Annotated in this window: 64 protein-coding genes and 2 pseudogenes (2 of these 66 cut by a window edge); 25 read left to right on the top strand and 41 right to left on the bottom strand. The window is 44.8% G+C overall.

Annotated elements, in window-relative coordinates; genetic code table 11:
- From QT998_RS08755 to QT998_RS08770, 5 genes are all read left to right on the top strand, one after another.
- Positions 1-529, top strand: the 3' portion of a protein-coding gene (locus QT998_RS08755) for a WD40 repeat domain-containing protein (RefSeq protein ID WP_333087919.1). Its footprint begins 425 nt before the window's first position; 529 of the gene's 954 nt are visible here — the last part of the coding sequence; the start codon falls outside the window, past its left edge; its stop codon occupies positions 527-529.
- A gap of 83 nt (positions 530-612) precedes the next feature.
- Positions 613-846, top strand: a complete 234-nt coding sequence (locus QT998_RS08760) for a hypothetical protein (protein ID WP_333113845.1) — start codon at positions 613-615, stop codon at positions 844-846.
- Between the two features lie 45 nt (positions 847-891).
- Positions 892-1149 (top strand): type II toxin-antitoxin system PemK/MazF family toxin, encoded by a 258-nt coding sequence (locus QT998_RS27445; protein ID WP_442921954.1) that lies wholly within the window; start codon positions 892-894, stop codon positions 1147-1149.
- 185 nt (positions 1150-1334) lie between these two features.
- Positions 1335-2189 carry a TIGR02587 family membrane protein gene (locus QT998_RS08765; RefSeq protein ID WP_333113846.1) on the top strand — a complete coding sequence of 285 codons (855 nt, stop codon included), beginning with the start codon at positions 1335-1337 and terminating at the stop codon, positions 2187-2189.
- Positions 2186-2590: a TIGR02588 family protein gene (locus tag QT998_RS08770; protein WP_333087927.1), complete on the top strand. Its 405-nt coding sequence runs from the start codon at positions 2186-2188 to the stop codon at positions 2588-2590. The genes QT998_RS08765 and QT998_RS08770 overlap by 4 nt, the downstream gene beginning before the upstream one ends.
- A gap of 175 nt (positions 2591-2765) precedes the next feature.
- On the opposite strand, the gene QT998_RS08775 is transcribed toward QT998_RS08770, so the two are convergent.
- From QT998_RS08775 to QT998_RS08830, 12 genes are all read right to left on the bottom strand, one after another.
- Positions 2766-3359 (bottom strand): CPBP family intramembrane glutamic endopeptidase, encoded by a 594-nt coding sequence (locus tag QT998_RS08775; protein WP_194009270.1) that lies wholly within the window; start codon positions 3357-3359, stop codon positions 2766-2768.
- Between the two features lie 22 nt (positions 3360-3381).
- Positions 3382-4473 carry a DUF3326 domain-containing protein gene (locus QT998_RS08780; RefSeq protein WP_333087931.1) on the bottom strand — a complete coding sequence of 364 codons (1092 nt, stop codon included), beginning with the start codon at positions 4471-4473 and terminating at the stop codon, positions 3382-3384.
- On the bottom strand, positions 4470-4661 hold the full coding sequence (locus QT998_RS08785) for a hypothetical protein (protein ID WP_333113977.1): 192 nt from the start codon (positions 4659-4661) through the stop codon (positions 4470-4472). Before QT998_RS08785 ends, QT998_RS08780 begins: the two co-directional genes overlap by 4 nt.
- A 57-nt stretch (positions 4662-4718) precedes the next feature.
- Positions 4719-5036 carry a 2Fe-2S iron-sulfur cluster-binding protein gene (locus tag QT998_RS08790; protein ID WP_333087933.1) on the bottom strand — a complete coding sequence of 106 codons (318 nt, stop codon included), beginning with the start codon at positions 5034-5036 and terminating at the stop codon, positions 4719-4721.
- A gap of 271 nt (positions 5037-5307) precedes the next feature.
- The gene (locus tag QT998_RS08795; RefSeq protein WP_333087936.1) at positions 5308-5853 is read right to left on the bottom strand and encodes a Uma2 family endonuclease; all 546 of its coding nucleotides are present in this window, start codon (positions 5851-5853) and stop codon (positions 5308-5310) included.
- Positions 5854-5958: 105 nt separating this feature from the next.
- Positions 5959-6138 (bottom strand): hypothetical protein, encoded by a 180-nt coding sequence (locus QT998_RS08800; protein ID WP_333217977.1) that lies wholly within the window; start codon positions 6136-6138, stop codon positions 5959-5961.
- The gene (locus tag QT998_RS08805; protein WP_333113852.1) at positions 6139-7320 is read right to left on the bottom strand and encodes a YcjF family protein; all 1182 of its coding nucleotides are present in this window, start codon (positions 7318-7320) and stop codon (positions 6139-6141) included.
- A 139-nt stretch (positions 7321-7459) separates the two neighbouring features.
- Positions 7460-7999 (bottom strand): Uma2 family endonuclease, encoded by a 540-nt coding sequence (locus QT998_RS08810; protein ID WP_333113854.1) that lies wholly within the window; start codon positions 7997-7999, stop codon positions 7460-7462.
- A 55-nt stretch (positions 8000-8054) separates the two neighbouring features.
- The gene (locus QT998_RS08815) at positions 8055-8438 is read right to left on the bottom strand and encodes a hypothetical protein (RefSeq protein WP_333113857.1); all 384 of its coding nucleotides are present in this window, start codon (positions 8436-8438) and stop codon (positions 8055-8057) included.
- A gap of 11 nt (positions 8439-8449) precedes the next feature.
- Positions 8450-8887, bottom strand: a complete 438-nt coding sequence (locus tag QT998_RS08820) for a hypothetical protein (RefSeq protein ID WP_333113860.1) — start codon at positions 8885-8887, stop codon at positions 8450-8452.
- Between the two features lie 375 nt (positions 8888-9262).
- Entirely contained in the window at positions 9263-10459 is a 1197-nt protein-coding gene (locus QT998_RS08825) for a phospholipase D family protein (protein ID WP_333113862.1), read from the bottom strand.
- A 452-nt stretch (positions 10460-10911) separates the two neighbouring features.
- Positions 10912-11355 carry a hypothetical protein gene (locus tag QT998_RS08830; protein ID WP_333113864.1) on the bottom strand — a complete coding sequence of 148 codons (444 nt, stop codon included), beginning with the start codon at positions 11353-11355 and terminating at the stop codon, positions 10912-10914.
- A 225-nt stretch (positions 11356-11580) separates the two neighbouring features.
- On the opposite strand from QT998_RS08830, the gene QT998_RS08835 reads away from it, so the two are divergent.
- From QT998_RS08835 to QT998_RS08855, 5 genes are all read left to right on the top strand, one after another.
- Positions 11581-11793: a helix-turn-helix domain-containing protein gene (locus QT998_RS08835; RefSeq protein ID WP_106149040.1), complete on the top strand. Its 213-nt coding sequence runs from the start codon at positions 11581-11583 to the stop codon at positions 11791-11793.
- A 57-nt stretch (positions 11794-11850) separates the two neighbouring features.
- Positions 11851-12063 carry a helix-turn-helix domain-containing protein gene (locus QT998_RS08840; RefSeq protein ID WP_333113866.1) on the top strand — a complete coding sequence of 71 codons (213 nt, stop codon included), beginning with the start codon at positions 11851-11853 and terminating at the stop codon, positions 12061-12063.
- 56 nt (positions 12064-12119) lie between these two features.
- Positions 12120-12332 carry a helix-turn-helix domain-containing protein gene (locus QT998_RS08845; protein WP_106149042.1) on the top strand — a complete coding sequence of 71 codons (213 nt, stop codon included), beginning with the start codon at positions 12120-12122 and terminating at the stop codon, positions 12330-12332.
- A gap of 96 nt (positions 12333-12428) precedes the next feature.
- The gene (locus tag QT998_RS08850; RefSeq protein ID WP_333087948.1) at positions 12429-12587 is read left to right on the top strand and encodes an XRE family transcriptional regulator; all 159 of its coding nucleotides are present in this window, start codon (positions 12429-12431) and stop codon (positions 12585-12587) included.
- A gap of 131 nt (positions 12588-12718) precedes the next feature.
- A complete protein-coding gene (locus QT998_RS08855; protein ID WP_333088400.1) occupies positions 12719-12928 on the top strand; it encodes a DUF2442 domain-containing protein in 210 nt (69 codons plus the stop codon).
- A 161-nt stretch (positions 12929-13089) separates the two neighbouring features.
- Here the strand turns inward: QT998_RS08855 and QT998_RS08860 are convergent, their stop codons facing one another.
- From QT998_RS08860 to QT998_RS08900, 9 genes are all read right to left on the bottom strand, one after another.
- A complete protein-coding gene (locus QT998_RS08860) occupies positions 13090-14040 on the bottom strand; it encodes a F0F1 ATP synthase subunit gamma (RefSeq protein WP_194066534.1) in 951 nt (316 codons plus the stop codon).
- 352 nt (positions 14041-14392) lie between these two features.
- Positions 14393-15910 (bottom strand): F0F1 ATP synthase subunit alpha, encoded by a 1518-nt coding sequence (gene atpA, locus QT998_RS08865; protein ID WP_194066533.1) that lies wholly within the window; start codon positions 15908-15910, stop codon positions 14393-14395.
- Positions 15911-16213: 303 nt separating this feature from the next.
- A complete protein-coding gene (atpH, locus tag QT998_RS08870) occupies positions 16214-16759 on the bottom strand; it encodes an ATP synthase F1 subunit delta (RefSeq protein ID WP_333113871.1) in 546 nt (181 codons plus the stop codon).
- 3 nt (positions 16760-16762) lie between these two features.
- Positions 16763-17290 carry a F0F1 ATP synthase subunit B gene (locus QT998_RS08875; protein ID WP_333088403.1) on the bottom strand — a complete coding sequence of 176 codons (528 nt, stop codon included), beginning with the start codon at positions 17288-17290 and terminating at the stop codon, positions 16763-16765.
- 94 nt (positions 17291-17384) lie between these two features.
- Entirely contained in the window at positions 17385-17852 is a 468-nt protein-coding gene (locus tag QT998_RS08880; protein WP_333087953.1) for a F0F1 ATP synthase subunit B', read from the bottom strand.
- 27 nt (positions 17853-17879) lie between these two features.
- Complete coding sequence (gene atpE / locus QT998_RS08885) at positions 17880-18125, bottom strand: ATP synthase F0 subunit C (RefSeq protein WP_193972048.1); 246 nt, start codon at positions 18123-18125, stop codon at positions 17880-17882.
- Positions 18126-18269: 144 nt separating this feature from the next.
- Entirely contained in the window at positions 18270-19025 is a 756-nt protein-coding gene (gene atpB / locus QT998_RS08890; RefSeq protein ID WP_333087957.1) for a F0F1 ATP synthase subunit A, read from the bottom strand.
- Between the two features lie 27 nt (positions 19026-19052).
- The gene (locus QT998_RS08895; protein WP_442921952.1) at positions 19053-19508 is read right to left on the bottom strand and encodes an ATP synthase subunit I; all 456 of its coding nucleotides are present in this window, start codon (positions 19506-19508) and stop codon (positions 19053-19055) included.
- 433 nt (positions 19509-19941) lie between these two features.
- Positions 19942-20391, bottom strand: coding sequence for a nitrate reductase associated protein (locus tag QT998_RS08900; protein ID WP_333087959.1), 450 nt, complete (start codon positions 20389-20391; stop codon positions 19942-19944).
- A gap of 186 nt (positions 20392-20577) precedes the next feature.
- Here QT998_RS08900 and moaA point away from each other — a divergent pair, with 186 nt between their 5' ends.
- Entirely contained in the window at positions 20578-21567 is a 990-nt protein-coding gene (gene moaA, locus QT998_RS08905) for a GTP 3',8-cyclase MoaA (protein WP_333087962.1), read from the top strand.
- 37 nt (positions 21568-21604) lie between these two features.
- On the opposite strand, the gene QT998_RS08910 is transcribed toward moaA, so the two are convergent.
- The 5 genes from QT998_RS08910 to QT998_RS08930 all read right to left on the bottom strand — a co-directional run bounded on the left by QT998_RS08910 (position 21605) and on the right by QT998_RS08930 (position 23225).
- Complete coding sequence (locus QT998_RS08910) at positions 21605-21823, bottom strand: type II toxin-antitoxin system HicA family toxin (RefSeq protein WP_333087963.1); 219 nt, start codon at positions 21821-21823, stop codon at positions 21605-21607.
- Between the two features lies 1 nt (position 21824).
- On the bottom strand, positions 21825-22028 hold the full coding sequence (locus QT998_RS08915; RefSeq protein WP_333087965.1) for a type II toxin-antitoxin system HicB family antitoxin: 204 nt from the start codon (positions 22026-22028) through the stop codon (positions 21825-21827).
- A gap of 154 nt (positions 22029-22182) precedes the next feature.
- Positions 22183-22548 carry a DOPA 4,5-dioxygenase family protein gene (locus QT998_RS08920; protein WP_333113873.1) on the bottom strand — a complete coding sequence of 122 codons (366 nt, stop codon included), beginning with the start codon at positions 22546-22548 and terminating at the stop codon, positions 22183-22185.
- A 123-nt stretch (positions 22549-22671) separates the two neighbouring features.
- Positions 22672-23004, bottom strand: a complete 333-nt coding sequence (locus tag QT998_RS08925) for a DUF5615 family PIN-like protein (protein ID WP_333113875.1) — start codon at positions 23002-23004, stop codon at positions 22672-22674.
- Positions 23001-23225, bottom strand: coding sequence for a DUF433 domain-containing protein (locus QT998_RS08930; protein ID WP_106332354.1), 225 nt, complete (start codon positions 23223-23225; stop codon positions 23001-23003). The genes QT998_RS08925 and QT998_RS08930 overlap by 4 nt, the downstream gene beginning before the upstream one ends.
- 678 nt (positions 23226-23903) lie before the next feature.
- On the opposite strand from QT998_RS08930, the gene QT998_RS08935 reads away from it, so the two are divergent.
- The 3 genes from QT998_RS08935 (at position 23904) to QT998_RS08945 (ending at position 26156) form a co-directional block, all read left to right on the top strand.
- On the top strand, positions 23904-24407 hold the full coding sequence (locus QT998_RS08935; RefSeq protein ID WP_333113876.1) for a hypothetical protein: 504 nt from the start codon (positions 23904-23906) through the stop codon (positions 24405-24407).
- A gap of 284 nt (positions 24408-24691) precedes the next feature.
- Positions 24692-25081: a hypothetical protein gene (locus QT998_RS08940; protein ID WP_333113877.1), complete on the top strand. Its 390-nt coding sequence runs from the start codon at positions 24692-24694 to the stop codon at positions 25079-25081.
- Between the two features lie 127 nt (positions 25082-25208).
- On the top strand, positions 25209-26156 hold the full coding sequence (locus QT998_RS08945; RefSeq protein WP_333113879.1) for a hypothetical protein: 948 nt from the start codon (positions 25209-25211) through the stop codon (positions 26154-26156).
- 498 nt (positions 26157-26654) lie between these two features.
- On the opposite strand, the gene QT998_RS08950 is transcribed toward QT998_RS08945, so the two are convergent.
- A complete protein-coding gene (locus QT998_RS08950) occupies positions 26655-26945 on the bottom strand; it encodes a hypothetical protein (protein WP_333217979.1) in 291 nt (96 codons plus the stop codon).
- Between the two features lie 290 nt (positions 26946-27235).
- Positions 27236-28489: a class I SAM-dependent methyltransferase gene (locus tag QT998_RS08955; protein ID WP_333113883.1), complete on the bottom strand. Its 1254-nt coding sequence runs from the start codon at positions 28487-28489 to the stop codon at positions 27236-27238.
- A 634-nt stretch (positions 28490-29123) separates the two neighbouring features.
- Here QT998_RS08955 and QT998_RS08960 point away from each other — a divergent pair.
- The 5 genes from QT998_RS08960 (at position 29124) to QT998_RS08980 (ending at position 37709) form a co-directional block, all read left to right on the top strand.
- Positions 29124-31910: a phycobilisome rod-core linker polypeptide gene (locus QT998_RS08960; RefSeq protein ID WP_333113885.1), complete on the top strand. Its 2787-nt coding sequence runs from the start codon at positions 29124-29126 to the stop codon at positions 31908-31910.
- 890 nt (positions 31911-32800) lie between these two features.
- Positions 32801-34177 (top strand): P-loop NTPase fold protein, encoded by a 1377-nt coding sequence (locus QT998_RS08965; protein WP_333113887.1) that lies wholly within the window; start codon positions 32801-32803, stop codon positions 34175-34177.
- A gap of 575 nt (positions 34178-34752) precedes the next feature.
- Complete coding sequence (locus QT998_RS08970) at positions 34753-35310, top strand: HPP family protein (protein ID WP_194070990.1); 558 nt, start codon at positions 34753-34755, stop codon at positions 35308-35310.
- A gap of 875 nt (positions 35311-36185) precedes the next feature.
- A complete protein-coding gene (locus tag QT998_RS08975) occupies positions 36186-37163 on the top strand; it encodes a shikimate dehydrogenase (protein ID WP_333113889.1) in 978 nt (325 codons plus the stop codon).
- A gap of 114 nt (positions 37164-37277) precedes the next feature.
- On the top strand, positions 37278-37709 hold the full coding sequence (locus QT998_RS08980; RefSeq protein WP_333087990.1) for a hypothetical protein: 432 nt from the start codon (positions 37278-37280) through the stop codon (positions 37707-37709).
- Positions 37710-37949: 240 nt separating this feature from the next.
- Here QT998_RS08980 and QT998_RS08985 read toward each other — a convergent pair whose 3' ends face one another.
- The 4 genes from QT998_RS08985 to QT998_RS09000 form a co-directional block, all read right to left on the bottom strand.
- Positions 37950-38237: a YggT family protein gene (locus tag QT998_RS08985; RefSeq protein ID WP_194012794.1), complete on the bottom strand. Its 288-nt coding sequence runs from the start codon at positions 38235-38237 to the stop codon at positions 37950-37952.
- Between the two features lie 236 nt (positions 38238-38473).
- Entirely contained in the window at positions 38474-38797 is a 324-nt protein-coding gene (locus QT998_RS08990; protein ID WP_333087993.1) for a hypothetical protein, read from the bottom strand.
- Positions 38798-38883: 86 nt separating this feature from the next.
- Positions 38884-40050 (bottom strand): RNA-guided endonuclease InsQ/TnpB family protein, encoded by a 1167-nt coding sequence (locus tag QT998_RS08995; protein WP_333113891.1) that lies wholly within the window; start codon positions 40048-40050, stop codon positions 38884-38886.
- Positions 40051-40331: 281 nt separating this feature from the next.
- Complete coding sequence (locus tag QT998_RS09000) at positions 40332-40700, bottom strand: YkgJ family cysteine cluster protein (protein ID WP_333087996.1); 369 nt, start codon at positions 40698-40700, stop codon at positions 40332-40334.
- Positions 40701-41182: 482 nt separating this feature from the next.
- Between QT998_RS09000 and psb30 the strand changes: the two genes are divergently transcribed.
- Positions 41183-41323 carry a photosystem II reaction center protein Ycf12/Psb30 gene (gene psb30 / locus QT998_RS09005; protein ID WP_106149210.1) on the top strand — a complete coding sequence of 47 codons (141 nt, stop codon included), beginning with the start codon at positions 41183-41185 and terminating at the stop codon, positions 41321-41323.
- A gap of 481 nt (positions 41324-41804) precedes the next feature.
- Here psb30 and recJ read toward each other — a convergent pair whose 3' ends face one another.
- Positions 41805-43880, bottom strand: a complete 2076-nt coding sequence (recJ, locus tag QT998_RS09010) for a single-stranded-DNA-specific exonuclease RecJ (protein ID WP_333113893.1) — start codon at positions 43878-43880, stop codon at positions 41805-41807.
- Positions 43881-44209: 329 nt separating this feature from the next.
- Between recJ and QT998_RS09015 the strand changes: the two genes are divergently transcribed.
- Complete coding sequence (locus QT998_RS09015; protein ID WP_333113894.1) at positions 44210-45115, top strand: bestrophin family protein; 906 nt, start codon at positions 44210-44212, stop codon at positions 45113-45115.
- A gap of 254 nt (positions 45116-45369) precedes the next feature.
- On the opposite strand, the gene lnt is transcribed toward QT998_RS09015, so the two are convergent.
- Both lnt and QT998_RS09025 read right to left on the bottom strand, forming a co-directional pair.
- Entirely contained in the window at positions 45370-47154 is a 1785-nt protein-coding gene (gene lnt, locus QT998_RS09020) for an apolipoprotein N-acyltransferase (protein WP_442921953.1), read from the bottom strand.
- 496 nt (positions 47155-47650) lie between these two features.
- A complete protein-coding gene (locus tag QT998_RS09025; protein WP_194071011.1) occupies positions 47651-47998 on the bottom strand; it encodes a histidine triad nucleotide-binding protein in 348 nt (115 codons plus the stop codon).
- On the opposite strand from QT998_RS09025, the gene QT998_RS09030 reads away from it, so the two are divergent.
- Together QT998_RS09030 and QT998_RS09035 are read left to right on the top strand one after the other, a co-directional pair.
- Positions 47997-48299 carry a hypothetical protein gene (locus QT998_RS09030; protein ID WP_333113896.1) on the top strand — a complete coding sequence of 101 codons (303 nt, stop codon included), beginning with the start codon at positions 47997-47999 and terminating at the stop codon, positions 48297-48299. The two genes, QT998_RS09025 and QT998_RS09030, sit on opposite strands and share 2 nt — an antisense overlap.
- A 48-nt stretch (positions 48300-48347) precedes the next feature.
- Complete coding sequence (locus QT998_RS09035) at positions 48348-49877, top strand: YifB family Mg chelatase-like AAA ATPase (RefSeq protein WP_333113898.1); 1530 nt, start codon at positions 48348-48350, stop codon at positions 49875-49877.
- Between the two features lie 21 nt (positions 49878-49898).
- On the opposite strand, the gene QT998_RS09040 is transcribed toward QT998_RS09035, so the two are convergent.
- Together QT998_RS09040 and QT998_RS09045 are read right to left on the bottom strand one after the other, a co-directional pair.
- Positions 49899-50120: a type II toxin-antitoxin system HicB family antitoxin gene (locus tag QT998_RS09040; protein WP_333088009.1), complete on the bottom strand. Its 222-nt coding sequence runs from the start codon at positions 50118-50120 to the stop codon at positions 49899-49901.
- Between the two features lie 12 nt (positions 50121-50132).
- A pseudogene (locus tag QT998_RS09045) lies at positions 50133-50357 on the bottom strand (helix-turn-helix domain-containing protein); the annotation flags it as partial.
- Between the two features lie 139 nt (positions 50358-50496).
- Here QT998_RS09045 and QT998_RS09050 point away from each other — a divergent pair.
- Positions 50497-51638 (top strand): annotated as a pseudogene (locus QT998_RS09050) (IS4 family transposase).
- A gap of 202 nt (positions 51639-51840) precedes the next feature.
- On the opposite strand, the gene QT998_RS09055 reads toward QT998_RS09050, so the two are convergent.
- Together QT998_RS09055 and QT998_RS09060 are read right to left on the bottom strand one after the other, a co-directional pair.
- Complete coding sequence (locus tag QT998_RS09055) at positions 51841-52545, bottom strand: rhomboid family intramembrane serine protease (RefSeq protein ID WP_333088010.1); 705 nt, start codon at positions 52543-52545, stop codon at positions 51841-51843.
- Positions 52546-52659: 114 nt separating this feature from the next.
- Positions 52660-52797 carry an MFS transporter gene (locus tag QT998_RS09060; RefSeq protein WP_228049856.1) on the bottom strand — a complete coding sequence of 46 codons (138 nt, stop codon included), beginning with the start codon at positions 52795-52797 and terminating at the stop codon, positions 52660-52662.
- 60 nt (positions 52798-52857) lie between these two features.
- On the opposite strand from QT998_RS09060, the gene QT998_RS09065 reads away from it, so the two are divergent.
- Positions 52858-53277, top strand: a complete 420-nt coding sequence (locus tag QT998_RS09065; RefSeq protein ID WP_333088013.1) for a GNAT family N-acetyltransferase — start codon at positions 52858-52860, stop codon at positions 53275-53277.
- Here QT998_RS09065 and QT998_RS09070 read toward each other — a convergent pair whose 3' ends face one another.
- On the bottom strand, positions 53278-55296 hold the full coding sequence (locus QT998_RS09070) for a glycoside hydrolase family 10 protein (protein ID WP_333113900.1): 2019 nt from the start codon (positions 55294-55296) through the stop codon (positions 53278-53280).
- A 175-nt stretch (positions 55297-55471) separates the two neighbouring features.
- A protein-coding gene (locus QT998_RS09075) for an N-acetylmuramoyl-L-alanine amidase (protein WP_333088015.1) crosses the window boundary here: on the bottom strand, positions 55472-56029 show its final stretch. Its footprint extends 879 nt past the window's final position; 558 of the gene's 1437 nt are visible here — the last part of the coding sequence; the start codon falls outside the window, past its right edge; the stop codon is at positions 55472-55474.

Here is a 56029-nt window from a genome sequence, read left to right on the forward strand (position 1 = left end):
CGAAGTATATTATGGTTTTGATATTTTATTCAGTTTTGACGGACAGATTCTACTCAGTAGTAATGCAGATGATTGTGTTTCTCTAAGTGCAGTAGCTTTTAATTTAATCACAGGAGATGAAATCTGGACAAAGAATTGGCAGGAGGGTATGGACTCTGTTTTTGCCCTGGCTGTCCGCCCTGATGGAGCAACTTTTGCTACCTTAGACTGTGCCGGAACTATCAAGTTGTGGAATCTTGATACAGGAACAGAAATTTATACTCTTGCGGAAAATTCAATGGGAAGCTTCTGCTTAGCTGTTAGCCGTGATGGTAAAATTATCGCAACTGGTGGAAGCGATTGTGAGAACGCAGATTATGATAGCGAACCCGGAACGATCGAACTTTGGAATCTAGAGGCTAGAGAGAAGATTTGCACTCTTTTAGGACACACATGGGGAGTTTACTCTGTGGCTTTTAGCCCGGATGGGCAGACTCTTGTTAGTGGCAGTGATGACAAAACTATCAAGATTTGGCAAAGAGATTTATAATCGTGGGAGTTTTTTTATAACTCAAGGAATTAGAAAGTAAATCACAAACTGAATAATGTTGTAAAAAAATTGACCTAAAAATTATGAAAGCATACGAGTTTCCCGCAAAAGTCACAGATGAAGGGAAAATAGAATTTCCCGATACTATCTTAAAATACTTGACAGCTAACCAAGAAGTCAGAGTTATTGTTTTGGTGCAAGAACCAACAAACTCCGAAGCCGATGAAGTAGAGGAAAAAACAGATTGGCATCGTCTTGCCGCCCAACAATTTTTTGCCGATTTCAGCGAAGCAGACGCAATTTACGATGAGGAGTGAGCTATGACTAATTATCAGTTTGGAGAATGAGTTATAGTCGCATTCATCTTTGCAGGTACAACCGAAACTAAACGCCGTCCTGGTTTGATACTGTTGGACACGGGAGATGAAGACACGATCGTTGCTAAAATAACCAGTCAAATCCCTCGTACAACCTTTGATGTCGAAATTCAGGAATGGCAACAAGCAGGATTAAAGCGACCTTCAGTGGTTCGCTTACATAAACTGAACACATTACAAAAAAGTTTAGTGGAAAGGAGACTGGGAATATTGGCGTTGCTGATTTACGGTATGAAAGGCTAAATATGCAAGTCATAGAAACCAGAATCCACAAAACTTCTGAATTTTCAACTTATTTTTTTCATACCCTGATTAAGCAACGCCGGAATATTAACCCCAGATGATTTGGCGCAAGTGCGAGATAGAGTCAAATAAATCTGGTCTTTTCTTTGATGAACATACAAGCTCGCAAGCTTCTTCACCCCAACATGAACAAGTCAAAAAGACGTAAAAATCAGTGGTCAAATGAACTCAACGACATCATTAGAGGCGCATCTGGCGGCTTTTTGTTCGGAATTCCCCTGCTTTATACGATGGAGGTTTGGTGGATCGGTTCGCACAGTAAACCAGCAGAAATGTCGATCGCCATTGCAACTACTTTTATCGCCGTTTTCTTGCTGATTCGTACTGAAGGTTTTCGCAAAACTAAGGACATCCGCTGGCGAGATGCTGCAATGGATACCGTAGAAGCGATCGCAATTGGGATTGTCTGCGCCGCTGCGATCCTGTTTTTGCTCAAAGAAATTAGGCTGGAGACTCCGCTGCAAGAAACTTTGGGGAAAATCATCTTTGAAGGCTTGCCGTTTGCTTTGGGAGTGGCACTAGCAAGGGGTTTCTTGAGCGGCGATCGCTATCAAAGCTCCGACGGCGACAGCGAACCTACAATTAATCCAACTGTAGCAGATATCGGCGCTACTTTAATCGGCGCTACAATTATTGCTTTCAACATCGCCCCAACCGACGAAGTTCCCATGTTAGCGGCAGCTATTTCGCCACCTTGGCAATTAGCAATTATCGCCGCTTCGCTGCTAATTTCCTACGGTATTGTATTTGTAGCAGGCTTTACTTATCAAGAAAAGCGCCAACAACAACAAGGGATTTTTCAGCGTCCCCTCAGCGAAACTGTAATGGCGTATTTAGTATCGCTGGCTGCTTCTGCATTTATGCTGTTTTTCTTCCAAAAACTCAACTTTGACGATCCGTGGTCGATTTGGTTGAGCTATACGTTAGTATTGGGATTGCCGGCGACAATTGGCGGCGCGGCGGGGAGGTTAACGGTATGAGTGAAAAAGATAACGAACAGCAACAAAAAAGAAATCCTGCTGAATGGGTGACATTTGCGATCGCCTGCTTCATCCTTTCTGGCCTCACCGGACTCGTACTCTACAACTGGGCGACTAAAGAACAGAAACCTCCGGTGATTTCTGTCACTCGCAATGCACCAATTCGCGAAACCCAAGGGCAATTTTACGTGCCGTTTACAGTTACTAACACGGGCGGAGAAACGGCTGAATCAGTGCAAATTATTGCCGAACTGCGAGTCAACGGTGAAGTGTTGGAATCCGGCGACCAACAAATTGACTTTTTGTCAAGCGGCGAAACTCAAGCAGGAGCTTTTATCTTCAGCCGCAACCCCAGTCAAGGTGAATTGATCGTGCGATCGAGCAGCTACAAACTGCCTTAACACAGATAAAAATCGGCGGTTAAAACCTTTTCACCTCTGTGAACTCTTCCTCTTCCTTCGCGCCCTTAGCGTCTTCGCGGTTCGTTCAATCTAAAAAAAAACCTGGCGCGTTGGCATTTATTGCTATATTCCGCGCAGGCGCGATTTCAATCGCCGCTTTGGAAGTGCGATCGCCCTACTGCTTCACTTGATTATTTTCCCACTTCCAAACACAGCTAGAAATCAAATTTGTACAGATATGAGCCGTAATTGGCACTAACAAATTCCCAGTCACTAAAACACTGTAACCTAACAGCAATCCCACCGCCGTCGCCCAAACAGCATAAGGCCATTGATCCGTGCCTCCTAAGTGCAGAATGCCGAAGCAAAAACTTGATAAAATTAAACCAGTAAAATTCATTCCCAAGGCAGAAAGCATCACGCCTCGAAATAACAATTCTTCGCTCAGTCCCGGTAGCAGTCCCAGCCAAATTAAATCCGGCCAAAATAGGGGTTTGAGCACTACTTCTAAGTAAACGTCAGCACTCCGGCGATAACCGGGCCAAAGGCGATAAACGATCGCGCTACCGCCTGTAATTGCCAGTCCGATCGCACATCCTGCGAGCAAATCCATTACGTTCAATTTGACTGGCAAAAGCGATACCGATCCAAATAGCAACCACACTTTAGCTACCGCCAGCAACATAATGGCTGTTACGCCCATTGCTACTAAAACTTGGGTGCGCGTTAAGGGTTCAATTTCAGGATTTTCGGGAATTTTTTCTGCCACTTAATCAATTTTAGATTATGGATTACAGATTTGAGATTTGTTGAGCTGAGTCAGACAAACAATGCAGGGGGGAAATGTCTGCACCCAAGGAAGTTGGAGTGATGCCGGCTCGTAAAGCGACCAAGACTCCGATCGCCTCTAAATATGAGTTTACCTGCAAAGCTTTGATTCCGAGTTTTTCTGGGGGAACTTGCATCTGGGTTTTGTTGTCGCCCACAGCGATAATTTGTACCGACGATCGCCCGCTCAAACTCAGGATAGCACTGCCGCCGCACGCTGTGGCTGGTATGACCACCGCATCGACTCGATCGGCAGTAATCGATAATTGACTCCCTAGAGCGCTTTCTGGCCCGACAAATTGGGGAGCTTTGCCCAGACCGGCAAGCACGCAAGGTAAAAAAGTATACCCGATTTCTTCAGCAGCCGATCGCGGGGAAAGCTGGGGATCGAGGGGAAGCGCAGACAGCGCCGGGGCGTGGGCGCAGGGAATTTTAAAAGTTCTGACGATCAGGTGGCTGATGACAGCTTCCGCGCCGGCGAGGGGGTCAACTCCTTTGCCGCGGCGGTAGTTTTCGAGGGCGACGCTACCTTCATCGTCGGGAAATCTCGCCACAACGGCGATCGCCTCGACTTTTGCTTGTCGGATCAATTTTTCGGCGGCGCGCAATAAACTGTCGGGATTACCGATTGTGCCCCAGGATGCCCCTGATTCTGAAATACGCAATTCTACTTCCAGGGGGCGATCGGTTAAAACACAATCAGTTATATTCAAGCCCAATGTAGCTCTCGCTGCATCAGCCGCTTGTAAGTGGCGCAACTGCAAGTCTGGTTCGATCGCGGAATCTAGGATTAAGCCGATGCGATTTTGATGTACTGGTTGCAACCCCCAGCATCCTGCTGCAAACTTGTCAAGGGCGTAACCTTCCACGTAGAGAGCGTTAGGTATCGGCCAATACAGTTGAGCGCCGTTGAGGACGTTGGGGTGAGTAATCAGCGTATCTGAAACTTGGGCGATCGCCCTAGCCACCGGCAGCGCATCTCCTGCAAAGCCACCAATCGAGGCTCCAACGCCTGTGGGGACTATCAAAACCACTGTTAAAGGGGGGGAGTTCACGCTGCAACGGGGGATGATTCCACGAGCACGTAGCCTTCTACCACAGCCTTTTGCCGATCGATATCCACATCTGTGACAGCCCAGCGCAGCGGTTCGCCGTGCTTTTGCAGTTCAATTTCAATCGCCGAGTGCAGTTCTTCGGCGGTATCGTGGAGGTCAACTTCTGCGGAAATGAAATGGGTGGTCATAGGGCGATCCATAATAGGTTTACCGCGATCGATATTTATGTCAATTTTAGTTTATTTCTAGGATTGGCCAAACTGCCGAGCGTACACAATATCTTCTTTTTCTGTTTCTATCTTCAAGTTCGATCGGGGAAAAGAAACGCACAGTAACACATAACCTTCGGTCTGAAGTTCGGGACTAACGCCCATGCAATCAACTTGCTTAAGTTGACCCTCAATAACTTTAGCAGCGCAAGTAGTACAAACCCCCGAATTACAAGAGTTCGGCAAATCAATCCCCGCGGCGAGCGCAGTTTGCAAAATTGGTTGATCTTCCGGTACTTCTACGGTATAGGTGCTGCCTTGGTGAAGTAATTCAACGGTGTAAGTTTGAGACATATTTCGATTATTGGTTTTAATTCCCAATTGGAATCTAGGGTAGATTTACAAACAAATCAATCAGTATTTTACCGCTGTTGGTGATTCTGTGCAAGTTTACAACTACATTGTTTATTGCTAATAATTTTCATTAATTGTCTGAATGGGCGATCGCGTCTCGCCCCGCAAGCTACGGCATTTTGTCAAGCATTTTTTCACAAACAATCGCAAACAGCACCGGCGAACTCTGCCAGAAAGCAGTTAAATATAACTAATTAACCCATATTTGCCATCAACCCAACAACTCATCAACAGCAACACTAAAACCCGGTAGAACTAACTGAGTGCTGATTGTAGAACCCAAGTTAAAAGCTAACTTTTGAGATTGAATCACAATCATTATCCAGCGACTCTCAGGAAAAACAATCCAAACTTCCAAACAACCAGAATCTAAATACTCTTGTGCTTTCAGAAAAACATCTTCCGCCACATCAGTAGGAGAAACAATTTCCGCAATTAACAGCGGACTTTGAGGAAAAGTAGGAACATCGCCATATTCAGCAACAAGTTCAGCCGTCAAATAAGCAACATCTGGGCGACGCACTCGCCTGTCAGTGCGACAAGGAACTTCCGTATAGACTTCGCCACCTTGTCCGCTAGATACCTTGTAACTTCTCCAATAAAAATCCAGTCTAGATTGGATTCTACTGTGTTTTACTGTCCTACCATTTTTCTCTGCAATTTCCCCGTCCACCCATTCCATATCGTCCGGGGGATTAGCTATAAAGTCTTCTAGAGAAACATTTTCTGATAAAACGGGTGTCATTACCACAACCATTTACTCCTTATTGCAGAATTTACCAATTGTATTATAGACATCTTTAGGAATTGTTAATTGTTATTAGTTGTTAGTTGTTAATTGTTAATTGTTAATTGGCACTTGTTAATTGGTAATAAAAAATGGGTAATTAGTAATTGAAACTAACCAATTCCCAATGCCCAATTCCCAATGCCCAATTCCCAATTCCCAATTCCCAATGCCCAATTCCCCAATTCCCAATGCCCAATTCCCAATGCCCAATGCCCAATTCCCAATGCCCAATTCCCAATGCCCAATTCCCATTTACTCAATATTAATTTGATTGGGAGGCTTCGGTTGATTCTGCTTGTCATCCCTCAAAGTTTTGCGTCCCGAACTAGCATAATCCTTGTACAATTCCACAAACATCTTTGTCAACTGCTGCAAAGAAACTTCTTCACCATTAATTTGAGCTTTCATATAAGTTTTAAGCACTTCAATGTAAGCCAAACCGAGGGCAAGGGTGAGAGTTGCCGCCGTTGCACCGGAAATAGCCCCGCCGACAACAGTACCAGCACCGGGAATCATTTTGATCAAATTAGTCACAATACTTCTACCCACAGCAGTAACCCCGCCAGCCCCGCTAATCGCAGACAGCATCGCCGAAACAAATCCCTTATCAAAGGGCATTCCAAAAATCACCGTAATATTAGCAATCATTGCCGTTTGCATCGCCATCAAAATCGGCGCATCAGCAAACGGTACAGGAGTCGCACCGACAATTGCAGAACCGGCAACATAACCAGTTACATACTTAAATGCCATGTCAGATTTGAGCGAAACATTGGCAATTTGTTCTTTCACAAAAGCTTTTTGAGCTACGGCAGGCAGCAGTTGAAAAGTTGCATCCACCAACTTGTCTAAACCGTGAGATTTTACTGTATAATCTTCATCTATTTCTTCCGGTTCAGCCATGACTGGAATGATTTGACTGACTGGCAAATTCATGTGTTCCAGTTGCTTGAAAAACTCGCTGGGCTTTTTCGATGTAGTTTGAGTGAGCACTAAAATCACTGGTACATCTTTGACTTCCATTTCTTTTAGCCAGTTTTCCTCGACTGATTCTATTCTATTGGCGCTGTGATTGATGCAGTACCAGATGACGTGAATGTGTTCTTTGGGGTGCAGGAGTCTTTGGTCTTCAATTAGTTTAGCAACGTTTAATTGAATAATTTTAATTTGTTCGGCGTTGAGTTCGAGTCCGGGAGTGTCGTAAACTGCGATCGGGCAATTCGGTTTTGTGTATTGGCGAATACCGTGAGTGACGGGGCGGCCGACTCCGGTTTCTGCCAAGCGCTGGCGAAACACAGAATTGATCAGGGTACTTTTGCCGACTCCGGTTTTGCCGATGACTAAAACATTGCACTGTCCCACTTGGTTTTCTGCTTCTTTAAAGGCGTCGTAACTTTTGTTTAAAAGGTCGTCTAGGGAAAAGTCGTCTGACATGGCGGTTTGTGTTCCGATAAGGGTGGGATATTAAATCTGGATTAAACACCACCGAATAGAATTCGGAGGCTCTACAAACGAAGTCCGCCGGCGCGGACTGGGAGAATCTTAATAATATTGTAGCAATTTAGTTTGATGTTTAAGCTAGCAGTCGATCGACCTCGATGCTGAAACCGCTGAGGATTTGTTGAGTGGTGGCAGTTTCGCCGGATCTAAATGTCAGCATTCTATCTTGACTTATCACGAATATTAAACGACTTTCTGGAAAAACTAACCAGACTTCCTGACAGCTAGATGCTAAATATTCCTGTGCTTTGAGAAAGACATCTTCCGCGATATCGGTAGGGGAAACTATTTCGGCAATTAGGGGAAAACTTTGGGGTAAAGTGGCAAGATTGCCATATTCTACGACTAATTCGGGTGTGAGATAGGCGACATCGGGCCGGCGAATTTGTTGGTTAGTGCGGCAAGGAACTTCGACATAAGCTTCTCCCCCTTGTCCGCTGGAATCTTTGTAATCTCCCCAATAATTCCCCAGTCTCAACTGAATTTTACCCGTCTTTAGTGTCATGCCATTTTTCTCCACAAGTTGGCCGTCTACCAATTCCATGTTGTCTGGCGGCTCGGTGATGAATTCTTCTAAAGTAAAATTATCTTGTACAGCAGTAGCAGTGACCATAGTCATTTCCTCGTTTTTACAAATCGGTTTCAGAACTTGCCTGTATGATGTTCGATCAAACCTTCACCAATGGCGCAAACTCCTCTAACTTCACTTGTAAGTCATCCACCAGCATTAAACGATACCTTTCGGTAGTTTTCAACTTGTGGAGAACATAACTAGCAAACTCATATCGCCACTTTTTTCTATCAAGTTCATTCGAGATGTTCAGCGCTCTGATTGATAGGTTGTAAGGGTATTCTTCAAAGTTGAGCTCTTTATCATTTTCAAAATCATGCTTTCCTACTGTAAGAGTGATTGTTGAGTTGCGAAACTCATACCAGTTGTCAATCCCATCAGAAACCAGCTCTAATTTAAGAGCCAATATAAACTCTAATTCTTTGATAAAATGTTCGATTTCCTGTGGAAAGTCTACAAAAATATCTAGTGTGCGAGACATAAAAACCTCCTTTATTGAAACTCAGTAAAAGTGATGTCATAGATATCGCCAATAATTCGGACGCTATCAATTTTTCCGCGTGTAATATTTTTCGCCCTCTGCAAACCTCGTTCAGCCTCAGCCTCTATCAACCCAGACGCCCTAGCATCTATAATTATATCCCTAGCCTGTCCGCCTCGTCTAATCGAGTTGTTGATCTGATTTTTTACTGTCGCGCTTGTAGCACCGGCATCTAGACTTTTGAATTCAGTGCGTTTTCCATCTACCTCAGCATCGGGATTTCTACCTCCATCGGTTTTTTCTACCAAGGCTTTAACATTTTTTCCCTCTCTTTCTAGAAATTCAGCAATCGCTCTTTCGGTTGCACCAAAAGCTCTTTCTGATTCATCAATACTGCCACAATTAACCGAATTTTGCTCAGGGGTTTGGTTAGTCCCGTTATTCACCATTTTTGGTTATTTAAAATTTTGGTGAATTATCGCACATTATGAGCCAAGTCACTTGAGAAAAAGAACCGGGTTTCTCACTTAGTCAATACAATGATTCCTCTCCCCTCAGGTTCTACTATTACCTTAATATTAACACTATCTCTAGTTCCTTCAATCTGCCATCTTACGGGCTTACCAGCAAAGAAGTTACTTAAACTTTTAGCAAAGACTTAAGATAAGGATAAACTCTGAAACAATAAATTCTCTTGGATTTCCTGACAATTAATGGCCCTTTTGCAAGAATCCTGCTATTACTATTATGGCGGGTAAAGACGAAGATTTTATCCCATAACCATTGTAAAATTAAGTTGGTATTGAGAACACAATGATGGCACATTAAAGGGATTGACGGAGTAATTCTAGCTCTTGCTTCATTAAAATGGGATCGCCAATTTGTAATATTCTGTCAAGAATTTCTAATTGCGTCTTCTTCTTACCTTTTTCTATCCATTTTTGATATTTCGGATCGTCGAGCATTTTCTGATATTCCTGATATTCATTAACTTCGTTTTCAAAATCCTTTAGAGTTGCATACTCTAAGTCAGGGTATTCATTCCTTTCTTTAATATATTCCTCATACTCTTTCTCAGCTATTTTTATCTTTTCATACTCTTCTTTCTCAAGGATTTCACGAATATCACCAGAAAGCTCATGAGTTACTTTTTTTGTATATATTACAAAACATCCTTCTGTCTTTTCTTGATCGGAACTGTAAGACCTGATTTTAGCAATTTGGAATATCTTGTTTTCTGTTAATAATAGGCATAAAGAACCTTCGGGAAAATCCTCTTTCGTTTGCTCTATAGTTGTGTGTGCAAAGTAGAACCAATCTATATCCTCCGTACCCTTAACGAGATTAGTTCCCTTGTCAATAAGAGCACTATCATCAGTGACACCTAGTTTAAGGAATTTACCTTTTTGTGGTGTGCTGGTTATCGGTGCTTGATCTTGATTTACAGGGGTAGACTTTTGTTGAACGGAAAGATAGTTCTCAATTTCTTGCTTCCACTGAGGCGAGTTACTATATTTTTTTGTCAAACGATAAATTAATTCTTTTGTTAAATTTAAGTGGTGGATACTAATACATAATTCTCCCTCACATTTAAGACCGAACCCAGTTAGATTAGATGACCCTATGATAGAAAAACCTATTTCTTTATCGTCTTTAACACGACGGCCTAAAAAACAATAGGTTTTGATATGAAAGTTATTTGTGGGACATATAAAACGAACAGGCTTAGTTGTTTTAATCTTTGTTGATTCTTCGTCGATAAATTTCAATAACTTTTGAATATCACTAGGGTCATTAAAATTATCTTTTTGTCCGATCGCAATCAAAACTTCCGTATTTTCATTTAAAGAAGGGTGTACAAGAATTTTTTCTATTTGTTTCACCCCATAATCATTAACAAAAGCAGAAAACAGATAAATTTTATCCCAATAGTATTCTTTATCCTTTAATAAAAAATCATCTATTGTGGTTTCCAAGCTTTTTTTACAGTCTTCCAAAATTACAAATCTAATAACACTCATCGTAAATACCTCCAATTAATTGATATAAAACTTTTTAGGTAAGATGTAAACCACAACTTGATTATCTTCCCTAAAACTGCCCGATCGCACCTAATAAAGTTGACTAAAAACCTAATCAGCCAACTCAATCAAAGCCTACTTCGACTCCGACGGCGGCAACCCCACCAAACGCATAACCGCAGACTGAGCGGACTTAGCCTGTAATTCCCGCGATCGCCTGGGATGTTTGAAAGGTTACTCATGGGCTTAACAAGGGATAGAGATGGAAACGCATGGAGAAATTATAACTGTTACAGTCGAGCTTGAACCAATTTTTGAATATTTGTGGCAGAGATCGGATTTATGAGAGTTACGCACAGCAAAGAAACCGGGTTTTTCACTTAGTTAAAAGCTGGGGTGCCGTATTTTTGCAAAAAAAACCGTTTTCTAATCACCCGTGTTTTAGTCATAATTTAAAAATGTTCCAGCAGAGATTTCTCTTGTGCGTAAACCTTTCGCAGTGACTCCAGCCCGATCGCCCCCAACATCAATTTAATCACTCCCACCAATCGCCCCCACTCCAACAATTCAGAAACACAAACAGCTTCCTGAAATCTCGCCGCATAGAAATCCACCCAAAAATCCGGCGCGTGTCTCTCTTTCTGACTCGCCCAACGGCGCTTCCAATAACCAAAATCTAAACCCGAGGGCGATTCCACTCCCAAAACAGGCGGAAAGTCCGCATAACTGACAAACCGACTCATCCCTTGGGCGTGCACGTACAGGATATGCGCCCAGCACTCGAAGCGATATATTTGTTCTATCTTGATTTTGAGCAGGCGGGCGATCGCCTCTTTGGTAACGAACCGGCTCAATCTGTGTCTGGGGGTTGATTTTGGTCGAAAGCTTGCTAACATAGTTGATACATCCCAATTGATGAAAATTTCAGATAGTTGGTACATCCCAATTAGCGGGAATTTCAGATGGTTGGTACATCCCACTTGATGGGAATTTCAGATGGTTAATAAATCCCAGTTGATGGGATTTGAACTTTGATAGGCGATCGTCTTTTAGTTTTCCAGACCTGGGGGCGATCGCTTTTTTCGATAAAATTATAATATACTAAATCTAGTGGTCTGTCAATGGGTTTAATTAGATTGCGGGTTAGAGAATTTGCTGGTGAGAAAGGCTGGACGATCAAAGAGGTTTCTGACCGATCGGGAGTCAACTACAGCACCCTCAGCACCTATTCACGTTCTCCAGGAATGGCAATGGTTGATTTTACTTGTCTGCTCAAGTTGGCACGTACTTTTGATGTGATGGTGGAAGATTTGGTTGAGGTCGTCAAAGAGTAGTCGATCGCCTTTTATAGTATAATTTCATGACTGATATTAGTCACACCTGAAGAGCTTATGGGCTTAATTAGATTACGGGTTCGAGAGTTTGCTGCTGAGAAAGGCTGGACGATCAAAGAGGTTTCTGACCGATCGGGCGTAGTCTACAGTACGCTCAGAACCTATGCCCGATCGCCCGGATTAGCAACAATTGACGTGACAGCCTTGGACAAGTTGGCGAGGACTTTTGACGTGATGGTCGAAGATTTGTATGAGATTGTCGAAGATTAGGCGATCGCCTTTTGGGATAAAAATATCTTATGATGGTACACCATCACTTGTTAAGTATGGGTTTAGTCAGACTAAAAGTTAGAGAATTCGCCGCTGAGAAAGGTTGGACGCTAAAAGAGGTTTCAGAGCGATCGGGAGTAATTTACAGCACCGTCAGACACTACGCCCGCTGTCCGGGAGTGTCAACGATTGACTTTATTTCTATACACAAATTGGCCCGCACCTTTGATGTAATGATTGAAGACTTGGTGGAAATTGTGCAGGAGTGAGCGATCGCTTTTTACGATAAAATTTTGTCCCAGACTAAATCTAGTTTTTTGTCAATGGGCTTAATTAGATTGAGGGTTCGAGAGTAGGGTTGGACGTTGAAAGAGGTTTCAGGGCGATCGGTAGTAATTTACAGCACCGTCAGACACTACGCCCGCTGTCCGGGAGTGTCAACGATTGACTTTATTTCTATACACAAATTGCCTCGCACCTTTGATGTAATGATTGAAGACTTGGTGGAAATTGTGCAGGAGTGAGCGATCGCCCAAGCTAATATAGAGAAGTAAGCTTTTGACATCAGTAATGGTTGAATTGCTACAAATCCCCCAAGCACAAAACGTAGTGGTTACAGACGACGCGCTAACAGTAGATCTATCATGGTCGTACTATTTCTGTACCTTTAGCTTGGTATCCTCGGCTATGGCACAGCACACCAAACGATCGCAATAATTGGCGATTTATTGGTGGAAATGATGGAATCCACTGGCCTGATATTGACGAAGACATTAGCATCAAAAATATTATTCTCGGTAAACCATCTGGAGAAAGTCAGAAGTCATTTCAGCGGTGGTTAGAAGAACGCGCAAAAATACTCTAATACCAAATCCGCCTTCAATCTCCTTCTTAGTCCGCTAGGAGTGGACTTCGTTTGACAAGAAGCGGTTTCAACCGCCTAGTTATAGAAAGTATCACTCCAAAAAAAAGCGCCTGAGTTCCCCCAGACGCATAGAATAAAATCAACAAATTGTCAACCCTAACTTAGCCGTTCAACGCCTCAGCACCGCCGGAAACTTCCAGGATTTCCTGGGTAATTGCCGCCTGCCGCGCCTTGTTATAAGTCAGCGTCAAACTACGGATCAAATCGCTAGCATTCTCACTAGCATTATTCATCGCCGTCATCCGCGCAGCCAACTCGCTAGCTGCAGATTCTTGCAAAGCCCGCAGCAATTGGTTGTTCAAATACAAAGGCAAAAGTGCCTCCAGAATTTGTGCCGGATCTTGCTCGAAAATCATGTCGGCCGGCAAACTCTTTGTAGGTGCAGCAACCTTCTCCCGCGATACTTGAAACTGTCCGCCTTTCGTTGTCAAGCGGAAGATTTCATCATCGGAACTTTCCAAACCTTGGGGATCGAGGGGTAACAAGGTTTGGATTACCGGACGCGAACTAATTAGCGACACAAACTTGGTGTAAATTAGTTCAACTCTGTCCACAGTTCCCGACAGGAACAGAGACAGCAATTGATCAGCAATTAGCGCTGCTTCCGGTGCTGTCGGAATTTGTTCTAAGTTAGTGTAAGTAGCATCGATCGGCTGTTCGCGGCGCTGGAAATACTGAGTAGCTTTGCGTCCTACCAACACGTATTTGTAGTCTAAGCCTTCAGCTTTGATTTCCTTAGCGCGATTTTCGGCGTATCTGATAATGTTGCTGTTGTAGCCACCGCACAAACCCCGATCGCCCGAAACTACCAAAAGTCCAACTGTTCTGACTTCGCGTTTTTTCAGCAGCGGTAAATCCTGGCTTTCAAACTGCAAGCGTTCCGCCAAACCGTACAATACCTCTGCGAGGCGATCGGCAAAAGGCCGAGTAGCAGTCACCTGTTCTTGAGCGCGGCGCACCTTAGCAGCAGCCACCAAACGCATTGCTTCTGTAATCTTTTTAGTGTTCTTGACCGATTTAATGCGATCGCGAATAGTTTTGAGATTTGCCATAACTTTCTCCTTTTTTCTTAGCCTTTATTTCCGAGTTATTAGTTCGCAGCCATCAGTTTTTAAGTTTAGCTGCGGTAGGGACACGGCATTACCAATTTGTGTCAGCTATCACGCTAAAACAAAGTCTAAATCAGGGTTGCAGCCAAGTCTCGATCCCCCTAAATCCCCCTTTTTAAGGGGGACTTTGAGTGTTTCCATTTCCCATTTTTCAGAGAACTTTGGCTGCTTCCAGTTCCCTGCTTAAACAAAGAGAACTTTGACTGCTTCCAGTTCTCCCCTTCTTAAGGGAAACTAGGGGGGATTTGCGACTTAACGAATGACCAATGACTGATGACTGATGACTGATGACTAATTACGCAGACACTAAGAAACTTTGCTTGTATTCTGCGATGCCTTCTTTCAGCAGCTTCTCAGCTTCATCAGTCAAGGCCTTTCCGCCTTGAACGATTTCGCCGTACTTCGGCTTGCTAGTCCGTAAATAATCGCGCAAACCAACAGTAAACTTCGTGACTTTTTCCACAGCGATATCATCCATGTAGCCGTTAATACCGGCATAGATTATAGCCACTTGTTCGTTCATCGGCAGGGGCGAACTTTGGTCCTGTTTCAACAGTTCCCGCAAGCGTTGACCCCGCGCCAATTGATTTTGAGTAGCTTTATCCAAGTCAGAAGCAAACTGAGAAAATGCTGCCAGTTCTTCAAACTGCGCCAATTCCAATTTCACCTTACCGGCTACTTTTTTCATTGCCTTAGTTTGAGCCGCAGAACCTACCCGCGATACCGAAATACCGGGGTTTACTGCTGGACGCAAACCAGAGTTAAACAAGTCAGAAGAAAGGAAGATTTGACCGTCGGTAATCGAAATTACGTTCGTCGGAATGTAAGCAGAAACGTCACCAGCTTGGGTTTCGATAATTGGCAAAGCAGTCATGCTGCCTTCGCCCAAATCGTCGCTCAATTTAGCAGCGCGTTCTAGCAAGCGAGAGTGCAGGTAAAACACGTCTCCGGGATAAGCTTCGCGACCGGGAGGACGGCGCAGCAACAAGGACATTTGGCGGTAGGCCTGTGCTTGCTTGGAAAGGTCATCGTAAATGACCAAAGTGTGCTTGCCTTTGTACATGAAATACTCGGCTAAGCTAGCACCAGTGTAGGGCGCCAAATATTGCAGGGTTGCGGGGTCGCTAGCGTTGGCTGCTACGACGATTGTGTAGTCCATCGCGCCCTTTTCTTGCAGGACGTTGACGATGTTAGCTACTGTAGAAGCTTTTTGACCGATCGCCACGTAGACGCAAATTACATCTTCCGATTTTTGGTTGATGATTGTGTCAATTGCGATCGCAGTTTTACCGGTTTGACGGTCGCCAATAATCAGTTCCCGCTGTCCTCTTCCCACAGGAATCATCGCATCAATAGCGGTAATTCCTGTTTGCATCGGTTCGTAAACAGAACGGCGAGAAACAATCCCTGGTGCCGGAGATTCAATCAACCGAGACTCAGTAGTTTTAATTTCGCCCTTGCCGTCAATCGGACGCGCCAAAGCATCAACTACCCGTCCCAACATTGCTTCACCAACGGGGACTTCAGCAATTCTGCCAGTAGCAGTAACTACCGAACCTTCTTGAATGCCTAGGCCTTGGCCCATCAACACTGCACCGACGTTATCTTGTTCGAGGTTCAGTGCGATGCCCACGGTGCCGTCGGCAAATTCTAGCAATTCGCCGGACATAGCTTTATCCAAGCCATAAATCCGGGCAATGCCGTCGCCTACTTGCAAAACAGTACCGACGTTAGAGACTTTTACATCTTGGTCGTACTGTTCAATTTGCTGGCGAATAATGCTGCTAATTTCGTCAGGTCTGATTGCTGCCATGTTAATTATTATGTGTCAGTTGTCAGTTTTCGATCGATGTTTTCGGCAAGAAAGAATTGAGATTTGGTAGTAAGAATTTGGGACTAGCAACTCGAAAACATAAATTCATTTATTCCTGCTTCCTGTTTGATTCTTCCCGAATACCGGCTTCCTTCTTCCTTCTCCCTTCTTCAAGAAAGAATTGAGATTTGGTACTAAGAATTTGGGACTAACAACTTGAAAACAGAAATTCACTTATTCCTCCTTCCTCTTTGATGCTTCCCGAATACCGGCTTCCTTCTTCCTTCTTCCTTCTTCCTTCAATTAAGAATTCAAGCGAATTCCCAGACGGCGCAATTGTCCCCGCAGGCTGGCATCAATTATTTGAGAGCCTACTTTGATTACCACACCGCCGATTAAATCTGCGTCTATTTTGGTTTCAATTTCTACATTTTTAGCGCTGGTCATCGCCTGCACTTTCTCGCGAACAGTCTGCAATTGAGCATCTGAAAGCGGGACGGCAGATGTAACTTCTGCCAATACTGTTTGGTTTAGTTCTCGGAGTTTGGCCAAGTATTGTTGACCAATTCCTTCTAAAAAAAGAATTCTTCCTTTGTCTACTAAAAGCTTCAGAAAGTTGTGCATCAAGGGGTTCATTTCTTCACCCGCTATTTGCTTAATTACGGCTTTTTTAGCATCCGATTTTACCAGCGGATTGGCTAAAAATTGACGCAAATCTTCCGAATTTTTTAGCAGGTCAAGTAAAGAACGAATGTCTTCGCCGAACTTCTCTGAGAGATTGCTGGACTGAGCCAGTGACATCAAGGCAGATGCGTAAGGCTGCAAGACTTCTGTGCTGACTGTACTCACGTTTTAGCCTCCGAGTAACGCAATGCTGCGATCGATTAATTGGTGTTGAGCGCTCTCGTCCAAGCTATTTTTTAACTGGCTTTCCACTCTTTCTAGTGCCATTGCAGCAACTCTTGCTCTGAGTTGAGCGACGGCTTTTTCTCGTTCTGCGTCCAGCTCTTGACCTGCTGTTGCTTTCATGCGTTCAACGTCCTGCGCCGCTTGAGCTAAAATTACTTCTTTGGCTGCGATCGCATTTTCTTGTGCAGCGGCTCGAATCCGTTCCGCTTCTGCTTGAGCCTGAGTCAATTTTTGCTGTTGTTCTGCTAAAGCTGCTGCTGCATCTTTTTGGCGCGTTTCTGCTTCTTTAATCGCTTCTTCGATAGCGTTGCGTCTTTCGGTAAGAATATTTCCTAAAAAGCCGCGCCCGAAGTAAAACAGCACTCCAATAACAATGATCAGGTTAATCAGGTTGGTTTCAAAAATATCGAAATTTAAACCGAAACCACCTTCTGCGCTAGCTTCTGTGGCTAGCAATAAAACAGTCCCCATGATACTCTTCCATAATTGCGCGTGCAGGTTGGACGAACCGATTTGAGATTTGAGCTTTTTAATTTTACCCAAAAATTAAACCTGTTCGATCGAGCTATTTGACCAATGCTGTGCCTAATAACTTTTCCAGAATTTGTCGGCTCAGAGTATCTACCTCTTGTTCTAGCGAGCGCATTGCCTCTTGTTTTTGCTGCTCTATCTCAGAGCTTGCCTTTTCTCGTGCCGCTTGAGCTTCTTTTTGAGCATCAGCTACTTTTTCCGACGCGATTTTTTTGGCATCTGCTTGAGCCGCAGCAATTACGGCTTGAGACTGTTTGCGAGTTTCTCCCAGTTTTTGTTGGTATTCCTGCGCTAAATTCTGGGATTTCACCAAGCGTTCCTTAGCTGAAATTTTAGTGGTACGGATGTATTCCTCCCGCTCGTCCAGCATCTTAGTCATGGGTTTATAGAAAACCGCATTCATAATTACCGTCAAAGCTAGGAACTGCAACGCCATCAAAGGCAAAGTTGCATCAAAATCAAACACTTTTAGTTCCTCCTTGTTTTTGGGGCGGAAAGACATCCGCCCCTTTTTTGCAGTCCTTCAGTATTAAGCGAAAGGATTAGCAAACAGCAATACCAATGCAATAACCAGACCGTAGATGGTCAGGGATTCCATGAATGCTAAGCTCAGCAGGAGAGTACCGCGAATTTTGCCTTCTGCTTCCGGCTGGCGGGCAATACCTTCTACTGCTTGACCGGCTGCATTACCTTGACCGATACCAGGTCCAATCGCGCCCAAACCAATAGCTAGACCAGCGGCGATAACAGAAGCAGCAGCAATTGTCGGATTCATGATAAATTTCCTTAACCTTAGTGTACAGAATGAAAGACAGATATTCGGCAATTAGTCATTAGTCATTAGTCATCAGTCATCAGTCATCGATTGGACTCCTGACTTCTGAGATATTACTATTAACCGTTCGCCAATTCAGAGGAGTTAATCGTGATGTTCGTCGCCGTGTCCTTCCAATGCTTCGTGAATGTAGGCTCCTGCCAAGGTGGCAAATACCAAGGCTTGAATCGCACTGGTAAACAGACCCAACATCATTACGGGCAGAGGTACGAACAGGGGAACTAATAGCACCAGAACCGCTACCACTAATTCATCCGCTAAAATGTTACCAAATAAACGGAAGCTTAGGGAAAGAGGCTTGGTGAAATCTTCCAAAATCGCGATCGGCAACAAAATTGGGGTTGGTTCGATGTACTTTCTAAAATAACCCAAACCCCGCCTGCTGAAACCCGCATAAAAATATGCCAGAGAAGTCAGCAAAGCAAGTGCTACCGTCGTGTTGATGTCGTTAGTCGGAGAAGCTAGTTCGCCTTCTGGCAACTTAATTAGTTTCCAAGGAACTAAAGCCCCCGACCAATTGGATACAAAAATAAACAGGAACAAAGTGCCAATAAATGGCAACCAGGGACGGTACTCTTTCTCGCCAAGTTGATTTCTAGCCAAGTCTCGAATGAATTCTAAGGCATACTCCATGAAGTTTTGCATTCCGCGTGGAATTCTCTGCATATTGCGAGTTGCCAACAGGGATGCTGTTACAAGGAGAGCAATCACAATCCAGGAGGTGATGAATACCTGTCCGTGAACTTTGAGACTGCCGATGTGCCAGTAGAAATGTTTACCAACTTCCAACTCAGCGAGGGGAAAAGCATTAAAGGCATTTAAGACATTTAGCATTTCCATTCACAAGAAGTTCACACAGTGGAGGGTTCACCGACTGCCTGACCCGTTTTGCGGGTCTGGAACAAACAGGCTTTGCAGCATATAAAAGACGATCGCGACTTTATATGTCAGAAATCCCAAAAATATGGGCAAAATCTGTAGCTGGTTCCACTGAGTTGCTACTACTATCAACCCAATAAATACAGCTAACCTATTTTTACTCAGACTCATCTTTTGCGAGCCCAGACGTTCAACGTCTTTGGCCAACATTCTCAAGTAAACCACACCGGCGATCGCCCCAATCAAGTAATTTAGGGCAATGTTGAGCGAATAAAAAATCCACACCGAGATAAAAACTATTCCCGTGAAGGCGAGCGAGACTACAAACAACTGTTGCTGAAGTTTGTAGAAATCTTGCATAGCGTCGGTGGACTCCGGTTCGGACGAACCTATCTGAGAGATGTCCCCCGTTTCAGCGATGGATGCGCGAGATTGATCTGACAAGGTTACTTGACTTTTAAAGCAGTCGGTGTTAGTTGACTCCCACTACAATTAATTCGGTTGAAACCGTCTTGTAGCGATAAGTGTGACAAAAGCTACAGCTCGTACACTTCAGATCGAATAATACCATGTGCAGGTAACATAACTTAAAAAAAAATGAATTTTTTGATCGGCGTCAGAGAAGAGTAGAGCCGAGGTACTGTGGCGAGGCAAGCGTGCATAGCATAAACGTTTTACGCTCGTAGCAGGCAGCGGTTGTATCACAGATCGATCGCCCTTACCACAATCACTGTTTTTATACGGCAATTATATTTTTTTTTGATGTATTTCTCAATATATATAATCTTTTAATATAATGCGGATCAGTCTCCGATCTCGCTCCTCTGTAGAACAGGTGTCTGGTCGGTAAATTTCTGCGGTTAATTAAAACTCCAACTCATTCAATCACCTTAAACTCTCGAACAGCCGGGATGAAATTTTTATTCTCGTGGCTCGATCGACTAAGCTTAATCAAAGCAAATCGCTGTAGAGGCTGCAAACTCGCCCACTGGGCCAAAGAAATTGTCACGCCGAGCTCTTGCGCTTTTGCAGAAACAGACTCCGGTACAGTTGCAGCATCCATCCACGGGGGATTTTCATCAACCGCCAAATCTGTTCCCGGTTTGCCTGTCTGTTGAATTAATATTTGATTTAGCTTTTCTCGGTAATCAATAATTTCTGCTGGTGTCAAGCAAGGTTTCTCTACAAGCATTTGACGTTCTGCTTGGTTAAAATGATTCCAATCCTGCAACTTCAATTTAATGCCGCAAGTATCTAACTTGAGACGTACTTGCATGGGGATGCAGCGCAAAGCTTCGACAAAATCAGCTTCAAATTCAAAGAACATATAGTTAGCAAGTTTATTTTAGTTGTGAATGATATTTTTTTTATTAACCGCAGAGGGCGCAGAGGGCGCCCAGGAAGAGAGGAGGGGGAAGGTGAAAAGAAATTGATACAGGTTTATTGCTCTCTATCAATAATTGCAGAAAATGCGATCGGCATTTATAATTAAATAATATTACAAACTATTGACATGGATACCGTAGACTACCTTCGGATTAGCTTGATAGACCGCTGCAACTTCCGCTGTCTCTACTGTATGCCGGAAGGTAGCGAGTTGGACTATGTATTGCAGCAGCAGTTGTTAACTCACTCGGAATTGCTAACTCTGTTGCGGGAAGTTTTTATACCCGTGGGATTTACGAAGTTTCGGTTGACTGGTGGGGAACCGCTGCTGCGCCCTGGGGTGGTGGAATTGGTGAGGTCGATCGCCTCAATGCCGGAAACGCGAGATTTGTCAATGACAACTAATGGCTTTTTGCTGGCGGGAATGGCGGAAAATCTCTACAATGCTGGTTTGCGCCGGATTAATATTAGTTTGGATTCGCTGGAACCGGAGACTTTTGATAAGATAATTGGTAGTCGGGGACGATCGCGCTGGATGCAAGTTTGGGAAGGAATTCAAGCGGCTTATCAAGCAGGATTTGACCCGCTGAAATTGAATGTTGTGGTGATTCCCGGTGTGAATGACGGGGAAATATTGGATTTGGCAGAATTAACAATTAACCGGAATTGGCACGTTAGATTTATTGAGTTTATGCCGATCGGCAATGGCGACTTATTTGGCGATAAAGGTTGGGTAGCATCGGCAGATTTGCGGCAACAAATTAGCGATAAATACGGGTTGGCTGAGTCGGGAGTGCGCGGAAATGGGCCGGCGGATGTGTTTCAAATTCCGGGGGCGAAGGGCACTTTGGGATTTATCAGCCAAATGTCGGAGTGTTTTTGCGATCGGTGCAATCGGATGCGTTTGTCTGCTGACGGGTGGTTGCGGCCTTGTCTGCTGAACGAAACTGGTCAAATTGACTTAAAAACTGCTTTACGGGATGGGGTGTCTACAGGCGAATTGCGCGATCGAGTGCGACACATATTAGAGATTAAACCGGAGATTAATTTCAAGCAGCGGGATTCGGGAACTACTCAAGGAAATTACAGCCGCACCATGTCTCAAATCGGCGGGTAAACTACCCGAAATCGATCGCTCTCAAAATACATTATACCTAAGACAAACTTTGTAAATCTTCCTCAGATAGCTGGGCTGTTTTCATCAAGGCTCTTAAGGTTCCAACTTTCAAATCTTGATTCCGGTGAACTGGAATTGACAAAATTTGTTCTATTTCGGCGTTTTCATAGATATGATGACTGCCAGTAACTCTTTTCAAAACCCAACCTTTCTGCTCTACTATTTTGCACAGTCGCTTTCCTGAAATAGATTTCATTTCATACAGCAATTTCAACAACTTTATCTGTGGAGGCAATTGCTTCACGACTATTAGCAACATCGAGCCAACCGACCATCGCATCTTTTAAATTAGCCACCACTTCTTCCATAGTATCTCCTTCGGTAATGCACCCGGGAAGTGCGGGAACTTCAGCCCAATAGCCACCTTCTTCTGCGGGATGGATGATTGCTCTAATTTTCATACATTTCTTCAGTCATTTGTTAAGGATATTATAACGATTATTAATAAATACAGGAAATTATAGTCGCCGCACCATGTCTCTAATCGGCGGCTAATTATCTCTTATCAGCGATAAGTCAGTCTGAACTAACGCCCTCGCCTTGCGCGCGGATCGATCATAAGCTGGCGTTACCTGTTTTAGGTCGCAGGACTTCGACATTCAACTCTAGTTTCTCTCCTAGCCACAAAGAATGTTTCGTATGGTCGGCCACATCGTCGCCTGTTTCAGGGTGAATGAGAATATCGAGCCCCTCACGATTCAGCATTAACCAGGGAACGACTTTGCCAAACTGGTCTGGTAAAAATGCAACTTGATACATTGCTTGCGGGTGGGGGCCAATGGGTTTGTCATGCCAACGCCCAAGCTGCACCTCAAACTGAGTCAATCCTTCTCGTACACGCGCTGCGGCATCGCGATTATCAGCGTCGAAGTAAATATGTCCATGAAAACCAACAATTTCGATGGTGTCTGCTTTCATCATTTTCAGTGGATTATTGAGCTGAGATCGACAACTTTATATTAGCTTAACTTGCTGGATATTTTATTCACTCCTGTAAACTCCTTAAGTTGATCTCTCCTCAGTCTTTGCTTTTTTTGTTTCATGCTACGACAATACCAGTATACTCTCTGCTTCTCTATCTCCAAACTGACTAATGATGTCGATTTCATCTCGCAGAATTTGAACAATTTTAGATGTTGAGCAATTGCCAACACGGAGATAAATAAATTTGGGAGGATGACCGTAAAGTAAACTCCGTTGATGAAAGTCAGAATCTTTGGAAACAATCACAAAATCATTTGCCTTTGCATATTCCCAAATTTCTGCATCATCAGTATTTGTCAGTCCTAGGGTCTTGACATGAGCAGAATCGGGATACAAACCGATAATTCTTTGAAGAATTCGGTCTGAGAGGTTTTCGTCCAACAGTAGTTTCACAGGGATGCCACAAATAACTTTTTTTCACGATCTGCGGCAAAAGCAAGGCAGGCTTTGATGTCTGCCGAAGTTAATTCTGAAAAATCTTCCAGAATTTCTGCTTCCGTCATGCCACCGGCGAGATATTCTAAGATGTCGTAGACGGTGATTCGCATTCCCCGAATACATGGTTTGCCACTGCGTTTTCCCGGTTCAATTGTGATGATGTCGTGGTAGTCCATAAAGCAATATTTTGTACTAATAAGCGTAATTATACCTGTAAATAATCCTGGTTTGTTGAGGTCAGGATTTCAGGTTTGAGCAAGTAGTGAGAAAAAAAGAACCCTGACGTTGAAAGTAGCCAAGGCGGATCAGTTTTCTCATGGTCTGCGGCAAAAGCAAGACAGGCTTTGATGTCTGCCGAATTTAGTAGGGTTTTCCACCAATAAGACTCCAAAATTGGCGGCAGTCCGATCGACACGGGGCGATCGACTCGACACCACAAGCAAGGCTAAAAAATGCACCATCTGGCGGGGTCTAGCGGGTTTTGGGATGATTCCACCTGTGGCAGTAGCAAGGCTGGCAGAGTTGCATCACAGGCAAAGTTTGCGGGTCTAGCGTGGGCCTAACGTCTGGCAAGGTTGCCACGGTCGGAGCGATCGGATTGGAGCGGTGGCGGTCTAGCTTTTTTCCGTCACACTCGCACGTCACAACCTACTGCTTTTTTAAAAACTGGGAGGGTGTGGGAGCGGTGGCACTGAGAGAGCGGTGAGTGCGGTTCGGAGCAAGTGTCAACACTGTACGGTTGGAGCGGTCGCGATGATTGTCCGTAAGGGCGATCGGCTGTACAGTTGCTACCGCTGCTATATCGTGGTTAAATTGTTAAAAAATGGCATTGCCTCAAATCTTGGTGTAAATATATGGAAGATTCTGATATTAATATTGCTAATGTTGAAATTATTGACTTAGCCTATACCTATACTAAAGATAATTTAAATCATATTAAGAGTCAGATTGACAATCTTAGATCGCGAGTAGCAACCTTTTTGGGTTTTGGGGGTGTGTTACTACGATTCATTCTAGAATTGTCAGATTCACAACCAAGTTACAAAATTACTAAAATATTAGCTTTCTTTACCTGTTTTTCTGCAATAACTTTATTGGGTTTGGCATCAATATCTAATTCTAAAGTAGATATTACATCTTATACAGATGCAACTGAAAACAATACAGATATATTTTTATATGAGCTTCCTGAACAATCTAAAAGTAAGTTTATACAACTGAATAAAGAATTAAGTGTAGACTATTTTACAACAGCCAATAAAATAAAAAAATTACTTAACCCCGCAATAATTTGTCTTGTGTTGAGTGCATTTTTATTTACTGTTAACGGTCTTTTAGTAAGTTTTTTTGGAAAATAATCACTTTCTTAAGTGTAGCACTTTCAAGTCCTCGGTCAGGATATGCCTGATTGTATTTTAAGCACTGCCACCGCTGCCTAAATCTTACCCTAAGCGTGTTTGGTACGGCTGCCACGGTCTGAGCGGTCACAGCGCGGTGAGTGCGGTTCGGATTTTTAGCGTTGTGTAGGACTGTTGCTAAAGTTGAATCGGTTCGTAGGTTTAGCAGATTTTTATTAAATGTCTATACATGAATGGTTGATGTGTGTTATAGTTCGTGTTTAAACATTAAAACGAAAAAATTCATGTCAGATTCTAATACAACTCTTGAATTCATTTACGAAAAGAAAGATGAGAATAATAATGTAGTTGCTAAACCTTACTATGGTTTATTGTTCAGTGACCAAGATGATGGCACTGCAATTTTAGATAATCCTGTCTGTAAAAATCGCGAGATTATCTTAGACCAATCTGTTGTTAAGTATTTAAAACAAATAGGGGAAAATATAAGGCTATATACTTTTCAATCTAATGCTAATAGGGAAATATGGTTTATTAACCCACTTCCTGAAACTAACATATCAATAGCACATAATGTGATTGGTTTTGTTAGTGGGGATATGATAGATGATGGCGAAAAGATAACTTGTACTAACGCGCTACTAAATCCGGTACTGGAGCAGCCGACCGATTAGTAATAGTTTAGACATCTAAATCAGGAAAAGTCTGTAATTTCCTGATTTAGCTGCAAGTGTGACAAGTTTTAGGCACAAAAATGTGATTGTAATACAGTAATTTAGGCTAGAAGAGGAGTGAATAGAAATGAAAATCATAAAAATTGCTCATGCTAACACAACTATTGATACTGAAAGTGAAAGAGAATCTTTTTCAATCAAAAACTATAACATAGAAAGTTTTTTGTTACAACAAGAGGCTGAAATTATACGACAAAGCGAAGAACAATTTGCAAAACTGTTAGAAGAAGAAGAAAACAAAGCTAAAGTTAAAGCTAGTCCTATTGATTTTATATTTAGTTTTCTGTCACCTACTGATAAGATAAAGGATGGTGAATTTAACTTTCTTGAAGCCTTGTCTACTCAATTTCCTAAGATGCTTATAAGAAAGACTATCGCAAATATTTTACCAAATATCGCTAGTCAAATGGAGAAAGTGGAAATTATATCGCTTGAGATGGCTAGAACAAAATATCCTAGAAGTCGCAATCTTTCAATTGGCACTTATACTCAACATCCCCGTGACGGTTTACGTCTGACTCGTCTTGAACATTATCATAAAAACTTAGCTTTAGAAAAGGATGATGAATTAATAGTGCTTCTCGGTCGGATGGGAGCTAAGTCGCTAAGAATTATGGAAATTGATAATGAACAGAAATCAGGTTCTATCAATACAGGAGTTGATACAGTTTTCGTTGATGCCCAGGGAGGTGCAAACCTTTCTAGTAAATTTGAGAGAAATAAAGATTTAGTTGTCACTTTTGAAGGTAATGTTGTTGATATAGATTCAGATTTGTTAGAGAACTCTTTATGGTTTTCTGATGACAGTAAACTACTTTCTATATTTGAAAGCCGACGATTTAATCTTAACAAAATACAAGAATACACTTTAAGAAACACTTACACAGAAACATTTGATTTTGATTTTAATTTAGCGGCTAAGTATTTAACAAATCAGGCTGATTTGAATGGTGAATATCAAACTATTAGTAAAAAAGAAAGATACTTTCATATAGAATTTGGAAAATTAAAATGAATGGTTAAAGAGGAAATACCGATTTTTTCACGTAATAGCAGGGTTTCTAGGGCTTAGGCGGGGATATTGGAGTTTCCCCGCCTAGCTTGATTTATAGATGTTTCAGCCTCTAAATCAGGATATGCTCTTATCCTGATTGAGTAAAATAACGTGCCTGATATTTGTCTTATTAACTGGTTCCCAGGCCTTAGCCTGGGAACCGAGATCCAGAGGCTCTGCCTCGCTAGCGGATAAAAACAAAAACAGGAGGCAGATGCTCATGGAATGTGTTCCCAGGCCTTAGCCTGGGAACGAGCAAACACCTACGCTTTGCGCTTCCGACGGCGAATCAGCACACTCATCACTTGGTTCAGATTAGCTGCACGTTGTAGGGGACTCCAATCGCCAACTTGGGCAAATCCCAGGCGGTAAGTAGTAGGACACAATTAATTACCCAAAATACCGCCTAAAAACCTTGCCTCTTCAAAAGGCTTGATGTAATTAATTGTGTCCGGTTACTTACAAGGTGAGTATGGTTTCCCTGACACCCTTGGGCGAACCTGTCACCGTTACACACACCACATCCTGTTCCGATTCTGCTGCTGAGCCGTCATTTGGCCGATCGAATTTGTTGTCGTCAGGCAAGAATTCCTGTGACATAATATGTTCTCCTGGTTTTGGGTTTTCTAGAAAAACCCAAAAACCCAGCCGCCCCGCATTTCCACACATAGCAGGGCGGCTACAGAGGATGTTAAGATACTCCGTTAGCCTCCAGACTGCTGATATCAGTTTGGCGGTTATGCTGTCCATTGCTGTTACCAGCAGCTTTGGGCAGTGCAACTAGATTTTTGGGCGACGCGGGCTACTTCCTCTACAAGCAAAGCAACCTCTAACTTCAAAGCGTAGCCGCAGAGGGGGGCCTGTGTCAATCCATTTGGGATTTTGGATTTTACGGGAAGTTACCCACAATCAGGACACGGCAGTGCCGTTTCCCTACAGTTAATCTAGCGATGGTTACATCTGTTGCGAGGGGGATCGATCGATTATTTTGGGGTAGGGAAACGGCATTGCCGTGTCCTCAATTCCCCTGTTGTCGATTGTTATATCCGATCGCACGGTGTTAGCAAAATTAGCTGTTTTGATAAGATCGATCGCACTTCATCCAATCCCATCTCCACATCCGCCAAAATCTCCCCAACACTCTTCCCACCTTTACCTTGCCCAAGCGAGGTTCCCTCTTTCTCCCCCCCTTGATAAGGGGGGGCTGGGGGGGGTACACAACCTTGCAAAAACTCAAATTCCGCACTTGACAAATTGAGCAATTGGTAATTGCAATCAAACACTTGTTGACTCGGCCAACCGTGCATACAACTACTCAACTCTGGAATTGCCGCCAAAAGTGCCTTATCGTCCGACCAATCAATTTTATTAACAGGCTTTTTACCCAAGAAAAACTCGTAATGAGTGATTTCCGTATCCAACAATTCAATTAATCGATAAAGCTCTCTTTCCGTCAAACCCTGAGTTCTTTCTATCAATTCCGGCGCTTTCCCCAAAAGTCTTTCTAACTGCCAATATCCCGGATTTGAGAAACCGATAAATTCCAATCCCGAAGCGTCAATTAACTCGAACAAAGTCTCAATATTGTAGTCAATTTCCTGCGGGTGAACGTACATATCAGCAAAACATTCGTCCCGCTGATTTTCTCCTGCCCAACGCTGTTTTTCGTACTTGACAAGACGGTTGTTTTCTGGTAAAGAAGCAAAGATTTGACGACCGACTTTCACACCATCGGGATAGTCACCTTTTTGCGGGCCTTGGAGAAGTCCGATCGCCCTTTGCATCAGTTGAATTTCCCAGCGTCCGAGCTCAGCATACACAAAAATGTGCATCAAACCGCCCGCCGCCAACTTCGCCGCCAGCGCTTGAATGCCCCGGATCGGATCGGGTAAATGGTGCAGCACGCCCACGCAGTTGATCAAATCAAACTCGCCCTCTAACTCGGCGGCATCGTACAAGCTGAGGTGACGAAAATCAGCTTCGCGCGCTCCCGATCGCCGACAGCGTTCTTGTGCTACCTTCAAAGCACCCGCACTCAGGTCGATCGCCGTCACCGAAGCTTCAGGATTGAGGTGAATCAGATAATCGGTGCTCGAACCAGTGCCGCAGCCAGCGTCTAAAATCCGAATATCGAGTTTTGGCGGCTTTTGGCCAGTGCAAAAATTGTAAGCATCAGGCCAACTCCAGCGCCAGTTGTACCCAGGCGGCGGTTCATCTGACAAAGGATCGGGCGGGAAAGGGAAAGTATCGTAAAGCCGCCGCACGGCAGCACTGATATCAGGCGTAGTATTCATAGGTGGGTGAGGGGTTAGTGCGTGAGTTTTGAGATTGTCCCGAGCTCCGACAGAAGGGCGCTACGTGGTAAACTGTTATTGTTTCGCGTGAGTCAATCTCAAATCAAAAATCTCAAATTTCAAATCGACTGACAGTTGGCGCGTAATAAAACTTATCATTTTTTCTCATATAAGCTCTCGTGAATCTATACAATAAGTCTCGACAGGCTTTTTAACAAACGAGGACTGTCAATCACCCAATGCTGAGCTTTCGGGTAAAACGGAGGCGTCTTTCGGCAAAAAGTAAAAGGCCCAGCAAAAGGCAGAAGAAAATTTTGGATTTTCTTGTTCCTGAATAAACGGCAGTTGCTGCGATCGCCCGCTCGCGAGCTTTCCTGCAAATAATTTTTGCCGGGGGTCTAGGGGCAAAGCAAGGGCGGAGGAAGTGCCGCGTGCCTGTCTTCGGGTCGGACATTTCCCGGCAGAACGAAAGATGAAACCAAAACATTTTAATCTAAGAAAGTAAGCGCCCCAACCTCTTCAAAGGTGAAGGCAAAAAGTAAACAAAGCAAAATACCTAGTTGTACTTGCATGAGAAGGCAAGGTTAGTCTGGGTAAATGCTGTAACGATTTAGATAGGGAGCGAAGGAGTCTAATGACTGTAAAAGCAAGTGGTGGAAGCTCAGTTGCGCGTCCGCAACTATATCAAACTGTACCGGTCGCAACGATTTCGCAAGCAGAACAGCAAGACCGCTTCCTACAGCGGGGCGAACTTAGCGAACTGGCAACTTATTTCAGTTCCGGTGCGATGAGGATCGCAATTTCTGAGACGCTGACGAGAAACTCAGAACTGATAGTGTCTCGGGCCGCCAACCGAATTTTTGTCGGCGGTTCCCCACTGGCATTTTTGGAAAGACCGGCAGAACCTGTGATGGCAATGGCTGGTGCGGCTCGTGGCGGCTCGGTTAATGTCTCTGATGGCATGAAACTGGGAACTGTTACCTACGTTGAAGGTCGCGCGGGTGGCGGCGGCAACGGCAACGGCTCTGGTTCAGGTGGCGGATTGTTGGGCTTGGGAAATCTGTTTTCGAGCAACGGTGGCGGTGGCGGCCCAGTTCCTGCTGGATTTGGGCCGATTAATGTCTCGCGCTACGGCCCGAGCAACATGACCAAATCTCTGCGGGATTTGAGCTGGTTTTTGCGCTACATCACCTACGCGATCGTCGCAGGCGACCCGAACATTATTTCGGTGAACGTGCGCGGATTGCGGGAAATTATCGAAAATGCTTGCTCTTCCGCGGCTACAATTGTGGCAATGCAGGAAATGAAGGCTGCATCCTTGGGTTATTTCAAGAATGATGAGGCCGGACGCACGATCGTCGCACAGTATTTCGACGTAGCAATTACCGAATTCAAAGCTCCGACACCCTCAGACAAGGTGCGCCAGCGGGAAACCAACGACCAGCAAGGGCTGCAACTGCCTCAAATCTACTTCAACGCAGCCGAGAGACGATCGAAATTCGCGATGAAAACCGGTCTGTCGTCAAGCGAAAAGCAAGAAATAGTCAAAGCAGCTTACCGCCAAGTATTCGAGCGCGACATTACCCGCGCTTACAGCCAAAGCATTTCTGACCTGGAATCTAAGGTCAAAAACGGCGAAATCTCGATGAAAGAGTTTATCCGCCGTTTGGGTACATCTCCTCTGTACCGCCAGCAATTCTACGAGCCGTTTGTCAACAGCCGCGCTGTAGAACTGGCAGCCCGCCACTTCCTGGGCCGCGGTTTGAGCTCGCGGGAGGAATTTAGCAAGTATTTTGCGATCGTCACCAAAAGCGGCCTCGCAGGCCTCGTAGACGCAATGGTTTATTCCCAGGAATATTCCGACTACTTCGGCGAAGAAACAGTTCCTTACCTGCGCGGTTTGGGCCAGGAAGCTCAGGAATGCCGCAACTGGGGCCCACAAATTGATCTGTTCAATTTCAGCGCTCCGTTCCGCAAAGTTCCTCAGTTCATCACCTTGTTTGCTGGCTACACCCAGCCGCTACCAGACCAGCACGTTTACGGTGTTGGTAATGACCCCTTAGAAATTCAGTTCGGCGCGATTTTCCCGAAAGAAACTCGCAACCCCAAGAGCCGTCCGGCTCCCTTCGGCAAAGACACCCGACGCATCCTGATCCGTCAAGGTGCTGGTATTGAAAACCAATTGAGCAACCCGGATGCCAGGGGTAAGGCTCCAGGCTCTCTCGGCCCCAAGGTCTTTAAATTAGACCAGCTCCCCGGTGGTTACACATCTCCGAAAAAATCAACTCGCGGTGTCTCTAGCGGCTACAGCAGTGCTTCTAGTGTCAAATATACCGAAAGCTCCACCCAAGCGGTGATTCGGGCTGCTTACCTGCAAGTGTTCGGTCGCGATGTGTTCGACGGCCAGCGCCAAAAGGTGGCGGAAATTAAGCTGGAAAACGGCGACATTCCGATGCGCGAGTTTATTCGGATGTTGGCGAAGTCTGACGTGTTCCGCAATATGTACTGGAGCAAGCTGTACGTTTGTAAGGCGATCGAGTACATCCACCGCCGACTCCTGGGACGCCCTACCTACGGCCGCCAGGAAATGAACGCTTACTTTGACATTTGCGCCAAGAAGGGTTTCTACGCGCTTGTCGATGGCATCATGGACAGCATGGAGTACAACGAAGCTTTCGGGGAAGATACAGTCCCCTACGAGCGCTACGTGACTCCGGCTGGTTTGTCGATGCGGACGATGCGTACAGGCTCCTTTGGTGAGAAAAAGGTCAACCTTGAGACGGCGACAGAAACACCTCGGTTTGTTGAACTTGGTACTGCCAGCTCTCCGGGCGATATCGAGTTACAAACTCGGATTGCTCAAGGTGTCAGCAAGCGGCGCGAACAAACTAAGGTGTTCAAGCTGACGACTACTTCGGACAAGGTAGCTTTGAAAACTTTAATTCAAGCTGCTTACCGTCAAGTTTTTGAGCGCGACATCCATCCGTATGTTGTGAAGAATGAATTCACGGCGCTGGAAAGCAAACTGGGCAACAATGAAATCAATCTCAAAGAGTTTATTGAGGCTTTGGGTTGCTCGTCGCTGTACGTGAAACAGTTCTACGCACCTTATCCCAACACTAAGGTGATTGAGTTGGGAACGAAGCACTTCTTGGGCCGCGCTCCTCGCAATCAAGCGGAGATTCGGACGTACAACCAAATCTTGGCAAGCCAAGGGATTAAGGGCTTTATCAACGCGATGTTGAACAGCGTTGAATATGCTGAAGCGTTTGGCGAGGATACTGTTCCTTACCGCCGCTTCCCGACTCTCCCTGCTGCTAATTTCCCGAATACTGAAAGGCTGTACAACCAGTTGACTAAGCAGAATGCTGATGTTGTGGTTCCGAGTTTTGAGCCGGTAGCAGCGATCGACAGAAGTTAGACTGATTTGAGGTTTGAGATCTTAAATTAGTTGTAATTTAATGTCTCAAATTAGTTGAGGGGCTGGTGTAGTTACCAGCCCTTTTTTTGTTTGTTGTATAGTTTGGAGTTTTTTTACCGCAGAGGGCGCAGAGGGCGCAGAGTGAGGAAGGAGAGGGAGGAGAGGGAAGCGCGATCGCGCATTAATTTATTGAAGTTGGTACAATTCGAGTATCTGTTTTATTTTTGGCTGTTGTTTTTCTGATTTTCTGAACGCCAGCCAAATGCGATTGTTGACCGTGGGTGAGGGTTTGAGGATTAGAGTTAATTGCTCTTAAATATCGATTTCCGATCGCGAATTATTATCTGTGTTTATCTGCTTAGCATCTGCGGTTGACCTATAAATAATATCAATTCCGGTTGCACTCCTCATGATGTTGACTGTTGACTGTTGACTGTTGACTGTTGACTGTGAATCGAACAACTGAAAATTCCGCCGAGATAGGTGGCGACTGGTAAAAATCATTCATGAATTGCCCTCTAATTTATCACCTGACGATGCAGTCGGAAACGATATAAAAGATATATGCAATGCAAATCGATTCGGTTAACCGTAATAAAATACCCTCTTTCGAGAACATTACCGTCCATTCTTCGTCTTTGATTTTAATATACAAATTCGCGGAACCTGTTTGTAGTGATCGCTTGAGTTTTCTTGAAAACTACAGGACTAAAGTCCTAACGCTTGAACCAACTGTATTTAAGTAGGAGTTTTGATGGCGGTTTCCGCTATACATCTAAATATTTATCGCCCAATAAAACATTAAAATCAACTGGCAAATTGTTCGGATTAGTACAACAGTTAAATGAAGAAGTTATTAAGGCATAATATTATCAAACAGAGAACAGGGTATGGAACTAAATTTACAGAAATTTTATAAAGCTTGCAATCCCAGCTACACCCTGGCAGTAGCAAATCAACAAGACCGACAATACTATATCGATTTCTCTTCAGTGCGGGGCGGCACAATCGTAGAACAATTGGAGCGTACCATCAGCCGTCTATCCCCGGACGTGCCTACCTGTCAATTATTCACCGGTCACATCGGCTCTGGTAAATCAACAGAATTGCTGCGGCTGCAAGCACAATTGCAGCAGCAAGGATTTCATGTTGTTTATTTTGAGTCTAGTAAAGACTTAGACATGGCTGATGTGGATATTACTGACATTTTGCTGAGCGTTGCCCGTCAGGTGAGCGAAAGCATTGAAAAAATGCAAATTAAGCTGCAACCAACGGGTTTTAAAGCTTTGCTGAAAGGGGTTGCTGATGTTTTTCAAACTCAAATAGATTTGAGGGCTGAAGCTAATATCCCTGGTTTTGGGGAAATAAATGCTAGCACTGAGGGAGAATTTTCTCTGGCGCTGGGAATTGGCAAAATTACGGCTAAGGCGAAAGATGCTCCGAATTTGCGATCGGAGTTGCGGCAATATTTGGAGCCGCGAACTAATGTAATTTTAGAAGCACTGAATAAGGAGTTGCTCGAACCGGCCAATCAAGAACTGAAACGCCAAGGGAAACAGGGACTTGTGGTAATTATCGACAATCTCGATCGCATACATCTGTGCGCGAAACCGACGGGGCGCTTGCAGCCGGAATATCTGTTTGTCGATCGCGGGGAACAGTTGGCAAGACTAAATTGCCACATCGTGTATACAATTCCTTTGGTGCTGATTTTCTCTAACGATTTGGGTCAATTGACCAATCGCTTTGGGGTAGATCCGAAGGTTTTGCCGATGGTGCCGGTGCAGTTGAGCGACGGTTCTGAGTGCTCTGAGGGTGTGGAATTGCTGCGACAGATGGTTCTGGCGCGGGCTTTTCCGACGGTGGAACCATCTGGGCGCTATGCTTTGGTTGACAAAATTTTCGATTCTGCTGAAACTCTCGATCGCCTGTGTCGAGTTAGCGGGGGCCATGTCCGCAATTTGCTGCAACTTTTGTATAGCTGTCTGCAAAAACAAGACCCTCCTCTGTCGCGGGAAACTTTGGAAAATGTGATTGTCCAGCGCCGCCACCAGCTTACTTTGGCGATCGAAGCTGATGAGTGGAATTTACTGCGCCAAGTATCCGCTACCAAAACTGTCAGCGGGGAAACTAAATACCAAATTTTGTTACGCAGTCTCTGGGTGTTTGAATACCGTTACGGTGAGGATTACTGGTTTGATGTCAATCCGATTTTGGCGGATGCAAAGGAGTTTCGCGAAACTGAAGATGTGGCGAAACAGCTTTGATTTGTCAAATACTCATAACGCTAATTAATGCCGTTGCTGAATCAAGGTTTGATATACTCCCCGCCCGCTTATGTGCGGGGATTCTTGACACTTCATTTGTCGATCGACAGTTCTTTTAAGTATTATTACTGATTGACAAATGCAGCCAGTGTCTTAACTTATCAGGAATGACCGGAAAAGGGCGATCGCACGGCTAAACTAGAGGCCGCTCCAAAGCGTGGGTGCGATCGCGCTAACCGGAAAAGGGCGATCGCACGGCTAAACCAGAGGCCGCTCCAAAGCGTGGGTGCGATCTGTCAATTCATGCTTACTCGGTATCGCACCTGACAAATAACCTCTCGTTTTACCCAGAGCACTCGGAGGGCTACGGGTGAAGTTTTGCCGTGGCCGGTAACGTATGTTGCACCGAGAAAACTTGCTAGTCCGTTCCAACCGAGTTGCGAGCTGCGGCTCAAATTGCATAGAAGTAAAAAAATCTGTGCGTTTAACTACTTTTTTACGAATTGTTATGGTATGTTAACTTTAGTAGAGGCTGGCTCAAACAATTTAAAACGCCCGGTTATCAAATAACGTTTATGGTTGACCCTAAAAAAATCCTGCTGCAATGGGAAAGATATTGGTTTAAAATCCTTGGTAGATGGCAATCGTGTGCATTGACCTGCCCCATAGAAAGACCTCATCACCGACATATTGTTTGGAGTTGGATTGGCAGTTTTTTGGCAATTACCGCAACGTCCTATCTTGCTGTAAAAACTAATTCTCCTTTACTAATGGCTCCGTTTGGCGCTACAAGCGTTCTAATCTTTGGTGTGCCTGACAGCCCCTTGGCTCAACCCCGGAATGTGATTGGGGGCAATTTCTTAGCTGCTTTAGTCAGTTTAATAATTCTGCATTTTTTCGGTTCTTCTCCCTTTGCGATGGGCATAGCAGTTTCTAGTGCGATCGGCATTATGCAGATGACCGGCACTCTACATCCGCCTTCGGGAGCAGTTGCGTTAGTCGTCATGATGACCAAACCAGACTGGCAATTTTTGCTAACACCTGCTTTTGAAGGATCGATGATCTTAGTCTTGTGCGCCGTGATATTTAATAATTTAGCGGAAGAAAGGACGTATCCCAATCACTGGCTATAGCAGGGTCTCTGATTAGTTCAAGTTATAAGTACGATCGCAATTTCATATATAATTTCTGGGCGGGTGACAAAGATATTTAGGAAATAGACTGTTAGGAGGGTTGCAGCACGCAACCCTTTTCTATCGAAGTCGCATTTATTTGGAGTTAATGTTATTAACTGTTGCGCCTATTCAAAATATTTTCGTCGTGATATCTGGGTGTGAAAATTATCTTGCGCTCAAAAAAAAATATTCAGCACCACAATGGAAAGTGTGTGAGTGCCGATAGATTGGGGGATTGGGAATATACTATTGATTTTGGGGACAGAATTTTTCCCCTAGGGATGAAGAGGTGATTATTAAGTAAGGGTTTTGATCGTCCATAGATGGCGATAAAAAATGGACGAGACTAGACTCAAGAGTTATCGAGAAAATTTACAGGAAAGATTAACCGGAATTTTAAATTGAGCGCTAGAAAATAAAGGTGATATCTGCTTACGAAAAGCCTAGGATTGGCTGATTGACAATGTAGTTATATTTCTGGAAGATGCGATAATTCCACCCAGGAATAATCAGAGTGAACTGGCGATTCTGATGAGTGTAATATTTGGTCGCGTGGCTAAGAGCTTCGGTTTCGAATGAATCCGGGATGGGGAAAGCAGCGGTACGTTCAGTTGTCAATACTGGCAAAGGTTTGGGTTAAACTGCCGATCGATCTGTTCAACCAGCGCTCCCTACTAATGGCTCCCTTTTTTTCCTGGTTGAGCAATTACCAAAAAATGTATAATAGCGCTATCAAAATCATTCTTGATTCTTCTTTTCTGCTTCCATCAAAAGCCATCGGTTAAATCGGTTAAAACAATCGGTTGCCGAACTTCCTTCCACCTCAAACTACTATGATTCAAGGCACTACTAAACTGCTCGGAGTAATCGGTCATCCCGTCACACATTCTCTGTCGCCGGCGATGCACAATGCTGCTATTGCTCACTTGGGAGTCGATTTTGTTTATCTCCCATTTCCGGTAAAACCAGAGGATTTAAAGGCTGCGCTTGCAGGATTTGCGGCGATCGACCTTCGGGGATTTAGCATCACGATTCCGCACAAACAAGCCATCTTACCGCTGCTGTCGGAAGTTTCGCCGATCGCCCGGGCGATCGGCGCAGTCAATACCGTCTACCGAACTGACAAAGGCTGGTGTGGCACAAATACTGACGTAGAAGGCTTTCTCGCGCCACTGCAACCCCTCCCAAACTCTCCTTACGAAGGGGGGGCTAAAGACGTGATTTCTCCCTTAGAAAACGACGATACGGCTGTGGGCTCCAGTCCCCCCCCTTACCAAGGGGGGGCTAGGGGTGGTTCCGATTGGAGTCAGAAAGTAGCGGTAATTTTGGGGAATGGCGGGGCGGCGAGGGCTGTTGTGGCTGGATGCGCTCAATTGGGATGTGCCGAGATTCACGTTGTCGGGCGCAGCGCCCAAAATTTAGCGGAATTTCAGCAGAGTTGGGTAAATTCTCCGATGCCGATGCAAAATTTGCAGGTGCATACTTGGGAGAATTTGTCAATGTTAATTTCGCAGGCGGATTTGCTGGTGAATACGACTCCTGTGGGGATGCACCCGCACGGGGAAAAGTCGCCGGTTTCTGCTGCTGCGCTCGATCGACTGGCAGCAGGTGCGATCGCCTACGATCTAATTTACACCCCGAATCCGACTCAGTTTCTCAAAGATGCACAGCAAAGAGGGGCGCTAGCTATTGACGGACTCGAAATGCTCGTTCAACAAGGAGCAGCCGCCTTGAAAATTTGGCTGGACACAGAATCAGTTCCAGTCGATGTGATGCGCCAAGCCCTGCGGCAGCATTTAGGCTTAGACTGATGCTATTTGTGTGGCGGTAGGGAAACCGCGCAGTGCTGTTTCCCTAAAGATGTTGAAAATTAGATCGTGAATTCGCGCTAAGCTGGGAATTAAAATATACTTGCGCTGCAATTTATGAAATTTCGAGCTATCAGTCTTTTTTTTGCTACTTGCGCGATCGCAATTTTTAGTTTGGTATACACTCCGCCCGCTTGGGCTCTGACACAGATCAAACTTTCAGATCTTTCTTATCGCGAATGTCCTGCCGAAATGGCAGAAGGAACAGTCACTAGCGGCAGTTCTATGGAAGCTAACTGCTTTTTGATTACTGGAAAAGCGGAAAATAGTAGCGGTAAACCTGTTGTCAATGCCGATATTTTCGGCCGCATTTATGATGCAGATGAAAATCCGGTGATGCAAAACCGAACTCGCTTGGGTTCCATCGCAGAAGTTCCTCCCGGAGTTAGCGATTTTCAGATCAGAATTTCGGTGTCCAGCAATCAGCGAACACCTTTGAAGCTCAAGCAATTTAAAGCTACAGGTTTTACTGGCGTGGTTCGCCGCTAACAAAACTATTTGAACTTTTGGGTTGGCTACCCTGAAATTGCGATGAAGTTTTCGATTTTTGCTTGTAGATTTTAGATTGTTGAGTGGCTGGCAATTTCTAATTTCTAATTTACAACGAAGAACTCCCCAGCTTTTCAACCGGGGAGTTCATCTAAGAAGGTCAAATCTAAAATTTAGTTGCCTGCAGCTACGTCTGCCAAACAATTTACGCTTGCTGCTTAACAAATTAAGCTTTTTTAACTACAAGGCTGTTTGCAAGCTGGTTAAAAGACCGATCAAGAATTCGGAGCCAAACTGAAGTAAAAAGAATGCAATCAGCGGCGAAAAGTCAATCCCTCCTAGGGGTGGAATAATCGATCGGAACAGATTTAGGTAAGGATCTGTAAGCTGACTCAAAATCGAAAACGGGGGATCGTACCAATTGATGTTGGGGAACCAGCTTAAGAGCACCCTAGCAATCATTAGGAATGTATAGATTTGCAGAAATGTGGACAGCGTGGTTGCCAAAAGACCTATGGAATAACTCATATATTCTGGTGGAAGTTTGAGTAAAGTTTACAGACGCTTCAACTTTAAGCTTAGCATAGCTGGGGGAGCGGGCGAGGGTGGGAGCATCCCGATTTGGTAAAAATGTTGTTTGGGAGTGCGATTTTCCGGCTCGCTGGTGTTTGTCTCTGGCTTCGTGCTGTGCGAGCGAATCACTCCCCCGTGAAAGTCGATCGCCCGGATGCAACTGGCATACTAATCTACAATTTTAAATTGACTCAGGAGTCTGGGGCGATCGAACCCTCGCTGCTGTGCGCTGGCCCATTCCCGTTGACATCGCCTAGTTGCAGCCGCACGTCATCGATGGTCTGATTTAGCTGGGCAATTTTATCTTCCAAACTCAGCCTTGCTACTTCCATCCCTTCGGCTTCGAGTTGGCTGGCTTTTTTCTGGCGGATCTTTCTTACCTCTGCTTCTGAAGGTTCACTCAGCAAAGCTTCTGCAGCGCGCCGCGACAGCAAAGCGCCGAAAACTGCGCCCACCAAGCCACCAACTGCGGCTCCGGCAATGAATCCCCCTGTAAAACCTTCTCGATTGCTCATGGCTCAACTCAACTGCGCGATATTTCCGTAATTTATTTATTGTAAATTACCCAGCACTGACCTGAGTACAGGTACAGTGTGGGCTTTCAATAGCCCGCTCGACGATCTTGCAAATTGCAAAACAATCTCGAACCTTCGGGCTTATTTACGAAAGCCCCAATAGCAGCAATATTTTTACTGCCGTTTAAGTCGGAATCACCTTTCCATCCACAATGACCACAAGCAAACTTTTTGCCGTTCCTATAAGATTCACCCCGTACAGGATGAATGTGATTGCACTTGTGGCACATTTGACTGGTGTATCTAGGCTCGACAAACAAAATCTTGACGCTATGCTTTATAGCTTTGTAGATTAGGAATTGACGCAACTGAAAGAAGGCCCAGCTATTGCTAAGTCTTCGCTCTTTTTTCGAGCGCGGCTGCTGATTTGTGCGTTCCCTAATTGCCGTCAAATCTTCCAAAGCGATAACTTGATTTTTGTTTTGAGCTTTAGTTACGATACGGTGACTGATAGTGTGATTTACCAAGGTTTGAAAGCGTTTTTCCTTGCCCGATAACCGTTTCAACAATTCTCGACATCTGCGCCGAGAACTCCGCGTGCCTTTCGTGGCTTTGCGTTGGAGATGCGCTCTCAACTTGGCATAATGATTTCTAACTTGGGTAATTTGTTTACCGCTAAATGTATCTCCATCAGAAGTAACTGCAATATCAGTCCTACCCAAATCACAACCCAAAATTTGATTGCTTGGTGGAGGCTCGGCTGGTTGAGATTCAAGCTGAATATTAAGATAGTAACTACCATAAGAGCGTTTGCACAAAGTAGCAGTCTTGGGTTTTTGACCTTTTAGCAATCCAAGTTGGTAGTTTCCGATAGCCAGTGCAAACCGTTCCCTACCACCAGTAGTAGTTAAACTTACTGTCCAATCTTTTTCCCTAAAAGAAAAGATACGAGCATCGTAAGTGACGCTAGTAGGAGCAAATTTATTTACCGATTTCCCATCTTTTTTAGCTGTTTTTCTGTTGCCAGAAACCCGCCTAATAGCGTGGATTGCCAACTGCGCCGAAAGTCCAAACTGAGCTCTGACATTGTGATATACCAAGGATTGCATTGCCAATTCATTTGTCAGAGTTGGCGGTACAGTTTGATTCACATATTCACAAGCGTTAGCGAAGGCCTTACAGGTTGCATCAATTTTGATGGACTGCTCAGGCGTTACTTGGAGCTTGCAAGATACTGTCAGGACTTGTTTCATGACAAGATTGTATCACCTGTTGAAAAAATGTTTGTAGATCATTTGTTTAGCGGGTACGCCTCACGCGCATTCCTCCGGTCACTCAACGGAGTACCGTTAGACTGCGGGACTCATGCTGATGCGGTTGACACTATCGGCTGGAGAAACCGCCAGACGATCGTTCTATTTTAGATTTTAGACTCCGGCGCGAGAGGTTCGGCGAGCGTCGAAGGATTTGAGATTGAAATGCCAATCGCCAAAAACGATCGGGACATACCAAGCCCAAAGAAGCTTCAAGTCGGTTAATTACCGGGTAAGGCGAGAATTCCCACTTCTGAGTTGAAGCGGATCATCTCCAAAGATCGATCGCCATAAAGGTCTTCAATGTGCTCCTTGCAGCACTCGATCGCGAAATCGTTCAACTCGGCCGGCTCAATCCCGTACATCTCCTCAAACACCTCAGAGTCTACCCGACAAAAGCGCGGTCGATCGGCGTATATTCCGCATTCTCGCGTAGTTCTGTCAAAATTGATACACCAACCGTCATCTCCGACCAAGCCCAAATATAGCTCTAATTCCTCAGCAGACAAATACTCGTCTAAGTCAGGGCGCTCTGTTGGTTCTAGGTAACAACAAGCACCGCATTGTTTTACGCAACGCCAATTCGCCATAGTTCGATTTTAGATTTTAGATTTTAGATTTTAGATTTTAGATTCTTCGGCTTGCTTCGGCTAGGCCAGCGGACAAGTCGCGAGTGTACAAGTTTTAGAGTTTAGATACTGCGACGGAGGCCTACAAGTTTGAGATTTTAGATTGGGCCCGCTAGCGGGAAAATCGGAAACCCCAGAATATTTCAGCTTTTGGTAGTATATCAAGTGCCAGCGCCGGAGGCGGGAAAGTCCCGGCTTCGGATGCGTACAAAATCCTGGTTTACTCGATCGCTCGTTCATTAGTTCCTCTCGGATTCTCTTCCCCTATCGAGCAATAGAGGAGTTTTTGACCGGAATGCGCGATCGCTGGGAGGTCGATCGTTCTTTACATTTTGTTGAATTTTGTAAACTTCCTTAAAAAATAGGGACAATAGCCCGGTAAAATCAGAAGCGGATTTTCTAATTGAACAATCTAGACTTAATAACTACAGTCAGGAGGACACATGGACTTTATAACCGATCTTTTCAGCGGCCTCGACGGTGTAAACTACCAACTCATTGTTCAAGTAGCTTTACTCGCAGCAGTCGTGCTTTCGGGCCCGATCGTGATTTTTCTATTGGCCGCTAAAGGCGGCGACCTGTAATTATAGCACGCTAGGTGGCGATCGAGAGTTGGGAGTTTTGGTTTTAAATGTGATGCACTCATTCCCAAAGCTCGATCGGCAATCGATTTGAGATTTTCCATTTTTCGATTTGAGATTGGGGCATTGAAGGATTGATATCATGTCCGCTCAATTAACCACACGCGCGTCAGGTTCGTAGTGCGGACGACCGTCCGCTCTTCCAACAGGTTCGTAGTGCGGACGACCGTCGGCTCTTAAACAAAGGAGTGTCGGGCGCACTACAAACCGTTTTTGTTAGAGTAATCAATCCGACATGAGATGAGGGATCGGTGAGTATCTCCTTTGAGAGATCGAACTGCGATCGCATCTAAAATTTAAGCTCGATCGCAACAGTTCGAGCCAAAGTAATGTAGATAGGCGGGAAAGAGCCTTTCTTTACCGGCGACTTCTAGAAAAAGAGAAGTGTGGCAGATGTTTGAGTTATTAAATGACAACCGCTAAATCAAATACCGAGGGCGTGTTTAGCAGTTTGAATCAAATTCTCAAAAAAAGGTAAAGATACATCGACTTCTCTAGCATCGAGGCGGGAGTTGCCCAACAAACCGATGTTTTGTCCGGGTGCAACAGCCAAAACTTGCCCTTGAGAGTTGCGAATTCTCAACTCCTCTTGAGAACCGGCGGGAGACAGACTGCAAGAATAAGTGCGATCGCAATAATCAAACTCAACTTTTCCAAACATCGGCGGCCTCGAACTAGCAGCACTAGCAGGCAAGCGGACACCCAACAATTCTAACTCAACCGATGTCTTGCCCTTAAAACTATTTTCCCGCAATCGGTAAGCAATATCAACCCGCCGAGGCAAAGGAAAATATTCCCCCCAACGCCAAGCAATCCCCTTCACACTAGGCGAGCCTTTTTCATCTTGAGTTGCAGTTAGTTTAACGTGGCCTCCTTTACCCACAATTTTCTGTTCCGCAATGCAAACATTAGCCGTCCAAAATACAGGAGCTTTATTTTCAATTCCGCAAGGTTCCAAAGCATCAATTTGTCGGTAAAGATCGAGATTAATCTCAGCCAAATCCGCTCGCACATCTACAGAAACCAGCGGTTTGAGGTGTTCTGGCTGCAAACATTGATTGGCAAAAACTGACAGTTGATGGCGAAATTGTTCGAGATTCTGGGCCGGCATAGAAAAACCGCCAGCCGCTTTATGTCCGCCAAATTTAGTTAACAAATCAGCGCAAAAATTCAGCCCGTCAAATACATTAAATTCAGGAATTCCCCTCGCCGAACCCCGGATGATATTAGCCTTTTCGCCACCCTCATCCTCAAAAGTACCGATAAAAACGGGTACGCCGTAACGTTCCAGCAACCGAGAAGCCACAATTCCGATCACCCCGTGGTGCCAACCGGGTTGCACCACAACTAACACCCGTTCCTGCTGCAAATCGAGATCACTTTTCTCGCACCAAGCAATCGCTTCCTGCTCAATTTCCTGACACAACTCCTGCCGGCGCTGATTGATTTGTTCGCACTGCATCGCGTTTTTGAGTGCCAATTCGCGATCGTCCGTCGTCAGCAACTCGATCACAATTTGAGGGTCAGCCAGCCGCCCCACAGCATTAATCCGCGGGCCCAGCCGAAAACCAATATCTTCAGGCTTTAATGTATTATTAGCTTGACTTTTTGAATTAAAAAGAGGTAAAGTTTCCGCACTTCCCGCCTGTACTCCCGCCACCTGAATCAAAGCTTGAACCCCCGCCAATTGCGAGTGAGGCAACAGTCGCAAACCCCGCTTTACCCAGCGGCGATTAACCCCAGTCAAAGGAGCTAAATCCGCAATAGTTCCCAAAGTAAATAACTCCAGCAGCGGATTTACTAACCCACCAACTTTATTCAAATCTTGAGCTAAAGTAATCGCCAAAACATAGGCAACACCTACCCCAGCCAAGCCGCGATAAGGGGAAGATTCCGCAATTAATTTCGGGTTGAGAATAGCATCCGCCGGCGGTAGTTTTGGTGGCAAATCGTGGTGGTCTGTAATAATAACTTTAACACCGAGTTCTCGCGCTCTGGCAACGGGCCCATAGGCTGCAATCCCGTTGTCAACTGTCAGAATCAGAGCGACACCTTCAGCGTGAAATTCTTCTACAATGCGATCGTTAATCCCGTAACCTTCTCGCATCCGGCTGGGAATAGCATAATCCACATTTGCGCCCAAACTCCTGAGAGCTCGCAGCAACAAAGCCGTGCTCGTCATCCCGTCAGCATCGTAATCGCCGCAAATCGCAATTTTCTGCCCTCCCGAAATCGCCTCCCGCAACAATTTGACACTCGCAGCCAAATCGGGAAACTCATCCATTGGCGCGGGCAAAACCAGAGATTCCGGTTCGATAAACCCTTGCACTTCTTCAACAGAATCGATACCTCGGTTAATCAGTACCTGTGCTAGCAAAGACGACAAACCGATTTCGGCGGCAAACTGTTCGGCTTGCTGCGGTTGAGGCGCATAAATTTGCCACCGTTGGTTGGGCAATCGGGGAGAATTCGGGGGCAAAGATGTCGGTAGCTCTTGCACGGAAGCTGAGATATTAAAGATACACAACCAATCTTACCTAATTAAGTGCATCAGTCAATCAATTTTAGATTTTAGATTTTAGATTTTAGATTTTAGATCGATCCTAAAGATGAATTTTTTGGGTAAAATCCAAAGGTTGTTTGTAGGAAAGCTTTTTTCGGAAGCTCTCACCGCACCCCAATAGGGATACCAGCGCCCTATAGAAGTTGTGAAAAGCCCCAATTTTAGACCAAAGTTCCAACCCCCAGATTGCACCTGCCCTTGTCAATCGCCAATCGAAAATAGACTGTGGGCGCAGATGAGTGATTTAATTTTATGAGGAGAATTGCATGAATGTCGATCGACCGTCTTGGTTTAAAATTGCATTACAGCTTCGCGGCTCCGTCATTCCCTCAATTTGGCCCCGGGTTTTACTGTGCGGTGGCTTTGGACTTTTTATTTCCCTGCTGCACTTTTTGAAATGGCCGGTTTCCTTGCCCATTTTATCTAGTATTGTACCGAGTATTGTGCTGGGTTTACTGTTAGTTTTTCGGACAAACACGGCCTACGAGCGATTTTGGGAAGGTCGGAAAATGTGGGGAACCTTAGTCAACAACGTCCGCAATTTAGCGCGCCAAATCTGGGTAGCAATTGAGGAAAAAGACCTGCAGGATAACACCACCAAAAAGTCAGCCCTGCGCCTGTTGCCTGCCTTTGCAGTATCGATGAAACTGCACTTGCGGCAAGAATCAGTAAATCCAGAATTGGAGCCGTTGATGTCCCCATCGCAGTATCAAAAGCTCAAGTTGATGAACAATCCACCGCTAGAAATTGCCTTTTGGATTGAGGATTATTTGCACAATCAGTACGAGCGAAATTGCCTTGATGTATATCAGTTAACTGCTATGAAGGAGTTGCTCAGCTCCATGATTAATGTATTAGGTGGCTGCGAGCGGATTTTGAAGACACCTATCCCTTTGGCTTACACAATTCACCTGAAGCAGCTATTGTTGATTTACTGTTTGGCACTACCCTTTCAAATGGTGAAGGACTTGACTTGGGGAACCGGCCCTGTTGTGGCTTTAATTAGTTTTACTTTGTTCGGCATCGAAGAAATCGGCATTGAGATAGAAAATCCCTTCGGCCACGATGACAATGATTTGCCTTTGGACAATATTTGTGCTGCCATGCAGCGCAATATGGACGATTTAATTTCTTTATCTCCTAGCGTTCACAAACAGGTGAAAGATAAGTAAAGTCATTAGTCATTAGTCATTAGTTGTTAGTTGTTATTGGTAGGGCGGTGGATGGTGCGTGCCCGCCCTCAGTTATTAGTTGTTAGTAACTGTAGGGTGCGTCGCTATTGAAAATTACCGAAAAAAATGATAATTGAGTGAGCGACGCACCTTAGCAACGAGTGAACTGTAGGGGCGAGTTCACCAATAATCCTGACAGTGCAGACAGATTCAATAAACCCGCCCCCACCCCACCAGCACACCCTTTACGAAGATTAATTTCTAACAATCAACCGCATCAACCCAGCTAAAACTAATAATAAAGGTGTCAGCCAATCTCCCCAGCGCACGTACAAAGTCCGAGTTTTTCGCCGATAAATAGTAGTATCTCGGACTTCGTAGGTATTGAGTCGAGATTTCCAAATCGTCTCGCCGTGAGGATTTACAAAAGCAGAGTACCCCGTATTAGTTGCGATAACTGCCCATCTATCTGTTTCAATTGCACGCATCACATCGAGGGCGTGATGTTGAGCCAGCATCGGCGGTTTGTAATGGGCATTGTTGGAAGCTGTAATCATAAATTCGCCTCCCTGTGCTGCTTGGTATCGGAAATTTTCAGCAAAGGCGGAATCGTAACAAATTCCGACGATGGCGCGACCAAATGGCGTATCAAATAATTGTTTTGAGTTTCCTGGTACTAAACGAGCATCTAAGGGCGACAGCCGATTTATAATCCCGCCTAAGATTTCGTAAAAAGGGATGTATTCGCCTAAAGGTACTAGCTTTAGTTTATCGTAGCGGCCGACAATTGCTCCAGTGCGATCGATCGCCAATAAGCTATTAGTCAGACCGTTTTCTTCTTGTCCAAATCCTCCAACCCAAGCCACTACACCGCGTTCGAGAATAGCTTGATAAAAGGAAAGAGTGGAACGCTGATACTCGTTTGTCCAGATAAAAGGCAAAGCGGTCTCTGGAATTAACACAGCATCAACTTTTCTGTCTGCTAACTCTTTGTATCCAGCGGTGTAACCTTCCAAAGCGCGCCGCCAGCCCCCTGAGTCAAACTTAATTTCGTTAGGAATATTGCCTTGAATAATCCCAATTTTTAATGCTGTTCCGGCTTCTTGAATTAAGGGGCGATTGTATAAACTCCAGCCGACAATATGCAAAACTAAAAACAAACCCGCAGGCAAAATATAAGCAACCCACTTCTTCCGTCTTCCTTCTCCCTTCTTCTTTCTTCCCTCCTCCTTCCTCTCATCCGTTACATCCCGTACATTGCTCGTTGCCGAACTTCCTTCTTCCTTCTTCCTTCTTCCTTCAATAAAAGCTTCGGCAATTAAGCCATTTACTGCTACAATGGCGGCTGTTACTGCAGCGGGGCCGGAGAGTTGACCGAGGTGCAATATTGGTAAGTTGTGCGGGCTTTGGGTGTATGATAGTGATGTCCACCACAGCGAACCTGTACTCCAAATACTTTCTAAGGCGCACCACAAAGCTGTGCCAATTAAAACGCGGGTTAATGCTAAAAATTGAGTTTTACTCCCCCCAGCCACCCCTTGTAAAGGGGGGGATTTGAGAATAATAATAGGATTTTTGCAGGGGAAAGTGAGGGAGTTGAGAATTACAAATAGCCACGCCCAAACGGTGACTAATGCGGCTCCCCAAAGGGTGATGAATGTCCAGCAAAAAAGTGCGATCGCCAGACTGGGCCACCAAGGAACTCCCAACCAAGTCATGGGGTGTATTCCCATAATCCAAGATAGGGCTAATCCGTGATAGCCAATTCCCCAGAGAGAAGGAAGAAGGAATAAGGAATCAGGAATCAGGAATAAGGAAGAAGAAAGAACTTTTTGTTTTTTTTCTGTGATTATTGGTCGTTCATAACTGACAACCATAACCCACAGCGGAACTAATGCAATCCAGGCTAACGGCCAAGCATTGAATGGTGCTGTTGTCAATGCCATCAAAATGCCGCTGAAAAATGCGATCGCCCAAGCTAATACTTGAGATTTCCCAAGGGCGAGTTTTTCAAACTTAAGCCGGTTAAATATTGCCACTTTGACGATCGCCAAATATAATAATTCTTAATTAATATATCACGTCCGGTCAATTAACTGTTTGTAGTGAGGACTTCAGTCCGCATCCATTACCAGGAGTAAAGTCCTCACTACGAAGCATTTTGATTGCGAGCGTTGCAGCGGAAATAAGATGATAAATAAGTCTCTTAAGTTATATTTGCTCAAACAAAAAGCTAATTTTAGCTGTTGATTGAAGGAGCAATCGTTGCTACCGGGGTGACTTCACTGGTGGCCAAGTCGAGGGGGAAGTTGCGATCGAACTACATTCTCAATAGACTGCTTGCATTCATGCCAAAACCATTTTAAAATTATCTGCGCCGCATCTGTGTCGATCGGCCTGACATCTGCGGTTGACAGACTCGCATCAATATGCAGCAAAAATTTGTTGACCAAAAAACCCGGTTTCTGAGGCGCTAATCGCAATCAACCGGGTTTCTGAAGATGAGTTCGTAAATTGGGCCTGCAAAATTAACCCTTAGCCGGGGGGCCAGTTCATCTGCCGTCCGCCGAGAATGTGAAGGTGGAGGTGGTCTACAGTTTGGCCGCCGTCATTACCGGTATTGATCGCGACGCGATAGCCGTTGGACAGGCCCTCTTGTTCTGCTACCCGCTTGACAGTCAGCAGCAGGTGTCCCATCAAATCCTGGTCTCCCGATTCGGCATCGGCTAATTTGGGAATAGGTTTTTTGGGAATGACGAGGATGTGGACTGGCGCTTGGGGATTGATATCTCTGAAGGCGAGGGCCAAGTCGTCCTCATAAACGATGTCTGCTGGAATCTCTTTGCGGATGATTTTGCTGAAAAGCGTTTCTTGAGTTGTCATGGGTGTTAAAGAAGGAAGTTCGGCAACGAGCAATGTACGGGATGTAACGGATGGGAGGAAGGAGGAGGGAAGAGGGAAGAAGGAAGACGGAAGAAGGAAGACGGAAGACGGAAGACGGAAGACGGAAGACGGAAGACGGAAGAAGTGGCAAGGCCCAAGAGGGAAGGCAGAAGGCGAAAGGCAGAAGGCGGAAGGCGAAGAGGGAAGGGGGAAGACTCAGCAGCAGAGGAGCAAAAAGAGAAAAGGAAGAGGCAAGGAAAAGTTTTTCTTGCTTCTTCCGATATTCATTAGTCATTGTTAATCATAATATATGATGAATCAAAGACAGGCAAATTAGGGATCGAGAAAAATGCTTGCTAGGGTTTGGAGTGCATCGATCGTAGGCATTGACGCGGTAAAGGTGGGTGTGGAGGCTGATGTGTCGGGGGGGCTGCCGAAAATTGTGGTGGTGGGGTTGCCTGATTCGGCGGTGCAAGAAGCTAAAGAAAGGGTTAAGGCTACGCTAAAAAATTCGGGTTATGCTTTTCCGATGCGGAGTATTGTGATAAATTTAACTCCGGCGGATTTGCGGAAGGAAGGGCCGAGCTTTGATTTGCCGATCGCCATTGGCATTTTGGCAGCGTCGGAACAAGTCAGCGCTGAACTTTTGGGAGATTATTTGTTTTTGGGCGAACTGTCCTTAGATGGAAGTTTGCGGGCTGTGTCTGGGGTGTTGCCGATCGCCGCTGCTGCTGCCAAAATGGGTATTTCAGGATTAGTTGTACCGGCTGGTAACGCGCAAGAAGCGGCTTTGATGCACGGAATATCTGTTTATGGTTTTGAAAATATTTTTGCAGTTACTGATTTTTTGAACAATCCTCAAGTTTATTCGCCGGTACAAGTAAACGGTAAAGAAGAGTTAGCAAAAACGCGATTTTCGGGTCTAGATTTAAAGGATGTAAAGGGGCAAATTCACGCGCGGCGGGCTTTGGAAATTGCGGCTGCGGGGGGACACAATTTGATTTTTGTGGGGCCGCCAGGGAGCGGTAAGACGATGCTGGCGAGACGTTTGCCTGGTATTTTGCCGCCGCTGACTTTTGATGAAGCTTTGGATGTGACTCAAATTCATTCGGTGGCGGGGTTGTTGAAGGATAAGGGAATGCTGGTGAGCGATCGGCCTTTTCGCAGTCCTCACCATTCGGCATCCGGCCCTTCTTTGGTAGGTGGCGGCAGTTTTCCGCGTCCGGGTGAAATTTCTTTAGCACATCGCGGCATACTTTTTCTCGATGAATTAACTGAGTTTAAAAGAGATGTTTTGGAGTTTTTGCGACAACCGCTGGAAGATGGGTATGTGACTATTTCTCGAACTAGACAATCGGTGATGTTTCCGGCACAATTCACTTTAGTTGCTAGTACAAATCCTTGCGCTTGCGGTTATTACGGCGACTCGATCCAACAGTGTACTTGTTCGCCGCAAAAGCGAGAGCAATATTGGGCAAAACTTTCGGGGCCTTTGATGGATAGGATTGATTTGCAGGTGGCGGTTAATCGTTTGAAACCGGAGGAGATTACGCGACAGCCGACGGGGGAGGAGTCGGAACCTGTGCGGGTGAGGGTGCAGCGGGCGCGAGAGCTCGCAACTCGCCGTTTTCAGTCGGAATCTAGTTTGCGCTGTAATGCGGAGATGCAAAGCAGTCACATTAACCAATGGTGTCAGTTGGATGATGCTTCGCGGAATTTATTGGAGATGGCGATTCGGAAATTGGGGCTTTCGGCGCGGGCTAGCGATCGAATTTTGAAGGTTGCTAGGACTATTGCTGATTTGTCGGGGGATGAAAGTTTGAAAACCAATCATGTGGGAGAGGCGGTGCAGTATCGGACGATCGATCGGATGCAGTAAGGTGGATTTGTGCGATGTTTTTCAAGTCGTAAGTTGATATATTGCAGGTCGATATTTTGGTTCGGGAATGGGTTTTCCCGTAGCTTTTGCAGCTTCAAGCCATGCTGTTTTAGCAATCTGTACTTCCTGCAAAGCTGATTCTGGGGTTTCGCCAAAAGCTGAACAGTATTTTAAATCAGGAATATCAGCAATGTAGCCTTCATTTTGGTTGCTGTAAAAAATATTGATGCGATCGTCTTTCATAGTTCATCATCCTTAATTTTGAGCTATATCGTGTATTCCTGCTTCGTAAAATCCTTCCTCTTGAAGAAATTGAGTTAATTCCTTAAGTCCTTGGCGACGCATCACTTTTCGCTGTTCTTGATAAATGATTAAATCCTTAAATCGAATCCGCCGATGGGAACCTACTTTGATATAAGGAATTGCTCCTTCATCTAGCAAATTCACAAGAAATGGTCGCGATACATTCAAGATATCAGCCGCTTGCTGCGTCGCTTAGCGGGTGACAAGGCACTTCTAGTCTAAACAGGACAAAGCTTTGAGAGAATGGTAAGGTAAAAAAATAAGGAGCCACACGGGCTCCCCAAAAAACAAAATGTTGCCACCATGATACTAAAAAATCCTGTGCACTCATCTCAATGAAAGCCAATACTTAACCTTACAACTGCTGTTGTTATTGCTTCAGGCTCATCGTCAGGTTAAGCTCTCCGTATTAGCCAGTGTCTTTCCTCAACCGATTCAATATCAAAGTCGCTTTCCGAAACTTACAACGCTTGAGAGTGTTGCCTCAGTTGTGTGTCAAACTGTTATGGTTTCCCCTGATTAAATATTGGATTCGGCAAGAGCAAACGTCCAAGCGCTTAAACCGAGAACAACGTCGTTGTGTACGAAAACTCAAACATCAAAAGTATGGCTATTGGATCGTTACAATCGACCGGACACAGTGGAAAGGACATAATATATTTATGGTTAGTCTAGTCTGGGGAACTCATGCTCTGCCAATATATTGGGAACTCTTAAAGAAGTCAGGTAACAGTGACCTCAAGACTCAAAAACGACTTTTAGGTACAGTCCTTATTCTATTTAAGAAATACCCCGTTTTGGTATAATGGCGAGCGAGAGTTCCATAGCCCCAAACTCGCATCATGGCTTGATGACAGGGGTGTATCTTTTGCACTACGGAGCGAAAAAAGACTTCCAATTTCAAGAGAATTTAGGTGAAGACTATCAAGTGCTCAAAAAGCTTGGCTTCAAACCTGGGATGTCCAAATTTTATCAGAATATTTTGGGAAATAAAGGAGACGGTTTAGGGCCATTTAATCTGGCTGTATATTGGAAACGAAAATATCGTAAGCCAGGGCCAAAAGAACCTTGGTACATTCTGACAAATCTCCCTAATCTGAAGCTTACTTTAGATGTTTATTGTTGTCGGTGGGACATCGAACAGATGTTCAAAGATTACAAAACTGGTGGTGATAATGCGAGAAGATACCAAGGTCAATGAAGCTCGTTTGTTAGCTTGAGTCTTGTTGATTTCGCTCGCTTATAGTTTGGCAACGATTCACGGACAATGGATCAAGAAATTAGGTGTAGAAATTTATGCTGGGCGGATCTCGGAGCATCAAGACAAAACCCCACGACAAAGTGAATTTAGTCTGAGCCTCTATGGACAACGGTGGATCTATGGGATGGAATTATGGAACGATTGGGTAATAAGTCTAATTGCGCTCAAGCCCCATAAATAAACGTCTCTATTTTTAACGTGGCTTCTACGCCCTATCCCTTGTGCAGCAAGCATTATAGGTGCGTTGTCACCCGTTAAGAGAAAAATCACAACAAAGAGCCAAGTATAGCACCGAACTTTAAAAAAAATCAGAGGTTTGAAACCGCAGATAAACGCAGATAAACGCCGATTTAGTTGGCAGTTTATCTGCGTTAATTTGCATTCATCTGCGGTGAAAAATTAAATCCTATCGTCCTCAGAAAAAAGTCCCAACAAAGGGCCGAGAATAGCGCCGAAAACAAAGCCGCCGGCGTGAGCCCAGTAGGCAACTCCCCCGGATTCCATGCCGACATTTGCAGGGGCATTTAAGGAAGCCAACCCGCTCAATGCTTGCTGTGCAAACCAAAATCCGAGAAAGAAGAAAGCGGGGATTCTGACGGTGGTAATAAAGATTCCTAACGGCAGCAGTGTTAGAACTTTGGCTTGGGGATATTTGAGAATGTAAGCTCCCATCACGCCTGCGATCGCCCCGCTAGCACCAAGGGACGGAATGGCTGATGCTGAGGAAAAAAACCACTGAGTTAGTGATGCTAAAACGCCGCAGGTAAGGTAAAATATTATAAATTTGACGTGTCCTAAACGGTCTTCTACATTGTTGCCAAAAATCCACAAAAATAACATATTTCCGGCAATGTGGAGAAAGCCTGCGTGCAGGAATTGCGAGCTAATTAGCGTAGTCCATTCGGGAAATGGCGAAACTGGCAGCGCTACCCGACACATATTGCTTAGCTGGCAAGGAACTACCGCCCAAGAGTAGAAAAATTGCGTTAATTGGCGATCGCCCAAGGAGAGTTCGTACAAAAATACTAATACGTTTGCAGCAATCAGCCCGTAGGTAACGTAGGGAGTGATGCTGATCGGGTTTTCGTCGCGTAAGGGAACCACAGCCGTTTTTTCCTCAAGATCAAAAATATTGGCAACAGGATAGCGTATTTGCCTGCAATATTTCTTCTATCGCAAGGAAGAAGTTATTAGTCAGTTGTCTGTTGTCTGTTGAATTTATCTGTTGTCAGGATTGCCGTAAATCATTTGGGAAACTTTGGGGGTTTTGTCTCCGATGTGAAAAGTGCGGGCTGTTTCTTCGATCGCCCGATCGGCATTTGTGACTCGCTCGAATTGGCGAAAGTTTTTTGTCAATGGGATGGACAAAAATTAGGTATCATAGTCTAGAAGTGAAGTTTCGATAGATTTTAGTTCATGTCGATCCAGTTGGCAAAATCCGATTCACAAATCCTTGAATGCTTTCCGATATTGGCTCAATTACGTCCACACCTGAAACAAGAGGATTTTTTGGAGAAAGTTCAGCGTCAAAAGCAGAATGGTTACCAGTTGGCTTTTTTAGAACGAGATGCTCAAATATTTGCTGTAGCAGGGTTCTGTATTGATGAGTGTTTGGCGTGGGGACGATTTTTGTATGTTTATGATTTGGTTGTTGATGAAACAGTGCGGTCAAAAGGTTACGGGCAAAATCTGTTTGAGTGGTTGATAGAATTTGGCAGGCACCATGATTGCAAAGAGTTACATCTAGATTCAGGAGTTCAGCGTTTTGATGCCCATCGCTTCTATTTGCAGCAACGTATGAACATTATATGCCATCATTTTTCGCTAAACTTGTGATTATATTTCTATGAAAACTCCTACACTTTCTACAGCCATGATACTCACCGCGCACAAAGCATAAATTCCCGTTCCTACGGCTACTTGTACTGTGTCTGCATTGAGAATTTTGATCAGCTTCCAGCTATCTCCATTTTTTTGATAAAGCGTCCACGAACGAATGTTTTTATCGGCGGGATTTTTCCACTGCAAAATATTGCTGTTGCCAACTTTTTGGACTACGGCTGATGCGGGAGGGGCTGGTCGCGTTCCATTTTGCCAAGGCATCACGGGAACGAGTGCAGGTTGCGTGTATGTAGTGGATTTGAAATTATCGTATATTTTTTGGCGATTGTCGCTAAATGCTTTCATGCTGAAGAAAACATTGCCTAAAGCTAAGTTTTGTTTGGAGTTGCGCGTAATCTCAATTTGATTGTTGATTTCGTCTACATTCCACTTCTGACCGTCAAGCTTTCCTAAGTTATTTCCCACATAAATATGTCTGTTTTGCGGGTTATTTTCGAGCCACCATTGCAGCAAAACTGGATAGCTTTGAGCTGTTTGGTCGATGCGCCAATAAAGTTGCGGATTGAGATAATCGACCCAACCTGATACTAACCATTTTTTGGCATCGGCGTAAAGTGTTTCGTAGGCATCTAAACCGCGACTTTGGGGCGGCTGGCCGGGGCGATATATGCCGAAGGGACTGATGCCGAATTTAACGTTGGGTTTGGCTGCTCGAATTCCTTCTCCTAGTCTTTTAACTAGCTTGTTAACATTTTCCCGACGCCAATCTCCTAAATTCATTTTTCCGCCTCTGGAGACGTAACTATTGTAAATTTTGCTGTCGGGAAATTCTTGGCCGGCAATCGGGTAAGGATAGAAATAATCGTCGAAGTGAACGCCGTCTATATCGTAGCGCTTTACTACGTCTAAAATGACGTTGTAAGTTTTTTCTAGCACTAAATCAATTCCCGGATCCATCCACCAGTCGTCGCCCCACGGATAAACGCATTCGGGATTGGTAACAGAGATGTGCGGGCTGACGTTGGGAGGGGTTTGGGTATAAGAAACTTTGGCGCGGTAGGGATTGAACCAAGCGTGAACTTCTATGTTGCGTTTGTGGCTTTCTGCAACGGCAAATATTAAAGGGTCATAATAAGGTTCTGGTGGTTTTCCTTGAGTTCCTGTCAGCCATGAACTCCAAGGTTCTAATTGTGAGGCGTAAAGGGCGTCGCCTGCTGCTCTAATTTGGAGGATAATTGCATTGAAATTCATTTCTTGTACCCTGTCAAGAATTTTTAACAGTTCGGCTTTTTGCTGTTCTGTTGAGAGTTTGTTGCTGAACGGCCAGTCTATGTTCCACACTGATGTTATCCAAACTCCGCGAAATTCTCGCTGGTGGTTTACGTAAACTTGGGGTCGGGGAACTTTGCTGAGAACTATAATATATTGATTGTATATTGCTGGTGCTTTTTTGAGATACACTAATGCTTGATAAACCCAGGCTGAAATATCGGATCTGGTGGCGCTTCCGGCGGGATTTAATAAGTTTAAATTTGGATAGTTTACAACTATTTCGGATTGGGTGGCTATGACGATCGCATTTTTGGCATAGTTGGGAATTTCTGTGCTGTCTAGGTAGATGTTTGATAGGATAAGATTGCTTGTTGGTACACTATTTGAGCCAAATACTCCGCTAACTAAAGCAACTAATGCCTCGGCTCTGGTAATCCTATTTTCGGGTTGGAACAGGTTGTCGGGGTAGCCGGAAATAAACCCTCTTTTATATGCTGTTTGAATGGCGGCGGCGGCCCAGTGAGTGGCGGGAACGTCGATAAAGGGAATGTAGGGCCGTTTGTCGGGTATGGGAAAGGCTTTGCTGACAATGGCGGCAAATTGGGCGCGGGTGAGGTTGCTGTTGGGGCGAAAAGTGCGATCGGGAAATCCGCTAATTACTGACCGTTCTACTAAGCCGTCAATAAATATTTTGGCCCAATTATTTTGAATGTCGGAAAATTGGATGTTGCTAGAAACCATAGTTATTTAATAATCTGGAATTGGGCGAGCGCGAAGCGGAGGGATTGGGAATTGGGCGAGCGCGAAGCGGAGGGATTGGGCATTGTTGACTGTTGACTGTTGACTGTTAACTGTTGACGGCGTTGAGTGATGACAACTGACAACTATCAACTGTCAACTGTCAACAGTCAACTGACTACAATAAACCTGCATTTTCGTAGGAAAGCCGGATGATATTGATGATTTTTTCTCCGTATAATGGGTCAGAATTCCAGCGACCGGCAAGTTCGTTGACTGTGGGGGCGACACCGCGCTTGACAAAGCGAAAACGCACGTTTTCTTTGACTAAAGGTTGGTCGATAGGTTCGATGCTGCCGTAAGCTTTTAGGTGCTGAATTTGCGCTCTAATTCCTGTCCTGACATCGGGAAATGAGAGACCGGAATTTGTGGGGCTGATGACTCCCATGTCGGCAAAGTTAAATTGTTCTGCTTTTACTGCAATGCCAAATTTGAGATAGTTTGTTTCTAAACACATTTGGCCAAAAGCTACGTCGTGGTTAACTCCTTCTGCGGCTGCTTCTTGCACGTAAATTTGAGGTAAACTCGGAAAGTTTGCTGAGGCTTTGCTGTTATTTTTGGCGAGAAATGCTGTCATTTGTTGGGCGGTAGTTAGACCCCGACCCATGATTTTTGCTACGCCTGAGAGGATATCACGGCGCGATCGCAGTAATACTGATGTTGTAGACTGATCCCA

This window comes from Microcoleus sp. S1D4 (assembly GCF_036700765.1).
Classification (GTDB): domain Bacteria; phylum Cyanobacteriota; class Cyanobacteriia; order Cyanobacteriales; family Microcoleaceae; genus Microcoleus.

Coding starts and splice junctions, on each gene's coding strand:
- QT998_RS08875 (WP_333088403.1), bottom strand. CDS start 17,290: ATGGGGACTGTTTTATTGCTAGCCACAGAAGCTAGCGCAGAAGGTGGT.
- QT998_RS08915 (WP_333087965.1), bottom strand. CDS start 22,028: ATGAAAATTAGAGCAATCATCCATCCCGCAGAAGAAGGTGGCTATTGG.
- QT998_RS08820 (WP_333113860.1), bottom strand. CDS start 8,887: ATGGTGAATAACGGGACTAACCAAACCCCTGAGCAAAATTCGGTTAAT.
- QT998_RS08920 (WP_333113873.1), bottom strand. CDS start 22,548: ATGATGAAAGCAGACACCATCGAAATTGTTGGTTTTCATGGACATATT.
- QT998_RS09065 (WP_333088013.1), top strand. CDS start 52,858: ATGTCGATCCAGTTGGCAAAATCCGATTCACAAATCCTTGAATGCTTT.
- QT998_RS08965 (WP_333113887.1), top strand. CDS start 32,801: ATGGAACTAAATTTACAGAAATTTTATAAAGCTTGCAATCCCAGCTAC.
- QT998_RS08835 (WP_106149040.1), top strand. CDS start 11,581: ATGGGTTTAATTAGATTGCGGGTTAGAGAATTTGCTGGTGAGAAAGGC.
- atpB (WP_333087957.1), bottom strand. CDS start 19,025: ATGGAAATGCTAAATGTCTTAAATGCCTTTAATGCTTTTCCCCTCGCT.
- QT998_RS08805 (WP_333113852.1), bottom strand. CDS start 7,320: ATGTCAGACGACTTTTCCCTAGACGACCTTTTAAACAAAAGTTACGAC.
- QT998_RS08800 (WP_333217977.1), bottom strand. CDS start 6,138: ATGGGAATTGGGCATTGGGAATTGGGCATTGGGAATTGGGCATTGGGC.
- atpA (WP_194066533.1), bottom strand. CDS start 15,910: ATGGCAGCAATCAGACCTGACGAAATTAGCAGCATTATTCGCCAGCAA.
- QT998_RS09015 (WP_333113894.1), top strand. CDS start 44,210: ATGAATGTCGATCGACCGTCTTGGTTTAAAATTGCATTACAGCTTCGC.
- QT998_RS09070 (WP_333113900.1), bottom strand. CDS start 55,296: ATGGTTTCTAGCAACATCCAATTTTCCGACATTCAAAATAATTGGGCC.
- QT998_RS08810 (WP_333113854.1), bottom strand. CDS start 7,999: ATGGTCACTGCTACTGCTGTACAAGATAATTTTACTTTAGAAGAATTC.
- QT998_RS08910 (WP_333087963.1), bottom strand. CDS start 21,823: ATGAAATCTATTTCAGGAAAGCGACTGTGCAAAATAGTAGAGCAGAAA.
- QT998_RS08765 (WP_333113846.1), top strand. CDS start 1,335: ATGAACAAGTCAAAAAGACGTAAAAATCAGTGGTCAAATGAACTCAAC.
- QT998_RS08990 (WP_333087993.1), bottom strand. CDS start 38,797: ATGAGCAATCGAGAAGGTTTTACAGGGGGATTCATTGCCGGAGCCGCA.
- QT998_RS08770 (WP_333087927.1), top strand. CDS start 2,186: ATGAGTGAAAAAGATAACGAACAGCAACAAAAAAGAAATCCTGCTGAA.
- QT998_RS09000 (WP_333087996.1), bottom strand. CDS start 40,700: ATGGCGAATTGGCGTTGCGTAAAACAATGCGGTGCTTGTTGTTACCTA.
- QT998_RS08860 (WP_194066534.1), bottom strand. CDS start 14,040: ATGGCAAATCTCAAAACTATTCGCGATCGCATTAAATCGGTCAAGAAC.
- QT998_RS08825 (WP_333113862.1), bottom strand. CDS start 10,459: ATGAGTGTTATTAGATTTGTAATTTTGGAAGACTGTAAAAAAAGCTTG.
- QT998_RS08815 (WP_333113857.1), bottom strand. CDS start 8,438: ATGTCTCGCACACTAGATATTTTTGTAGACTTTCCACAGGAAATCGAA.
- QT998_RS08940 (WP_333113877.1), top strand. CDS start 24,692: ATGTCAGATTCTAATACAACTCTTGAATTCATTTACGAAAAGAAAGAT.
- QT998_RS08900 (WP_333087959.1), bottom strand. CDS start 20,391: ATGTTCTTTGAATTTGAAGCTGATTTTGTCGAAGCTTTGCGCTGCATC.
- QT998_RS09040 (WP_333088009.1), bottom strand. CDS start 50,120: ATGAAAGACGATCGCATCAATATTTTTTACAGCAACCAAAATGAAGGC.
- QT998_RS08935 (WP_333113876.1), top strand. CDS start 23,904: ATGGAAGATTCTGATATTAATATTGCTAATGTTGAAATTATTGACTTA.
- QT998_RS09035 (WP_333113898.1), top strand. CDS start 48,348: ATGCTTGCTAGGGTTTGGAGTGCATCGATCGTAGGCATTGACGCGGTA.
- moaA (WP_333087962.1), top strand. CDS start 20,578: ATGGATACCGTAGACTACCTTCGGATTAGCTTGATAGACCGCTGCAAC.
- QT998_RS08985 (WP_194012794.1), bottom strand. CDS start 38,237: ATGAGTTATTCCATAGGTCTTTTGGCAACCACGCTGTCCACATTTCTG.
- QT998_RS08845 (WP_106149042.1), top strand. CDS start 12,120: ATGGGTTTAGTCAGACTAAAAGTTAGAGAATTCGCCGCTGAGAAAGGT.
- QT998_RS08790 (WP_333087933.1), bottom strand. CDS start 5,036: ATGTCTCAAACTTACACCGTTGAATTACTTCACCAAGGCAGCACCTAT.
- QT998_RS08795 (WP_333087936.1), bottom strand. CDS start 5,853: ATGGTTGTGGTAATGACACCCGTTTTATCAGAAAATGTTTCTCTAGAA.
- QT998_RS09025 (WP_194071011.1), bottom strand. CDS start 47,998: ATGACAACTCAAGAAACGCTTTTCAGCAAAATCATCCGCAAAGAGATT.
- QT998_RS08995 (WP_333113891.1), bottom strand. CDS start 40,050: ATGAAACAAGTCCTGACAGTATCTTGCAAGCTCCAAGTAACGCCTGAG.
- QT998_RS08840 (WP_333113866.1), top strand. CDS start 11,851: ATGGGCTTAATTAGATTACGGGTTCGAGAGTTTGCTGCTGAGAAAGGC.
- QT998_RS09030 (WP_333113896.1), top strand. CDS start 47,997: ATGGGTGTTAAAGAAGGAAGTTCGGCAACGAGCAATGTACGGGATGTA.
- QT998_RS08950 (WP_333217979.1), bottom strand. CDS start 26,945: ATGGACAGCATAACCGCCAAACTGATATCAGCAGTCTGGAGGCTAACG.
- QT998_RS08960 (WP_333113885.1), top strand. CDS start 29,124: ATGACTGTAAAAGCAAGTGGTGGAAGCTCAGTTGCGCGTCCGCAACTA.
- QT998_RS08955 (WP_333113883.1), bottom strand. CDS start 28,489: ATGAATACTACGCCTGATATCAGTGCTGCCGTGCGGCGGCTTTACGAT.
- QT998_RS08930 (WP_106332354.1), bottom strand. CDS start 23,225: ATGGACTACCACGACATCATCACAATTGAACCGGGAAAACGCAGTGGC.
- atpE (WP_193972048.1), bottom strand. CDS start 18,125: ATGAATCCGACAATTGCTGCTGCTTCTGTTATCGCCGCTGGTCTAGCT.
- QT998_RS08880 (WP_333087953.1), bottom strand. CDS start 17,852: ATGTCTTTCCGCCCCAAAAACAAGGAGGAACTAAAAGTGTTTGATTTT.
- QT998_RS08830 (WP_333113864.1), bottom strand. CDS start 11,355: ATGTTAGCAAGCTTTCGACCAAAATCAACCCCCAGACACAGATTGAGC.
- QT998_RS08760 (WP_333113845.1), top strand. CDS start 613: ATGAAAGCATACGAGTTTCCCGCAAAAGTCACAGATGAAGGGAAAATA.
- QT998_RS08980 (WP_333087990.1), top strand. CDS start 37,278: ATGAAATTTCGAGCTATCAGTCTTTTTTTTGCTACTTGCGCGATCGCA.
- psb30 (WP_106149210.1), top strand. CDS start 41,183: ATGGACTTTATAACCGATCTTTTCAGCGGCCTCGACGGTGTAAACTAC.
- QT998_RS08945 (WP_333113879.1), top strand. CDS start 25,209: ATGAAAATCATAAAAATTGCTCATGCTAACACAACTATTGATACTGAA.
- QT998_RS08975 (WP_333113889.1), top strand. CDS start 36,186: ATGATTCAAGGCACTACTAAACTGCTCGGAGTAATCGGTCATCCCGTC.
- QT998_RS08785 (WP_333113977.1), bottom strand. CDS start 4,661: ATGACCACCCATTTCATTTCCGCAGAAGTTGACCTCCACGATACCGCC.
- QT998_RS08970 (WP_194070990.1), top strand. CDS start 34,753: ATGGTTGACCCTAAAAAAATCCTGCTGCAATGGGAAAGATATTGGTTT.